At 43.9% G+C, this 47,559-nt stretch carries 44 protein-coding genes, 5 tRNA genes and 1 pseudogene (1 of these 50 cut by a window edge); 33 read left to right on the top strand and 17 right to left on the bottom strand.

What is annotated here, in order from left to right; genetic code table 11:
* Nucleotides 1–174: transposase (locus tag L5M38_RS12030; RefSeq protein WP_263148818.1), on the bottom strand; the 174-nt coding region annotated here is incomplete at its 3' end.
* 116 nt (nucleotides 175–290) lie between these two features.
* Between L5M38_RS12030 and L5M38_RS12025 the strand changes: the two genes are divergently transcribed.
* The 5 genes from L5M38_RS12025 to L5M38_RS12005 all read left to right on the top strand — a co-directional run bounded on the left by L5M38_RS12025 (nucleotide 291) and on the right by L5M38_RS12005 (nucleotide 5,644).
* Nucleotides 291–599, top strand: coding sequence for a DUF6508 domain-containing protein (locus L5M38_RS12025; RefSeq protein WP_263179233.1), 309 nt, complete (start codon nucleotides 291–293; stop codon nucleotides 597–599).
* A gap of 139 nt (nucleotides 600–738) precedes the next feature.
* Entirely contained in the window at nucleotides 739–2,451 is a 1,713-nt protein-coding gene (locus L5M38_RS12020; RefSeq protein WP_263179231.1) for an AMP-binding protein, read from the top strand.
* A 353-nt stretch (nucleotides 2,452–2,804) separates the two neighbouring features.
* Entirely contained in the window at nucleotides 2,805–3,551 is a 747-nt protein-coding gene (locus tag L5M38_RS12015) for a substrate-binding periplasmic protein (protein ID WP_263179230.1), read from the top strand.
* A 165-nt stretch (nucleotides 3,552–3,716) separates the two neighbouring features.
* Complete coding sequence (locus L5M38_RS12010; RefSeq protein WP_263179229.1) at nucleotides 3,717–4,757, top strand: M14 family metallopeptidase; 1,041 nt, start codon at nucleotides 3,717–3,719, stop codon at nucleotides 4,755–4,757.
* Nucleotides 4,754–5,644, top strand: a complete 891-nt coding sequence (locus L5M38_RS12005) for an alpha/beta fold hydrolase (protein WP_263179227.1) — start codon at nucleotides 4,754–4,756, stop codon at nucleotides 5,642–5,644. Before L5M38_RS12010 ends, L5M38_RS12005 begins: the two co-directional genes overlap by 4 nt.
* A gap of 35 nt (nucleotides 5,645–5,679) precedes the next feature.
* Here L5M38_RS12005 and L5M38_RS12000 read toward each other — a convergent pair whose 3' ends face one another.
* Nucleotides 5,680–6,087 (bottom strand): YccF domain-containing protein, encoded by a 408-nt coding sequence (locus L5M38_RS12000; protein WP_263179226.1) that lies wholly within the window; start codon nucleotides 6,085–6,087, stop codon nucleotides 5,680–5,682.
* Between the two features lie 267 nt (nucleotides 6,088–6,354).
* Between L5M38_RS12000 and L5M38_RS11995 the strand changes: the two genes are divergently transcribed.
* The 4 genes from L5M38_RS11995 to L5M38_RS11980 all read left to right on the top strand — a co-directional run bounded on the left by L5M38_RS11995 (nucleotide 6,355) and on the right by L5M38_RS11980 (nucleotide 10,906).
* Nucleotides 6,355–7,383: a pyridoxal-phosphate dependent enzyme gene (locus tag L5M38_RS11995; protein WP_263179225.1), complete on the top strand. Its 1,029-nt coding sequence runs from the start codon at nucleotides 6,355–6,357 to the stop codon at nucleotides 7,381–7,383.
* A gap of 81 nt (nucleotides 7,384–7,464) precedes the next feature.
* Nucleotides 7,465–8,178: an NrtR DNA-binding winged helix domain-containing protein gene (locus L5M38_RS11990; RefSeq protein ID WP_173244236.1), complete on the top strand. Its 714-nt coding sequence runs from the start codon at nucleotides 7,465–7,467 to the stop codon at nucleotides 8,176–8,178.
* A 357-nt stretch (nucleotides 8,179–8,535) separates the two neighbouring features.
* A complete protein-coding gene (gene prs, locus L5M38_RS11985; RefSeq protein ID WP_263179224.1) occupies nucleotides 8,536–9,423 on the top strand; it encodes a ribose-phosphate diphosphokinase in 888 nt (295 codons plus the stop codon).
* 10 nt (nucleotides 9,424–9,433) lie between these two features.
* Nucleotides 9,434–10,906, top strand: coding sequence for a nicotinate phosphoribosyltransferase (locus L5M38_RS11980; RefSeq protein WP_263179223.1), 1,473 nt, complete (start codon nucleotides 9,434–9,436; stop codon nucleotides 10,904–10,906).
* Between the two features lie 157 nt (nucleotides 10,907–11,063).
* Here the strand turns inward: L5M38_RS11980 and L5M38_RS11975 are convergent, their stop codons facing one another.
* The 5 genes from L5M38_RS11975 to L5M38_RS11955 form a co-directional block, all read right to left on the bottom strand.
* Complete coding sequence (locus L5M38_RS11975; RefSeq protein WP_263179222.1) at nucleotides 11,064–11,324, bottom strand: hypothetical protein; 261 nt, start codon at nucleotides 11,322–11,324, stop codon at nucleotides 11,064–11,066.
* Between the two features lie 300 nt (nucleotides 11,325–11,624).
* The gene (locus L5M38_RS11970; protein WP_006082106.1) at nucleotides 11,625–11,798 is read right to left on the bottom strand and encodes a hypothetical protein; all 174 of its coding nucleotides are present in this window, start codon (nucleotides 11,796–11,798) and stop codon (nucleotides 11,625–11,627) included.
* Between the two features lie 725 nt (nucleotides 11,799–12,523).
* Nucleotides 12,524–13,246 carry a ChrR family anti-sigma-E factor gene (locus L5M38_RS11965; protein ID WP_263179221.1) on the bottom strand — a complete coding sequence of 241 codons (723 nt, stop codon included), beginning with the start codon at nucleotides 13,244–13,246 and terminating at the stop codon, nucleotides 12,524–12,526.
* The gene (locus tag L5M38_RS11960) at nucleotides 13,239–13,901 is read right to left on the bottom strand and encodes a sigma-70 family RNA polymerase sigma factor (protein WP_263179220.1); all 663 of its coding nucleotides are present in this window, start codon (nucleotides 13,899–13,901) and stop codon (nucleotides 13,239–13,241) included. The genes L5M38_RS11965 and L5M38_RS11960 overlap by 8 nt, the downstream gene beginning before the upstream one ends.
* 145 nt (nucleotides 13,902–14,046) lie before the next feature.
* Entirely contained in the window at nucleotides 14,047–14,598 is a 552-nt protein-coding gene (locus L5M38_RS11955; protein ID WP_028759610.1) for an LON peptidase substrate-binding domain-containing protein, read from the bottom strand.
* A 101-nt stretch (nucleotides 14,599–14,699) separates the two neighbouring features.
* Between L5M38_RS11955 and L5M38_RS11950 the strand changes: the two genes are divergently transcribed.
* Together L5M38_RS11950 and L5M38_RS11945 are read left to right on the top strand one after the other, a co-directional pair.
* The gene (locus L5M38_RS11950; RefSeq protein ID WP_113940904.1) at nucleotides 14,700–15,314 is read left to right on the top strand and encodes a class I SAM-dependent methyltransferase; all 615 of its coding nucleotides are present in this window, start codon (nucleotides 14,700–14,702) and stop codon (nucleotides 15,312–15,314) included.
* A gap of 289 nt (nucleotides 15,315–15,603) precedes the next feature.
* A complete protein-coding gene (locus L5M38_RS11945; protein ID WP_105252200.1) occupies nucleotides 15,604–16,548 on the top strand; it encodes a chemotaxis protein CheV in 945 nt (314 codons plus the stop codon).
* Between the two features lie 184 nt (nucleotides 16,549–16,732).
* Here the strand turns inward: L5M38_RS11945 and L5M38_RS11940 are convergent, their stop codons facing one another.
* Entirely contained in the window at nucleotides 16,733–17,374 is a 642-nt protein-coding gene (locus tag L5M38_RS11940) for a hypothetical protein (RefSeq protein WP_263179219.1), read from the bottom strand.
* 51 nt (nucleotides 17,375–17,425) lie between these two features.
* On the bottom strand, nucleotides 17,426–17,785 hold the full coding sequence (locus tag L5M38_RS11935; RefSeq protein WP_028759614.1) for a DUF2750 domain-containing protein: 360 nt from the start codon (nucleotides 17,783–17,785) through the stop codon (nucleotides 17,426–17,428).
* Between the two features lie 419 nt (nucleotides 17,786–18,204).
* On the opposite strand from L5M38_RS11935, the gene L5M38_RS11930 reads away from it, so the two are divergent.
* Together L5M38_RS11930 and L5M38_RS11925 are read left to right on the top strand one after the other, a co-directional pair.
* Nucleotides 18,205–19,515, top strand: a complete 1,311-nt coding sequence (locus L5M38_RS11930) for a lytic murein transglycosylase (protein WP_263179218.1) — start codon at nucleotides 18,205–18,207, stop codon at nucleotides 19,513–19,515.
* Between the two features lie 156 nt (nucleotides 19,516–19,671).
* On the top strand, nucleotides 19,672–20,160 hold the full coding sequence (locus tag L5M38_RS11925; protein WP_105252202.1) for a peptidylprolyl isomerase: 489 nt from the start codon (nucleotides 19,672–19,674) through the stop codon (nucleotides 20,158–20,160).
* Nucleotides 20,161–20,354: 194 nt separating this feature from the next.
* On the opposite strand, the gene L5M38_RS11920 is transcribed toward L5M38_RS11925, so the two are convergent.
* Nucleotides 20,355–22,298 carry a M1 family metallopeptidase gene (locus tag L5M38_RS11920; RefSeq protein ID WP_263179217.1) on the bottom strand — a complete coding sequence of 648 codons (1,944 nt, stop codon included), beginning with the start codon at nucleotides 22,296–22,298 and terminating at the stop codon, nucleotides 20,355–20,357.
* 254 nt (nucleotides 22,299–22,552) lie between these two features.
* Here L5M38_RS11920 and L5M38_RS11915 point away from each other — a divergent pair, with 254 nt between their 5' ends.
* The 5 genes and pseudogenes from L5M38_RS11915 to L5M38_RS11895 all read left to right on the top strand — a co-directional run bounded on the left by L5M38_RS11915 (nucleotide 22,553) and on the right by L5M38_RS11895 (nucleotide 29,272).
* Nucleotides 22,553–22,780: a DUF3389 domain-containing protein gene (locus L5M38_RS11915; RefSeq protein ID WP_263168278.1), complete on the top strand. Its 228-nt coding sequence runs from the start codon at nucleotides 22,553–22,555 to the stop codon at nucleotides 22,778–22,780.
* A 92-nt stretch (nucleotides 22,781–22,872) separates the two neighbouring features.
* Complete coding sequence (locus L5M38_RS11910; RefSeq protein WP_263168179.1) at nucleotides 22,873–23,544, top strand: alpha/beta hydrolase; 672 nt, start codon at nucleotides 22,873–22,875, stop codon at nucleotides 23,542–23,544.
* A gap of 363 nt (nucleotides 23,545–23,907) precedes the next feature.
* Complete coding sequence (ushA, locus tag L5M38_RS11905) at nucleotides 23,908–25,623, top strand: bifunctional UDP-sugar hydrolase/5'-nucleotidase UshA (protein ID WP_263179216.1); 1,716 nt, start codon at nucleotides 23,908–23,910, stop codon at nucleotides 25,621–25,623.
* Nucleotides 25,624–25,911: 288 nt separating this feature from the next.
* Nucleotides 25,912–26,190, top strand: a pseudogene (gene ushA / locus L5M38_RS11900) (bifunctional UDP-sugar hydrolase/5'-nucleotidase); the annotation flags it as partial.
* A gap of 421 nt (nucleotides 26,191–26,611) precedes the next feature.
* A complete protein-coding gene (locus tag L5M38_RS11895; protein ID WP_263179214.1) occupies nucleotides 26,612–29,272 on the top strand; it encodes a TonB-dependent receptor in 2,661 nt (886 codons plus the stop codon).
* Between the two features lie 89 nt (nucleotides 29,273–29,361).
* On the opposite strand, the gene L5M38_RS11890 is transcribed toward L5M38_RS11895, so the two are convergent.
* Both L5M38_RS11890 and L5M38_RS11885 read right to left on the bottom strand, forming a co-directional pair.
* Nucleotides 29,362–29,721: a TraR/DksA C4-type zinc finger protein gene (locus tag L5M38_RS11890; RefSeq protein ID WP_263168183.1), complete on the bottom strand. Its 360-nt coding sequence runs from the start codon at nucleotides 29,719–29,721 to the stop codon at nucleotides 29,362–29,364.
* Nucleotides 29,722–29,908: 187 nt separating this feature from the next.
* Nucleotides 29,909–30,859 (bottom strand): tRNA-dihydrouridine synthase, encoded by a 951-nt coding sequence (locus tag L5M38_RS11885; protein ID WP_105253104.1) that lies wholly within the window; start codon nucleotides 30,857–30,859, stop codon nucleotides 29,909–29,911.
* 267 nt (nucleotides 30,860–31,126) lie between these two features.
* On the opposite strand from L5M38_RS11885, the gene L5M38_RS11880 reads away from it, so the two are divergent.
* From L5M38_RS11880 to L5M38_RS11830, 11 genes are all read left to right on the top strand, one after another.
* The gene (locus L5M38_RS11880; protein ID WP_028759624.1) at nucleotides 31,127–31,555 is read left to right on the top strand and encodes a hypothetical protein; all 429 of its coding nucleotides are present in this window, start codon (nucleotides 31,127–31,129) and stop codon (nucleotides 31,553–31,555) included.
* 116 nt (nucleotides 31,556–31,671) lie between these two features.
* On the top strand, nucleotides 31,672–32,541 hold the full coding sequence (locus L5M38_RS11875; RefSeq protein ID WP_263168185.1) for a DUF692 domain-containing protein: 870 nt from the start codon (nucleotides 31,672–31,674) through the stop codon (nucleotides 32,539–32,541).
* Nucleotides 32,541–33,287: a DUF2063 domain-containing protein gene (locus L5M38_RS11870; protein WP_219255634.1), complete on the top strand. Its 747-nt coding sequence runs from the start codon at nucleotides 32,541–32,543 to the stop codon at nucleotides 33,285–33,287. Before L5M38_RS11875 ends, L5M38_RS11870 begins: the two co-directional genes overlap by 1 nt.
* Before the next feature lie 150 nt (nucleotides 33,288–33,437).
* Nucleotides 33,438–33,560 carry a hypothetical protein gene (locus tag L5M38_RS11865; RefSeq protein ID WP_006082086.1) on the top strand — a complete coding sequence of 41 codons (123 nt, stop codon included), beginning with the start codon at nucleotides 33,438–33,440 and terminating at the stop codon, nucleotides 33,558–33,560.
* An 81-nt stretch (nucleotides 33,561–33,641) separates the two neighbouring features.
* Nucleotides 33,642–34,010 (top strand): YbaN family protein, encoded by a 369-nt coding sequence (locus tag L5M38_RS11860; protein ID WP_263168189.1) that lies wholly within the window; start codon nucleotides 33,642–33,644, stop codon nucleotides 34,008–34,010.
* A gap of 268 nt (nucleotides 34,011–34,278) precedes the next feature.
* A complete protein-coding gene (gene apt, locus L5M38_RS11855) occupies nucleotides 34,279–34,830 on the top strand; it encodes an adenine phosphoribosyltransferase (RefSeq protein ID WP_105252212.1) in 552 nt (183 codons plus the stop codon).
* Nucleotides 34,831–34,867: 37 nt separating this feature from the next.
* On the top strand, nucleotides 34,868–38,170 hold the full coding sequence (gene dnaX / locus L5M38_RS11850; RefSeq protein ID WP_411569306.1) for a DNA polymerase III subunit gamma/tau: 3,303 nt from the start codon (nucleotides 34,868–34,870) through the stop codon (nucleotides 38,168–38,170).
* 223 nt (nucleotides 38,171–38,393) lie between these two features.
* Nucleotides 38,394–38,723, top strand: coding sequence for a YbaB/EbfC family nucleoid-associated protein (locus tag L5M38_RS11845; protein ID WP_028759630.1), 330 nt, complete (start codon nucleotides 38,394–38,396; stop codon nucleotides 38,721–38,723).
* A 12-nt stretch (nucleotides 38,724–38,735) separates the two neighbouring features.
* On the top strand, nucleotides 38,736–39,335 hold the full coding sequence (gene recR / locus L5M38_RS11840; protein WP_028759631.1) for a recombination mediator RecR: 600 nt from the start codon (nucleotides 38,736–38,738) through the stop codon (nucleotides 39,333–39,335).
* 441 nt (nucleotides 39,336–39,776) lie between these two features.
* Nucleotides 39,777–40,268, top strand: coding sequence for a GNAT family N-acetyltransferase (locus L5M38_RS11835; RefSeq protein WP_113940894.1), 492 nt, complete (start codon nucleotides 39,777–39,779; stop codon nucleotides 40,266–40,268).
* 205 nt (nucleotides 40,269–40,473) lie between these two features.
* Nucleotides 40,474–40,887, top strand: coding sequence for a hypothetical protein (locus tag L5M38_RS11830; protein WP_263168193.1), 414 nt, complete (start codon nucleotides 40,474–40,476; stop codon nucleotides 40,885–40,887).
* A gap of 206 nt (nucleotides 40,888–41,093) precedes the next feature.
* Here L5M38_RS11830 and L5M38_RS11825 read toward each other — a convergent pair.
* From L5M38_RS11825 to L5M38_RS11805, 5 genes are all read right to left on the bottom strand, one after another.
* Nucleotides 41,094–41,170: transfer RNA gene (locus tag L5M38_RS11825), tRNA-Met, on the bottom strand.
* Between the two features lie 156 nt (nucleotides 41,171–41,326).
* Nucleotides 41,327–41,403, bottom strand: a tRNA-Met gene (locus tag L5M38_RS11820).
* Nucleotides 41,404–41,548: 145 nt separating this feature from the next.
* Nucleotides 41,549–41,625 (bottom strand) — tRNA-Met (locus L5M38_RS11815).
* A gap of 145 nt (nucleotides 41,626–41,770) precedes the next feature.
* Nucleotides 41,771–41,847: transfer RNA gene (locus L5M38_RS11810), tRNA-Met, on the bottom strand.
* Nucleotides 41,848–41,888: 41 nt separating this feature from the next.
* Nucleotides 41,889–41,965, bottom strand: a tRNA-Met gene (locus L5M38_RS11805).
* 257 nt (nucleotides 41,966–42,222) lie between these two features.
* On the opposite strand from L5M38_RS11805, the gene rlmKL reads away from it, so the two are divergent.
* The 4 genes in view from rlmKL to L5M38_RS11785 are tightly spaced (at most 28 nt apart) and all read left to right on the top strand, a layout consistent with a single transcriptional unit that may run on beyond the window.
* The gene (rlmKL, locus tag L5M38_RS11800) at nucleotides 42,223–44,352 is read left to right on the top strand and encodes a bifunctional 23S rRNA (guanine(2069)-N(7))-methyltransferase RlmK/23S rRNA (guanine(2445)-N(2))-methyltransferase RlmL (protein WP_168827462.1); all 2,130 of its coding nucleotides are present in this window, start codon (nucleotides 42,223–42,225) and stop codon (nucleotides 44,350–44,352) included.
* Nucleotides 44,345–44,599, top strand: a complete 255-nt coding sequence (locus L5M38_RS11795; RefSeq protein WP_131523279.1) for a glutaredoxin family protein — start codon at nucleotides 44,345–44,347, stop codon at nucleotides 44,597–44,599. The genes rlmKL and L5M38_RS11795 overlap by 8 nt, the downstream gene beginning before the upstream one ends.
* Nucleotide 44,600: 1 nt before the next feature.
* A complete protein-coding gene (locus L5M38_RS11790) occupies nucleotides 44,601–46,526 on the top strand; it encodes an ABC transporter ATP-binding protein (RefSeq protein WP_263179212.1) in 1,926 nt (641 codons plus the stop codon).
* A 28-nt stretch (nucleotides 46,527–46,554) separates the two neighbouring features.
* Nucleotides 46,555–47,559, top strand: the 5' portion of a protein-coding gene (locus L5M38_RS11785) for a DUF3466 family protein (RefSeq protein ID WP_263168197.1). 828 nt of this gene lie beyond the right edge of the window; the window shows 1,005 of its 1,833 coding nt (coding positions 1–1,005); it begins with the start codon at nucleotides 46,555–46,557; its stop codon lies off the right edge, out of view.

The following is a 47,559-nucleotide window of genomic DNA, read 5'->3' as shown; positions in this document are numbered from 1 at the left end:
TGGTGTGCCACCCTGGCGTTCTAGTTTTAACTGTCTCACCCATTTATCCATAGTGGACTTACCTACGTTCATCGCCTTTGCAGCTTCGATGATGCTATGGTTTTTATCGAGGACTAATTGGGCTGCTTCAAGTTTGAATTCAGCACTAAATGTTTTTCTGGTTGTCGATCTCATGTGTTCACCTAAAGTCATCTACGAGGTAATAATATCACCTCTATTTAGGTGGCCAAAATTAGTGTGCCACTACAGGCTTATACACTAAATATCTTAAGGATTTTACGGCGGGTGATGTGATCTTAAGTCATGAGCGAATGCTGGAATTTATTAATGACCTGACAACGCAAGGTTGGTTATTGGCTAATTTCACTTGGGACTATTGGTATAACAACAGTTACTTAGTCGATAAACCTGCCTATATTCGTGATGCGAGCATCGCACAATGTAAGTTGCTGCTAACCGCCATGACGCGACTCGAGGTTTTTAGCCCCGGCGTGTTAGAAAATATGCGTCGCCAAGGGGTGTTACTGGCTATTGTTGAGCGGTTACAAAGCTTAAAAGTGCCTAAGTCGAGTACTCATTTTGAGTTTATCAGCCGTTAGCACTGGGCTTTAATGGATTGTTATCTAATCGTTTGTCTTACTCTTTAGTCTAATAAAGTGCTTTTTTACTTGTGACATGATCCGTGGATTGGTTAGTTTGGACCTCGCTAACCATAATAATAAATGCACGGAGGCCTTAATGTCAGTTCCTACAAGCCAAGTTATAAGCCCGCTAAATGCTAGCGAGTTTAGAGGCGAGTCATCACCGAAACTCGTTGAGAAGACCATAGGTCAATATCTTGATGAGATTGCGGCAACGTATCCCGACCAATTAGCTGTCGTCGTACACCATCAACATATCCGCTGGAATTACCGCCAATATCTTGCCCAAATCGATGCGCTCGCCACAGGACTATTAAAACTCGGCATTAAGTCTGGTGATAGGGTAGGGATTTGGTCGCCTAATAATATCGAGTGGTGTTTAACCCAATATGCGACCGCTAAAATTGGCGCCATCATGGTGTGTATTAATCCTGCGTATCGTCCTGAAGAGTTGCAATACGCGCTGAGTAACGTGGGTTGTCGCGCGGTAATTTGTGCTGATAAGTTTAAATCCAGCAATTATCTTGAGATGCTATATGAATTGGCGCCTGAGCTAACTTTTTGCCCAACGGGTAAATTACAAGCTAAAGCCGTACCTGAGCTTGAATTTGTGATCCGTATGGGCGCAGAGAAATCCGTCGGTATGCTGAATTTTGATGACTTGATCGTTGATGTGACCGCCGCTGACAGGATAATGCTCGAGAGGATTGCTAAGGAATTAAGCCCATACGATGCGATTAATATCCAGTTTACCTCTGGCACGACGGGCAGCCCGAAAGGTGCGACCCTATCCCATCATAACATATTGAATAATGGCTATTTAGTCGCAGAGGCGATGAAGTTTACCTATCACGATAAACTCTGTATTCCAGTGCCTTTATACCATTGTTTTGGCATGGTACTCGGCAGTTTAGTCTGCTTAGCTAAAGGCGCAACTGCTGTGTTCCCCGGTGAATCCTTTGATCCACTGACGACATTGCAAGTGATTGAGCAAGAGCGTTGCACCGCTTTGCATGGCGTACCGACCATGTTTATTGCCGAGTTGGAACACCCAGAATTTGCTCGTTTTGATTTGAGTTCCTTACGTACCGGCGTGATGGCGGGGGCAACTTGTCCTGAAGAAGTGATGCGACGTGTACAAAACCTGATGTATATGAAGGAAGTGCTGATTGGCTATGGTCAGACCGAATGCAGTCCGCTCAATCACATTACTGAAATCGACTCACCCGTAGAGAAACGCGTTCTCACCGTTGGCCGTGCTTTACCCCATACCGAAGTGAAAATTGTCGATGAATTTGGCGAAGTGCTGCCAATTAATCAACCCGGCGAAGTCTGTAGTCGCGGTTACTGCATTATGCAGTGTTATTGGAATGATCCTGAGAAAACGGCGGCAACCATAGACAGTCAAGGCTGGCTACATTCGGGCGATATTGGCCAAATGGATGAGCAAGGTTATGTGCAAATTGTGGGGCGCATTAAAGATATGATTATTCGCGGCGGCGAGAATATTTATCCCCGTGAGATTGAAGAGAAACTTTACACCCATAAAGATGTGCAGGATGCGGCGGTCTTTGGCGTTCAAAGCGATAAATACGGCGAGGAAGTGTGTGCTTGGATCAAAGTCCGCTCAGGAGCCGTGATTACAGAGGCTGATATTCGTCATTTTCTCACCGAGAAGTTCGCCTACTTTAAAGTGCCGCGTTATATCAAGTTTGTGGATCAGTATCCAATGACAGTGACGGGAAAGATTCAGAAATTCAAAATGCGTGAGCTGATGTATCAAGAGTTATATGAAGATATTAATGCTTAAGTCATTTGGCTTTGAGTTGATTAATACTATTGATATTTGACTTCCAAGCCGCGTAATGCGGCTTGAATTTTATTCAGTCTAACTATTTCGGTTAGCAGATAAACGAACAAGCTAATTGGCTAATGAAAAAGTTGGCGAGTCATACCATCAAGTCAAGCTGCATGTTGAGTTAGCTTTCGCTGCTAATGTCGTTATTCTAATTGTAACAAAACTTCACTTCCCCGCTGTGGCTTGATGGCTATACTAAAACTAGTCATAAAATCTAACCAATCATAAAATCTCGGCAGATAAAAACGAAAGCGTTAAGTTGTCGATGATGTAGTCGTAAATCCATGTAGGCAAAGGAGTACTAAATGGTTCGATGGCGTTCAATGCTCCTTGTGTATTGTCTTTCCTTTATGGGATTGAGCGTAGCTAAAGCGGATACCTTAATGCTCACTTCTTTACTTTGGCCGCCTTATTCAGGAGAGCAATTAACGGAGCAGGGTGCCAGTATTGCCGTGGTACGGGCGGCGCTGAACGTTATGGGACACCAATTAGACGTGGATTTCTATCCGTGGAGCCGCGCTGTCAAACTTACGACTATGCCGAACTCTGACTACATAGGTTATTTTCCTGAATACTATGTAGAGACAGAAAAGTTTATCTTTTCAAAACCGATTGGCGAAAGTCCATTGGGGCTGGTGGAGCAAAAGTCCCATCCAGTAAGTTGGAATTATATTGAAGATCTTAATCGCTATACCTTAGGTGTGGTGAAAGATTATGTGAATACTCAGGCCTTAGATCGCATGATCGTTTCCGGTGTACAGCGGACTGAAGCTGTGACTTCGGATGAGTATAATGTCAAAAAAGTTGCCGCAGGTCGGATTGATGCCGCGGTGATTGATGTCAACGTTCTGCACTATTTACTCAAGCAAAAGCCCTTACAGCCGCTGGCGACAAAGTTGCAAATCAATCGGCAAATTCTGGCGAATAAGCAGCTCTATATCGCGTTTCGTAATACAGAAGAGGGACGGCGTTGGCGAGATATTGTTGACCAAGGTTTAGCGCAGGTGGACGTAGAAACCATTATTGGAGAGCTACTTTATCGTGAAGACTAATGTAGGGTTTTAGGATAGTTTATTCTTTGTTTTACTCGCTGTTTTTCCGCCTATTTCCCCGTAAAGTCACTTCTGATATGCAGTTTGTCATCATTTTGTCTTTGTTCACTATTAGTATCACTTTAACGGCATGAGTTGTTCTCTCATTTTATTGATTAAGGTGACATGAAGAAACTTCCTTTTGAGCTTCCATTTGAGTTAGATACGCTGCAGCAACTCATTGATACTCATAATCTTAAGTTAGATTATCAGATCCTTGCCGACATTCCATTCCGCCAAGAGCATTTCCCCCTTTACAGTGTTGAGTTAGGTGGTACAGATACGCCTTGTCCGACAGTACTCTTTGTGGGGGGCGTGCATGGGGTTGAGCGTATTGGATCTCAAGTTATTTTGGCATTGTTAAACAGTTTATTGCAGCGGCTTGTTTGGGATAAACACCTACAACAGATGCTAACGGGCCTGCGGTTAGCTTTTGTACCTGTAGTGAATCCTGTTGGGTTATTCATGGGAACGCGGGGCAATGGTAATCAAGTGGATTTGATGCGTAACGCTCCGATAGAATCCCGTGAAAAAGTGTCCTTTATGGTGGGAGGACAGCGTATATCGTCACGGCTGCCCTGGTATCGCGGTATTGGGGGAATGGAGCTGGAAACTGCGGGCTTAGTTGCCTATGTACAACAACTGTTGAGTCGCAGCACAAGTTTGATTTCGCTCGATGCCCACTCGGGATTTGGCTTGAGTGATCATATCTGGTTCCCCTACGCCCATACCCGTACCGCCTTCGAAAATGCCAATTATATTTTTCATCTAAAACAATTATTTGAACAGAGTTATCCCCATCACGGCCATTATCGGTTGGCGCCGCAGAGCCAGTTTTATCGCACTCATGGTGATATTTGGGATTATCTCTATCGCCAGCACCAAGTGGCAGATCCTTCTGCTCAGGTGCCATTTTTACCTTTGACATTAGAGATGGGATCTTGGGCATGGATAAAGAAGAATCCTAGACAAATATTTAATTTTGCTGGCTTTTTTAATCCACAAAAAACACATCGTCACCACAGGATTTTACGCAGGCATACAGTACTCATGCAATTTATGATGGAAGCGGCCTATGCCCAATCGTTAGAGCAGTTAACACCTGAACGTTTGACTGAGCTGACAGAGTGCGCACGGCATTATTGGTATCGGGAGTCTCAGTCATGACCACTTGGGTGTTATTAAGGGGATTAATGCGTGATCAGCGCCATTGGAATGGTTTCGATCAGCGTCTGCGACAAAAGGGATTGCGAGTGCTGACACCGGATCTTCCGGGCAATGGGACGCTATCCCACGAATTAAGTCCGCTTAAGATTGCCGATTATGCCCATGCCGTGTGGCAGCAATTGGATGAGCAGGTACAGGAAGGGGAGACTATTTATCTCCTCGGCTTGTCTATGGGCGGTATGTTGGCGTTGGAAATGGCATGCCAGCGACCTTGGCAGATAAGGCATGCCTTTGTATTAAACAGCAGTGCGGCGAATTTATCGTCTTGGTATCAAAGATTTAACCCGCTGAATGCATTGAAGGCTTTTTTCATGCGGGCTCGGGGTAACGCTTTACATCCAATCGAGTCGACTATAGTGCGTTTAACCAGTTTTCGTCATCGGCGAGACCGAGATTTAATTGTCAAGTGGAGTGAGTTTCGCCGCGATACCACACCAAGTAGACGCAATGTATGGCGACAACTTTGGGCGGCTTTTCAATACCAATGTCCATTGACAGTAGAAGTGCCGATAACTGTGCTCTGCGGTGACCGTGATGCGCTGGTGAGTATGGCATCGAGTAAGGCGTTAGCACGGCATTTTTACACCGATTTGATTGTACTCGCGTATTGTGGTCACGATGCCGCTATAGATGCATCCGCAAAACTGGCGCATTATCTGTTGGACATTGTGGGGGCGACTAAGCCGCAAGTGCAGTTTTCTGTGGATAGTGAGCCTGCCAATACTCAATATGATTGCAACGATTTATTGGAGGAAGAAATAGCCTTAAACGAAGCGATATTTGCTGTATGGGATGACAAAGCGCTATCCACTCTTGAAACCAAATAATCGAGAGTGAATAGCGCAGTTAACGCATTGTCTTATTAAGCTTTAGCCACTACGGTTTGGCCTATCGGTGTGAGGCTGAGTAAAGCCAACTTAAGATGCTGTATCCCAAAGGGAATACCGATAATCGTCACAAAACAAGCTAAGGCGTGGAGCAAATGCCCTATGACTAACCAGATCCCAAACAGTAAGAACCAAATGATATTTCCTACCATGCCTAATGCACCTGTGCCCAAGTCTTCACGTCCAGTTAAGTGGCGACGGTTCATTTGTTCTTGGCCGAAGGGCCAAAAGGTCATTTCGCCGATAACAAAACAGGCGCGGCCGAAGGGAATACCAATGATACTGATAAAACACAGGACACCTGCGAGCCACCAAGCGAGTCCCATCACAAATCCGCCGAGTACAAACCAAGCTATGTTGAATATTAAGCGTAATACAGCCATTGAAAGCTCCTTATGTTTACCCTGTTAGCCTTTATCGTTAGCTTCGATAAATTGAATATATGTCAATGTCTAAGCGATAACTATGCCAACTATTTAAATTGTTCATAATCAATTGGTTAATTATATGTATTCGAGATTCATGTGTCATTTTCACTAGTTTTTCGCCAAATTGATAATTTCTTAAGGGCGTAACAGGAAGGGCGGAGTTACACTAGCCTTCCCTTAACTGGCTTAAAAACCAGAGAATTTAATCGTTTGAGTAGCTTGATGTTTGCAAATTCCCCTGTCGAACCATTTGCCTTTGCTGGCAGAGACATATTCCTAAAACGTGATGATTTACTGCATCCGGCGTTTAGTGGCAATAAAGCTCGCAAATTCGGCTATTTTTTAGATCATGAGTTTGCAGGCATCAGCAAGGTGATAGGTCATGGCTCGCCATTAGCTAACTCACTGTATTCATTGTCAACATTAGCGAAGATGAAAGGCTGGCAATGTGATTTTTATGTAGATCATATTGCCAGTCAAGTGGTTAAACATCCTACGGGCAATTACGCTGCCGCTTTAGCGAATGGCGCTAATATTATCGATTTAAGTGTGTTAATAGCACAAAAGCAGGCGTGCACTCAGTCGCAATCTGAACCTCACGTTTTGTCAAATCTTAATGCTAGGCCTGACCCTACAGCGCAAGTGGGCGATGTGCGACTGAGTTGCCAAGATTATATCGAGGCTCAAGTATTCGTGAATGAGCCGACGGCGCTTTTTATCCCTGAGGGGGGTCGTTGTGCTTACGCTGAATACGGGGTAAATAGATTGGCGCAAGAGATAGTACAGTTTGCGAAGGCGAATGGATTGGTTGATTTAACGGTGTTTTTACCTTCGGGGACGGGAACGACAGCGTTATTTTTAAATCAGTATTTTATCCGTCAGCAAACGGATATTCGCGTCGTGACTTGTGCCGTTGTCGGTGGCGATGATTATTTGCGCTTGCAATTTTTGTTGCTTAATACCAATACCAGTGAGCATCCACAGATTGTTAATGTCGGCAAGAAATATCATTTTGGTAAACTTTATCCGGAATTTTATGCCATGTGGCAGCGGGTCTGCGCCTCAGGCGTGCAGTTTGAATTACTCTACGATCCCTTAGGTTTTATTGTGCTTGAGGAATATTTACAAGGCGGTGGCTCTCGTCCTGTGATGTATATCCACCAAGGTGGCTTACTCGGGAACGAGACCATGTTGCCACGTTATCAGCGTAAATTTGGGCAAAGTGGCTCATCCTGTGCCTCTGAGCATTGACTTAGTGACGCTAAGACATAATATGTTTGAAGCTATGTAATGCTAAGTTAAGCTGATGATTTGGAACGATGGGGAATATTAATGACTGAAGCGGAATATCTCGCCAATTACAATCCTAAGGTTTTTAAGGCTCAGCTACTGACAGTAGATGCTGTATTGTTTACCTATCACGATCAGCAGCTTAAAGTACTCCTAGTACAACGCTCAAATCATCCATTTTTAGGTTTATGGGGATTACCTGGAGGGTTTATCGATGAAAATTGCGATCAATCCCTTGAGCAAACTGTATTACGTAAACTGCATGAGAAAACCGCAGTAGTGCCACCTTATATTGAGCAGCTATGCACTGTGGGTAATCGTGGTCGCGATGTAAGAGGCTGGTCTGTGACTGTGTGTTATACCGCCTTGATGAGTTATCAAGCTTGCCAAATTCAGATTGATTCAGTGAGTGATGTTAAGTGGTGGCCATTAGCAGATGTGTTGCAGATGCCCTTGGCGTTTGATCATCTGCAGTTAATTGAGCAAGCGCGGGAACGCTTAACACAAAAAGCCTTATATTCTTTAGTACCAGGATTTGCACTGTCTGAACCTTTTACCTTGCCAGAACTGCAGCATGTACATGAGGTTTTACTGGGCAAGCCTATCCAAGGTAAATCTTTTCGTCGGCGGGTTGAACAGGCCGATTTATTGATCGATACGGGATTAAAGCGCACCGAACGTGGTCGTCCTGCTAATTTATACCGCTTGAAACCCAATACCGCATCGTATCGCTTCTTAAGAAATTTAGAATGTTGATCACAGTGAATGTGGATTTAAGCAAGATATTCGCCTTGCTCAATATGAGTTACGGCGACTGGTTATGCCTTATTCATGGTGACTTTGAATCAGTAAAGGCTGTTTAATTACTGATTTTGCCTTAATGTCTCCGGTTCTTGTATTACTCGATACCCATATTGTAGCTTCTTAGTTGTCGCACCCACCAATAGTGTCTAAAGGACACTATATGTCATTTAAGCATAACATTTTAGGTTGCGGCGTCTGAAATAGTCTAAAAATCAACTTTACATAATAATGTCTTTAAGACACTATTGTTCATGTAGACAACAAGGGCGTCGTCAATTTCGGCAATCTTGCCACAGACAGGAGGTTACTATGTCCCAACGTATTCAAACGTCTCAAGATGCTTCTCACGCTCAATGTTCGCAAGCCGATTTTTATCGGTTACCCGCAGCTAGCGATGAGACTCACTACCGTTTATTTCAATTTGGTGCGGGGGAAAACCATGTTCAACTACTGGTTCCTCCAGCGAAACGCGTCACAGTTTTCTTCGGTTATTGTGGCGATCATTCCATCATGCAACTCTTGTTGTTAACTGATGCATTGCGTCGCAGTGGTGCCGAGCAAATTGATCTGCTACTGCCTTATATGCCGGGCGCTCGCCAAGATAGGGTGTGTAATGCCGGTGAGGCCTTGTCGATAAAAGTCTATGCTAGCCTGATTAATCAGCAGCAATATGCTTCAGTCAGCGTTTTTGACCCGCACAGCGATGTCACAGCCGCATTGTTAGAACGGGTTCAAGTAATTGATAACAAAAGTTTTGTCGCCGCGATCGCAGCCCAATTATCGGGTGAGCTAGTGTTAGTCTCGCCCGATGCGGGGGCGAATAAAAAAGTATTCGGCTTAGCTAAAGCGTTACAGGGAATGCCGGTGATCAGGGCCGATAAACATCGTGATGTGGTCAATGGGCATATTATCGCTACCGAAGTGTTCTGTGATGACTTATCGGGTAAAACCTGCTTAATCGTTGACGACATTTGCGCGGGTGGCAGAACCTTTATTGAACTTGCCATCAAATTAAAGCAAAAGGGTGCCCAAAGCGTTATTTTGATCGTGTCACATTATGAAGATAAGGCCAGCGAGTTGGTACTGCGAGAGTCGGGCATAGACAGATTATTTTGTACCGATAGTTTAGGTGTCCCCACACATATTTCGAGCGAGTTCTGTCATTGCCATGCTGTTTTGAGTTATATGAATCATTAAGGAAAATATTATGTACTTGAATCCTGTTACCGCCATTGATGGCTACAAAGTCGACCACCGTCGTCAATATCCCGATAATACTCAGGTGATTTTTAGTAACCTGACTGCCCGTAAATCCCGTCGTGGTTACACTGACCAAATGGTGTTTTTTGGCTTGCAATATTTTATCAAGCATTTCTTGATTGACAGTTGGAACCGTGATTTCTTTCAACAACCCAAAGATCAGGTCATTCGTCAATTCTCCCGCCGTATCAATAACTATCTCGGGCCGAATAATGTTGGCACTCAGCATATTGAGGAGTTGCATGATTTAGGCTATTTACCAATTAAAATTATGGCATTACCTGAAGGCTCAGTGTATCCATTAAAAGTGCCTTGCTTGATTTTGTACAATACCGATGAGCGGTTCTTTTGGTTGACCAATTATCTCGAAACCATCCTTTCCGCTAATGTGTGGGGTATGTGTACCAGTGCTACTACCGCGCTGCAATACCGCAAAATATTTGAGACTTACGCGCTAGAAACCGATGGTGACATCGCTTTTGTTGATTGGCAGGGTCACGATTTTAGTTTCCGTGGCATGTATGGTGCAGAGGCCGCGATCATGAGCGGCGCCGCACATTTACTCAGTTTTACTGGGACTGATACCATACCCTCCATTGATTTTCTTGAGCAATATTACCTTGCCGATAGTGATAAAGAACTTGTCGGTGGTAGTGTGCCCGCAACGGAGCACAGTGTCATGTGCGCGGGTGGCATGGAGAATGAATTAGAGACGTTCCGCCGTTTGATTGAAGATATTTACCCAACGGGCATTGTCAGCATTGTTTCAGATTCTTGGGATTTTTGGCAGGTGATGACAGAATTCACCTTAGCGTTAAAAGACCGCATTCTTGCCCGCGATGGCAAAGTGGTGTTTAGGCCTGATACGGGTTGCCCTGTGAAGATCATTTGTGGCGATCCACAAGCACCAATTGGGAGTCCCGAATATAAAGGCGCTATTGAGTGTCTGTGGGACGTCTTTGGGGGTAGCACAACTGCCAAAGGTTACAAAGCGCTGAATAGCCATGTTGGACTGATCTATGGCGATTCAATCACCATTGAACGGGCTGAAGCTATTTGTGCTGGTTTAAAGGCTAAAGGTTTTGCGTCAACCAATATTGTGTTTGGGATAGGCAGTTTTACCTATCAACACGTGACCCGAGATACTGACGGTTATGCCGTGAAAGCGACCTTTGCGAAAGTTGATGGTAAAGACAGAGAAATATTTAAAGATCCTAAAACTGATGATGGCACTAAAAAATCCGCTAAGGGTTTAGTAGCGGTATTTAAAGATGAGCAGGGTCAATTTTATCTTAAAGATCAAGCCAGCTGGCAAGATGTCAACAATTGCGAGTTTGTTCCCGTATTTGCCGATGGTGAACTATTAACGGAATATTCTTTAGCAGATATTCGCGCAAGGTTGGCAGAGTCTAGAAGTTGAGCCTATCGATTTATGATTTTTAACGGCTATCGACAATAGCGAAGATAAAACTGGCAATGTGATTTCTATTAGGGTCATATTGTCAGTTAAGTTTTGAATTTATTTTAAGTCGCGTAAGTAAAACGCCCCATAAATAGTCAAATGCAAATACAAGCGATTAAGACAGTAACTGGTTCCGTTTAAGAATTTTATAGGTACGACGGCCCATGTTTTCGAGGTTTTTTAAATCTTTTAGGCTAGGCGCCACCTCACTAAATTGCCAATAACTGATTTCGGCATCTAACATTTCCAGCATTTTCTTCGAACAACCTAAACATTGTCCCTGGCACAGTTGTGCTTCTTCTAAATTGAGTGGAATAGTCTCTTTGATCTGGTTTATCAAGGTTTGCATGGCAATTTGAGTATTGGGTTTTGGCATAGATGATGTGCTGAACAGTATTCATGTGTATGAATATTAGCGGATGCTGCAATGGAAAGAGGTGATCTAACGCTGGATTTGACTCATTTGGTTCGGCAGGTATCTGTGTGAGAGAGATACAGCCTGAACCAAATGTGCTCGTCATAATGACGTAAAAAAGGATAGCGTGTTCGTGACATTCGGCTATCAGTCTACTTAAGTGCTCGGTACTGCGAAGATAATGGAAACCGATTAAATACACTTGAGTAAACGGGTACTGCGGTATTAATTTTTAACTTATCGTTTTACTTACTTTTTGACTTATTTGTTCGCGGACAATAACCATTTCATAAAGCTGATGGCTTCTGTACGTTTAGAAAAAGTCTGTCTGTTTTTACCTTGACGATCGGTAAAAGCAATTGAGGTTTTATTTACTGAGATTGAATCTACAGGGAAGTTCACTGTAATTTCATGTCCATTAATTTTGTATGACATATGCCACACTCCTTTTTGTTAATTCACCCATAGGTGAGATAGTTGTAACTATAAAATATCCTTAGCAATTGTGCGAAAGATTCGTTCTATTGAGTATCGAGGTTACCCCATCTTTGATTCATTAATCAAGAGATGCTTAATCGATAAATATTTCATGTTGTCGATTACGTCAATGGAATAACTCGATTCAACCAGTTGACCATAGCTTAATGACAATACTATGACAACAAGGAGAACGGTAAGTTCACAGACATAACCACATGATTTTAGTGATATCGAATGATTGAGCTTATGGGGTTTTGCTTGTAGTAGGCTTTCTTTATGAGGACCGAACTCTGATTGCTAAATATCAGGCTGGGTTAAAAAGGTAAACAACAAGGTGTATCTCAAAACGACGTGCAGTATATCAATAAAAATGGCTTATGCAAGTTTAATTTTTATTCGATGTCATTATTTATTTGCTAATGTTGAATTAAAGTGTATTTTTCGTGGCTATTCACTTGATTTAAAAGGTATAGTTATGTCTATTTATGGGTTGGTTTTTATTTTTGTGGTAATTGACTAAGGTTAATATTGCCGTTTTATAGGTAAATGTTATAAAAAATCCCACTAAAACAGGTCATTTTAATGGGATTAATCATAGTCATTTATGTAATGGAATTATTAAACTGAATTTATAAATGAATCTATGCGTTTGCTGTTGTTTAAAAACTCAGTCAAAAGGTTTAATAAATCAGTTCACCTATGGGATTGAGTAGCTTACTCAGACCTTTGGTAAAATGCAGCGGTGCATCTAATACTGTGTAGCATAAGCAACCGTTAATGGTTTTCGGTGAGTGATGATGTTGGCCGTCAAGCACGATAAAATCACCTGGCACATAGTCACCATTAAGATCGGAAAACTCTCCGGCTAGCAATAGTGTTAGTTCATAACCTTTATGGGTATGTTGGGGGATTTCACCTTGGGCATCTATATGCAATAGGCTAGCGCGGGTGTTCGTTTCGTCGACATCAAAACGCATGCGACTGACTTTGCCTAATATTTGCCATGGACGGGCCAAATGCTGACGAAACACCGAGGGCACAGTGTAATGCTGTTGCTTTATGTCGACATCGATAGGGGCGTTATTAGGCACATTTGTCGCTGCCGGTATAGTCATGATTTGCGCCATCATAGCGTTAATGTCCAATGCCGATTCTTGATTGTCGCCAGAGTGTTGCACCTTAACATACTCTCTGTGCATCAACTCTTCGCCCGTATCATTTGCAGCATGACCGCCATCAGGATTTAATGCTAAATTTGCAGCTTGTTCTGTGAATAGGGCAAGCTGCTCACGACAAGCCTCACATAGGGCGCAGTGTGCGGATATTGCTATCGCCATTGATAAAGGTAAGTTCCCATTAGCATGGCTGACGAGTAATTCTTGTTGGGGATGATGTTTAATCATTGTGTGTCTCCAAGAAGCTTTTCAACTTTTCTAGCCCTAATCTTAAACGGGACTTTATGGTCCCTATCGGTACCTTTAGGGCATCGGCTAGCTCTTGTTGAGTGAGTTCTTGCATGTAAATGCCTTGCACAACTTGTCTTTGTGCTATGGGAAGGGCATCAAGATGTTGGAGTAATTTAGCTGTCAACTTGTGATCAGTGAGTGTGTCCAGAGCCATGGTCGCATCACACAGCGGCCAAATATCATCACCGAAAGTATCTTCTCTATTGTGTTGTACCCGTCTAAGCATATCGAAACATTGATTACGCATGATGGTAAACACCCAAGTTGTCACTGACCCTTTTTCTGCATTATATAGATGAGCCTTAGTCCAAACGCTGGTCATGGTTTCTTGTACTAAATCCATCGCCAACCCTTGTTGATTCAGTCTTTGTAAACCAAAGGCTCGGATCTTGGGCATGAAATGCTGAAATAAGTGACCAAAGGCGGCTCTGTCTCGGTTGTCTGCTACTTGTAGCATAAACGTGATTAAAGCATCCGCTTGAGGCTCGCAGGTTTGGGAAGCTGGAATTTCGTTATCCATAGCCGAATTAGTCAGAGACGTGATTGGGACATGATACCGAGTTTGCCTGCTTTGTGATTGAATATTTTCCATTATTTTCGCTCTTATCCCAGTCGTGAGTGCTGAGTGTGATATCAGTAACGACAAAATTGAGAAGTGTGTTGTACTTCTGAGCCCAGTTTTGCTGTCAAACTTTCAATCAATACGAAGTGGCTTAAATAAAGGATCATTCACAGTATTATTTAATGACGGCCCGCAATAGATCTCGGGTCATAATATGATCTAAGGCATTAATGCAGGTGTACTTTTCGGATGCTTGTACGGGTAATATTTCTAGCCAGCGCTGGCAGACCCAAGCGATATCATCGAACTGTTCTGTTTGGTAGTGCTTGAGATGTTGCGGATATTCCTTAAGAATGTTTTGTAACATTTGACTCAAGTAACGTTCATCGGTCGCAATACGTACAGCAGGCCAATTGTCGATTAAACTGACGTCTCCGCGCTTTAAACCATCAGCTTCGACACTGATTTTATCAAGTTTAAAGCGTTTTGAACCTTGAATACTGATCCCTAATAGTCCGTCTGGTAAGGTTTCAAAATCAATAATATGCACTAAGGTGCCTATGGGCTGAATGGTTTTACCATCCTCTTCAAGCATACATAAGCCAAAGCCTTGGCCTGACTTTAATGATTCGGCGACCAAGCGTTTATATCTAGGTTCAAATACCCGCAGTTGTGTGTAACCTTCGGGCAATAAACAAATGGGTAATGGAAAAAGAGGTAATTTCATCGTGGCCTCTGGTGAACTTATGTTCCTATCATTACGTACCATAATGGCAGTTCGATCAGTAAAATTATTCAACAGTAGTTTACCCATAGTGAGAGGATGGCATGAAATTAAATCCATTTGAGAAAAAGATCGTTCAGCATCCATTACGTTTTTGGCTACAAAATCATCTCGAAGCGCCCTTATTGACCTCTATGATGCCAAAACCTATGGCTTTGTGCGAACGCGCATTAGAAATAGGTTGTGGGTTTGGTAACGGCATTCAGTTGATCCGCGAACATTTTGGCGCGGGACATATCACGGCCGTGGATATCGATCCTGAAATGGTTGCCTCCGCACAATCCTGTTGGCAATCTCGGCCGCAAGGGTTAAAAGGGCTGAGTTTCTCGGTTGCTGATGCAACATGTTTACCCTTTGCCGATAGCGAGTTTGATATGGTGTTTGATTTTGCCGTATTCCACCATATTCCAGAGTGGCAAGCGGCCATTAAGGAAGTTGCAAGGGTGCTGAAACCGAACGGACACTTTGTGATAGAGGATTTATATCGTGCCGCAATTTGTAATCCATTGAGCCGACGCTTATTTGAGCATCCACAGCAGAATCGCTTTAATCATAGTGAGTTGTTAACGGTATTGCGCCAGCTGGGATTTGAGATTGTCCGCGATAGAAATGCCTTTAATCTTGCGGGTATGGTGCTCGCCCAGAAAATATTGCGTTAGGTGTTAGAGTTGATGCTTAACCTAAATTGAATCGTTAGGATTAAATGATTGCGTTAGCACTAAGACCAAATATTAGCAATGCCGCGTATTATCTGAAAATATTAGCTTAGGGATGCAGATATCTGAGATGCGCTAAACGAAGTTTATGGCCGAACTTTGCGAGAGTGGTTGTAATTTTTAGATAAAATAGACTCTCAGCATGGTTCTTCATGGGAGTTTACCGCTATAATTTGAGCTAATCCGTCGCATGTGGGGAAAGGATTTTCCTCAAGAGTAGAGAAGCAGCATTATGGCAAACGTACTTGCAACCGTAGATCAGCGTACCAAACTCGTTGGTGAGAACCGACTTGAGTTGTTGCTCTTTAGCATTAATTCCACGCAGTTATTTGCCATTAACGTCTTTAAAGTCAAAGAAGTTGTCAAGCTTCCTCCCTTGAATGCGATGCCGGGTAGTCATCCGCATATTTCTGGTGTTGCTAATATTCGCGGAATTTCTATCCCCGTGATTGATTTACGTTCGGCCATAGGGTTTAAGCCCGTGCCGCCTAACGAAGATGCCAATATGATCATCACAGAATATAACCGCAGTGTGCAGGGTTTCTTAGTCGGTAAGGTTGAACACATTATCAACATGACTTGGAGCGATATTATGCCACCGCCGAAAACGGCTGGGCGTAATAATTATCTAACGGCAATTACTCGCATAGAGCATCAAGGTCAGTCGCAGTTAGTGTCTATTATCGACGTAGAAAAAGTCTTGGCGGAGATAATTCACTACGATATCCGTTTATCTGAAGGTGTACTCGACGAAACCTTAGTCCATGAAATGCCAGGCAGAAAAATCCTGATTGTGGATGATTCATCGACCGCCAGACGTCAAGTGCGTGAAACGTTAGGCCAACTGGGAATCGAAATTATTGAGGCATCTGATGGCTTACAAGCGCTGACGTTATTGCAGAAATGGCGTGATGAAGGTAAACAAGTTGCCAAAGAATTATTGATGATGATTACCGATGCCGAAATGCCCGAAATGGACGGTTATAAGCTCACTTCTGAAGTGCGTAGCGATAAAGCTATGTCGGATTTATTCATCACCTTAAATACTTCGTTGAGTGGCAGTTTTAACCATGCCATGGTTGAAAAAGTGGGCTGTGATAAGTTTATTTCTAAGTTCCAACCGGATTTGCTGGTGGAAGTGGTGCAAGAAAGATTAAGACAAGTGATCAATCACTGATCGCATTTTGAGATACGAACTATCGGTGATTGACCTTGAGTCGATCATCGATAGGTTCAGCGCTTTGAATGAACGCTTTAATAACAGTTTTTAATACGGTTTTTGAATCACATTCTTTTAACTGCTACCTTTTCAATTGCTTTTCTGCAAACATCTGCTGACCCACTACCTGTAACACGCTCGATTATAACGCTAATTCGGCTGCTACATCGTGTAATACTTGGCGCTTCATTTCTTTGGCGGCGGCGATATGGATACGGGCGAGCCTTAAGGCATAGTTGAATCTTGCTCGACCGACGAGGCGCACAAGTTCGGCAAAAAACTGTGGATCTAAAGTGAATTGCGTCGAATAGTATTGGATAGCGGCATTGACTGAATTAAAAGTCACGCCATCGAATTCAAAACCTGCGTTATAACCTTGGTCGTCAATTTCTTCGCCCTCTAATACCAGTGGCCAACTGGGCGCATTGATACGGTCGCGGGCAATTTGGTACATCATCCAAGCACTTTTTTTAAAACCTTCAAACACTTTGCAGGAGAATTCGGACTCAGCAAGCTCTTCTTCGGTCCAATTAATCCCTATGGCGAGGTGTTTCGCATAAATACGCATCAGAGCATCTTTGACGGCCATACGACAATCCCAAATGGAGCTAAGAGTATGTTGTTTGGCTAATCGCAAACATTCGCTGCAGGCGGGCACAGCTAACGAAGCATGTGGTGTATGTGTGTGTGCGATATATTCGAAGTGTTGATGGCTCGGTTCGCCACAAAACCAGCAAGTATGGCGTTTGTCGAAGGGAATATCGATAAGCGGAATAGCAGACATCAAGGAATGAGCACCTCAGTCCTTGATGTCATCAATGGCATACTGAAGCGATTAAACTTCTTCAACATCAACCAAATCTTTTGCTAAAACAATCGGATCAAGTTCAAGACAATCTTCATCGGTTTGCCAATCAACACCGATCAATACACCATCGTCGTTTAGATCTGAGACCCAATATTCTAGAAATTCTTCTAATGAAATAGAAACGGGTTGATAGTCGTGCCATTCGTCGCTGCAATGGGATTTTGCAGTAGCTTCATTTGACCATAATGGCATCACATCTGTGTCTTCAAATTCTGAAGAATCACAAACGACCCAGCCTTCGCCAGTTTCATCCATTAGACCCCAAAGCGTCTGATGTTGTTTTACATTTTTGATAAAGCCAGCCAAAGCCGCATTGATTTCAGTCATGATAGGTCTCTTTGATGTGTGCTGTTAACTTATCCATTATACGGTAACGTGCTGCGATACCAAGGGATTCTTTGTTAAGATTTTTTTTGTGTTGGATAACTGAGCAATAAACCTATGCCGCAAGGTATTTATGGCGATAAGGATTGTGTTACGTGTCACTATGGGTCAGGATTATTGGTAATGAGTCGCCTTGGTACAGGCTGTTTTACTGACTAAATGTGGCTCAGATAGGGGCTTTACGTAGCGGAGAAACGTGTCTTCTATGCTTTTGGCCGTTAAAGGTGTTTTGGATTCTAACCTTTCACTCGTTATGCCAAGGCGAATATCTCTCTAGGGCAATTCCCTCTTGAAGACGGAATATTGTCGTGTTTAGCCACAACAGTGTGATTGTTGTGAGATCAAATATTGGAGTTGTTGATTTGATTAAAATTAAAGGGTTAACTTATCTGTTTGCGAGTATTGCCGCCTGTGTCAGTCTGAGTGCCTGTTCAAGTGCGCCAACGGCGAGTGCCAGTGCTAATGCAACCAGCTCTAACGCAAGTGGCATAGCTGCTGAAATCAATCAAATACCCGATATCAGTGCTAGCGTACAATCTAATGCTGAGGCGTTTCCAATGTGCTTGACTGGACTGCAAGCGCGAGCACGTGCAGAAGGTCTGTCTGAGGCGACGATAAACTCTACCATTGCGAACTTGAAATTTGTCCCTCGAGTGATTGAGCTGGACCAACAGCAACCCGAATTCAGCCAGACATTTGATAATTATTTCAGTAAGCGCGCGACCGAATGGCGCGTCAATGAAGGCCGCCGTTTACTGCAAAAGCACAGTGTCTTACTTAATCAATTAGCGCAAAAATACGGCGTTCCGCCGCAATATATCTTGTCTTTTTGGGGACTGGAAACGAACTACGGTTCCTATAAAGGCAAAATGTCGGTATTGAATTCGCTGGCGACTTTGGCTTGTGAGCCACGCCGTAGCAATTATTTCACCATAGAGCTGATGCAAGCCTTAAAATTGAAAGAAAAGTATCAGTTCGATGATGACACTATGGTGGGATCATGGGCAGGTGCTATGGGACATACGCAATTTATGCCTTCTGCGTATGCCAAATATGCGGTCGATGGCGATGGCGATGGCGATGGTAAGGCCGATTTATGGAATAGCACCACAGATGCGCTCACTTCTGCCGCGAATTTTTTGCAGCACTTAGGTTGGCAGCGTAATCAGCGTTGGGGGCGTGAAGTCTTGTTGCCAAAGGATTTTAGTTACAGTCATTTAGGTGCGAAACAGCCCTTGTCGTTATCGGAATGGGCTGCGCTCAATGTAACACAGTCGAATGGGCAACCTTTGCCTGCCGTCGATATTCAAGCTGCGTTGTATTTGCCTGCGGGACACACAGGCCCAGCCTTTTTAGGTTATGAGAATTTTAATGTGATCATGCGTTGGAATCGCTCCGAATTTTATGCCATTACGGTTGGGCACTTAGCCGATCGTATTAATGGTGGACAACCCTTGACGGTCAGTCCGCCTGAGCAACCACGCTTAAGCCGCGAGCAAGTAAAGCAACTGCAAACAAAACTGAACGAGGCTGGATTTGATGTTGGTAAGCCTGATGGCGTGTTGGGACGTAACTCTATGGCAGGGTTGCAAGCCTTTCAACGTAGCAAACAGATGATTGCCGATGGCTTCCCAAGCCCAGAGGTGTTTACCGCTTTAGGATTATCACTTTAGTTACAGTAGCTACTGTAGCTACTGTAGCTACTGTAGCCAAAGAGCGCTCGCTGCGGGTTTTGAGTGCTTTGAGGCCGGATAAAAAAGTGGAGTGAAAAGCGCAGTTTTGTTAAGCTCGGCCCACAATTGAAATCGAAGAAAATCAAAGGATATTCGATGAGCATTAAAGACGATATGGTTGTGCAGTTTAACTACACACTGCGCGACGAGAAAGGTGAAGTGATCGAGACGAACGAAGGTCGCGATCCGATTGCCTATTTACACGGTCATGACAACATGATGCCAGGTGTAGAAAACGCGATAAACGGTAAAGCCATAGGTGAAAAGTTCACTGTAACCTTGCCTGCCGCTGAAACCTACGGTGAGCGTGTAGCGGATGCTGACGCACACCAACGTGTGTCAGTTAAGCACTTATTAGGTGCGACTGTGTGGAAACCAGGCATGACAGCTGTGGTTAATACCGACCAAGGTCAGCGCCAAGTGACTATCGTTAAAATGGGTAAGTTTATGGCGACTGTGGATGTAAACCATCCATTAGCCGGCCGCGAACTGACATTTGATATTGAAGTCGTAGGTGCCCGTGATGCGAGTGATGAAGAAATCGCCCACGGTCATGCCCATGGTGCAGGTGGTCATCACCACTAATCTTTAGGCTTCGGACTCGTCTTCGAATTTGGCTTCTATTTGACTCAATGTGAGTGGAGTATAAGTTCAGTATGAGTTGAATGAATCGAGTCTTAAGACTGAATAGCAAAAGCCCAAACCTAGGTTTGGGCTTTTTGTTTTTATGGTGCTAATGGCTTAATGATTGTCGCAACCGCTAATGGCTCTTTATCTCGCTAATGGCTATGTTCATGCTCGAGTGGTTTGTCGGCAAACATCATATCTAGGCTTGCTTGGGTTTGGGGATGGTAGCCGCTGTGAGCTCTGATATAGACGCTTTTGGCCCAGTCGTATTTATCAGAGCTTGCTAGCTTTTGATATAAAGGCACGATTAAGCGCATGCGGCCAATATGGGTTAAGTGTTGTTTTAATGCGGGTAGTACTGCGTAATAGCCGTTGTCTAGGGCGAGTGAATACCATGCGAAAGCAATTTCACTGTTGCCAGTGCCCGTAAAATGGAACGCCTTATCTAGCTCGGCAAGTTTGGTTTGATCTAGATTGATCCTTGGCATTTCATTGATGAATCTTAACCACTGGTGGACTGTCCAAGTGCTGGTTTTCAACTCGCTTGCACTGAGTTTACCCTCGAGCCAAGTTTGTCTTTGAGCATCAATATCATCGAAGGCATGGGAATTAGGCGGCACAAGAAATGACGGTAAACCTTGACCTTCAATCCAAGTATCCACTTCGCCTTCACTGACAAGATGGGGATATTTGTTTAATAGATTCAAAGATAAATATTCACGGAATTGCGCCGTAGTAATACTCTGAAATGCAAAATGATCGAAGTAGCTTTTTACAAAAGTGTCGAAGCGTTCACGGCCAAATTTTTGCTCTAAAAATATTAAGAACAACTGGCCTTTTACATAAGGGACACCGCTGAAGGCTTCGTCGGGCGAACGTTTACCGAGATTGAGATGTAGCACTGAATCGGCAGGAGTAAGTTCTGCAAGCTCGGCAAGCAATTCAGAGTAGCCGATGGTTTGCTCCATCAGCGCTCGGTCACGACCATAGAGATCTTCCATGATGCGGTTCTCAACATAGGTCGTAAAACCTTCATTAAGCCAGAGATCGCGCCAAGTGGCGTTGGTCACTAAATTACCCGACCACGAGTGCGCAAGTTCGTGGGCGATGAGGCTCACTAAGCTTTTATCACCCGCGATTACTGTGGGTGTAATAAAAGACAAACGCGGGTTTTCCATGCCGCCAAAGGGGAAACTTGGTGGCAAGATAAGCAAGTCATAACGTCCCCAAGGGTAATCGCCATAACGTTTAGCCGCGATTTTGATCATTTCTGGCGTGTCGGCAAATTCTTTGCTCGCTTTGTCGAGGATCTCTGGCTCAGCCCAAATGCCCGATATGTTATCTAAGGGAGCAAACTTTAAATGCCCGGCCGCAATGGCAATCAAATAAGCTGGAATAGCCTGCGGCATAGTGAATTGGGTCTGAGTGCTCGACAGGGTTTTGCGATCGGCACTCATGACCACAGTGATGGCTTTATCGGCAGTAACTATTGCGCTATAGGTTTGGCGAACGGCTGGCGTATCTTGCAGTGGGATCCAACTGCGGGCGTGAATCGCCTGACTCTGACTGAACATAAAAGGCAACTCTTTACCTTGGGTTTGCTCAGGGGTTAACCATTGAATACCAGACGGATTATTCGACGTGTGGTAATTGATTTTAACTTTTTGGGTATCTTCATCGGCAAGTTTGATGGTTAGCGCGGTGCCTTTTACATCGCTCGCTTTGGCTAAGGTGAAGGGTACGCTTTGCCATTTCCCAGCTGTATTTAAAGCACTTACGCTGTTAATCGTCAGATCTCGAGTATCTAAGATGAGTTCTTTCCCCGCCTTATGCCAAGCTAAATCGAGGGTGGTTTCACCGGATAAGCGGTTTTGCTTAAAATCGACGGTAAGAGTTAGTTCCAAATGACTCACGCTGACTTCAGTGTAATTGGCGTAGGTCAGTGCATCTTGGTTCTGCTGCGTATCAGCTTGTACAACAGTGGCAGTAGGCTCAGTGGTTAAGGTATTTGGAGCGCTATTGGCATAAGTGCAGGGAAGTAGTTGCAGGGCAAAGACTAGGGTGCTGCAAAGGACGGTTCGACGAAGTGAAAGCATTATTTATAGTAGCCTAATGATGAAGTATGTTAGTTCGAGTTTGGGGTGATAAGACCATCAATTCAGCTTGGTTTTCTGTTAACCCACTCTATATAGCGCAAAAGTTTACCTGATAATTCACTGGATTTGTTATCTCACTGTTAGCTCAAATGTAATCAAACTTTAATGGCTTGGATGTTGGTCAGGAAATGCCATCGGTAAAAGAGCACAAGTTTGCTATGATGACGGCGTTTTCACATAGGGCGGTTATCATAATGGTGTTAGATTTTGCGCAGGGTAAGTTAATCGTTACTGAGTTTGAGGTTCAAGTGCGCCTCAACGTTGCCAGTATCGTACTGCAAGCGAGTGCTGAGGATATCGGCTTGAGACGTCAGCCTCCTATGCTGATCGCCGATGGTGGCGGTGTACGTTGGAGCTTAGTATTGGACTCAAATGCTCAGTTACGTGCGATTCAAGATGTGCTGGGCATGGATGCTGAATAACCTGTGCCCGAGTGGTGATGAGTGTTTAACGTATAGATTTATCATCATTTTTTAGTTGATGAGTGTTTAATATCGAATTGGGAATTTTTAGTATGTCAGTTTCTCTTGAGCGTATTGTTGTCGAACCTAAGACTCCTGCTACGGCTGTGGTTATTTGGTTACATGGATTAGGGGATTCGGGGGCCGGATTTGCTCCCGTAGTGCCTGCATTAGGCTTACCTGTAGATCATGCTATTCGATTTATTTTTCCCCATGCACCAGAGCAAGCCGTGACCATTAATGGTGGCTACGTTATGCGCGCTTGGTACGATATTAAAAGCATGGATTTGCATGACAGAGCCGATATGCAAGGCGTGCTTGAGTCGGAAAAAAGGGTTGCCGCATTAATTAATGAACAAATCGCGGCGGGTATTGCGAGTCAACGTATCGTATTAGCGGGATTCAGTCAGGGTGGAGTAATGAGTTTATTCTCTGGACTGCGTTTCCCTGAGCCACTTGCAGGGATTATGGCGTTGTCTTGCTATTTGCCGACGGGCGATGTGTTACCCGCTGAATTAAGTGTGGCGAATCGCAATACACCCATATTACAGCAACACGGTCTACAGGATGATGTTGTACCATTATCCGCTGGAATGTTAGCAAAAGAAGCCTTAACGGCGGGCGGCTATCATGTTACGTGGCAGACTTATCCTATGCCACATTCTGTCATTCCTGAACAATTGAAAGCGATTTCTAAGTGGTTATTACAGCGATTTGAAATGTAGATAAGTCTAATTGCTGATAAAAGCAGCATGCGGTAAGTTGGAATTTACCCATGCTTGTTTTTTTAAAGGAACAATCGCGATGTTTTTTCATATTTCCTAAGTTATTTATAACAAACGATTAAAATCCATTTATTCTATTTTTATTTTGTATTCTCTAAATATATAAAAATCAGTCATTCAGCTTATTTTTTATATGAAACAAATCCTTCTTAAAATGCCCGCCAAATTTCATATAAATGTCAAGTTTTTAATAAAAATGACACAATTTATCTTTATTATTTGCTATTATCCGTGACGCTGAACTTGATGGAGTTCACGGCAATCTTTCTATGATAAAATAATTAAAATCAAGGGGTTGATGTAATGAGACATATGCTTATTAAAGGATTAGTTGCAACTGCTGTTCTTGCTGCACTTGCGGGTTGTAATAATAGTGATGACGATAAAGTTCCAACAACGTGTGCTGAAGCGGGAAGTGCTTGTAAAACGTTTACCGTTTTACATACCAATGACAACCATGGCCGTTTCTGGCAAAATAGTAATGGCGAGTATGGGATGGCTGCTCGTAAAACTTTGATTGACCAAATTCGTAATGAAGTTGAAAGCAAAGGTGGTGAAGTTTTATTATTGTCTGGCGGTGATATTAATACAGGTGTGCCAGAGTCTGATATGCAAAATGCTGTGCCAGATTTTATCGGTATGAACCTAATCGGCTATGATGCAATGGCAGTGGGTAACCACGAGTTTGATAAAAGCTTAAATGTGCTTGAGATGCAAGCAAAGTTGGCAAACTTCCCTATGCTGGCTGCAAACATTTATATTAAAGATAAAGATGGTAAGGTAACTGACGAACGTTTATTTGATGCTTACCGCATATTTGATGTTAACGGTCTTAAAATTGCTGTTATTGGTTTGACGACTAAAGATACCGCCCACTTGGTGAACCCAGAAAATATTAGCAGTATCTATTTTGCTGATCCGCAAGAAGAGATCCAAAAAACCCTTAAAGATATAGAAGCAAATGAAAAAGTGGATCTGGTCTTTGCGACTACTCATATGGGGCATTACGCCGATGGTAAGCATGGTTCCGAAGCACCTGGTGATGTGTTATTAGCACGTTCAGTCGCTGAAGGTAAACTACAGGCTATTATTGGTGGTCATTCACAGAACCCAGTGTGTATGGAACCGGGTACTGATAATAAAACCTATGCTGATTTCAAACCTGGTAATGATTGTGCTCCAGACCAACAAAATGGTACTTGGATCATGCAAGCCCATGAATGGGGTAAGTATGTTGGCCGTGCTGATTTTGAAATGTTCAATGGTAAACTGAATTTGGTTAGTTATGACTTAATTCCAATTAATTTATTGGTGAAAGATGAGAATGATAAGAGTGTTCTAGCTGGCACACTTATTCCTGAGGATCCTGTTGTAAAATCAATACTTTATCCATATCAGCAAAAAGGTCAAGAATTGCTGGATGTAATAATTTCAAAAACGGATGGCTTACTTCAGGGAGACCGTAATGTTGTTCGTATTCAGCAAACTAATTTAGGTCACTTATTGGGTGAAGCTTACAGAACTGATGATTTAGTCAATGCTGATTTTGGTGTTATGAATTCAGGTGGTGTACGGGATTCAATCGCAGCTGGTGATGTGAGCTATCGTGACGTATTGAAAGTACAACCTTTTGGTAATTTTGTAACTAAGGCTACTATGGCGGGTAGCGAAGTGGCTGCTTATCTTGGCAAAGTAGGTACTTTGACGGGAGGAGCTTATGCCCAGCTAAGCAATATTAGTGTAACAATCGATTGCGATACTGCTACTGCTGATATAAGTGATATTAATAACCTCGGTTTCTCACCTACTAAGGAGTACAGTTTTTCTGTTATTAGTTTTAGTGCTGCCGGTGGTGATGGCTATCCTAAGATTGATGTATTAAATACTCAGCAAACCGACGCTGCTGTTCTACGTGAGTTTTTTGAAAAAAATCCTATGATTAAGGCTGCCGATTACGAGCCTGTGGCTGGTAAAGTCGTTCATCTTAAAAATGGCGTGGTTGTACCTAACTGTAAATAAGTTCGTGCTGAACATAAACTTAAGTTATATCGCAACGATATAGATTAAAAGACAGCTAGTTAACTAGCTGTTTTTTTATTCAATTGAAACTACCTCTTATGGAGGTAGTTTCAATTCTGTAGTACGTTGCTTATAAAATACTTCTGCTAGTTATCAAAAATAAGTATTGATATTTGCTGGGTATTTCACTTTAGCGATGTGTGAGTCGTAGTTGGTGTAAGTGTTAACTTTCACGCGTAACTGATTAACCTTTCGATAGTACTGCTATGCAAAATTACAGGCGGTTAAATGACCATTGACTGTGTGGCTAAAACAGCCAACATCAGCGACATTGGCGGCAAGGATTTTAGCCCAACAGCCACTTATAAGTTCACTGTACCTAGCTTTAATGCTGCGGGTGGTGACGGTTATCCTAAACTAACCAGCCCAATTCAAACGGGTTTTGTTGATGCTGATTTACTCTATTCTTTCTTGAAAGAGAAACAAGTGATTAAAGCTGCTGACTACAATCCTGTAGGCGATATTGTTTATGAGAACTCAAAAAGTGTTGAAGGTTGCCAACTTTAAGTAATCAATCATTACTCAGTGTTTCAATATTAATGCCACTCAAATGAGTGGCATTTTTTATTGTTAATTAATATTGAACTAAGTGTAAATTAATATTCAGCGTTTTATTTTTGATACACTTTGGTTCATTTGTGGCGTGAGTTTCTCGGTGTTCTTTTGGTTAACAATTGAGATTTATTGTATCAAATTAAATATTTAATATATTCAACAGGTCTGTATTGCTTAACTCCATGATGTATATCCGAATATCTTATATTCAAGTTGATTTATTTTGTGTCAATTTGTTTTAATTTGAGATTAATTGTTTTTAATGGTTGACTTAGATGTTGCGCATTAACATTATCCCTACAGCGAAATAGAGTTCGCTTGCCAAATATAAAAATAACAAACATAGGGTTTTATTTACCTCAAGGAGAGATTAATGCGCTATTTAAGTTTAACGGCCAAAGCCGTTCGTACTAGTTTAATTACAGTGGCGACAAGCAGTGTGGTTTTTTCTGGAATAGGCTTTTCTGCAGTGGGAAATGCAGCAGAAGAAAATGCGAAAGTTGAACGCATTGAAGTGACGGGTTCTCGTATTAAACAAGTTGATATGGAAACTGTTTCACCCGTGACTGTCATTAATGCTGCGGATATTGCCATGACGGGTGAAAAAACCGTTGCTGACGTATTGAATAACTCTGCGATAAACAGCTTTGGTTCTTGGCGTGGTATTTCTGGCTATGGCTCAGGAGCAAGCTCAACCAGTGATGTCAATTTACGTGGTTTAGGAGCGTCTGCGACATTAGTGTTATTAGATGGACGCCGTATGCCGGGCACGAGTTCGAGCTCTGGCTCTGTGGCCGATACATCTTCTATCCCTATGGCTATCGTGGAGCGTATTGAAATCCTGCGCGATGGCGCCTCGGCAGTATATGGTTCCGATGCGGTTGCGGGCGTGATAAACATTATCACTAAGAAGGAGTTTGAAGGGTTTCAACTCGATTACAGCACTGAGCAGCCAAGTGTTGAAGGAGGCGATGCCAACCGTTTATCACTTGCAACGGGCTTTAATACTGATAAAGGCAATATCACGCTAACCTATGAATATTATGATACTAAAGCGGTAATGGATCGTGATATTTGGCGAATGGACGATTCAAGTTATAATGCATATAGTGGATATAGCTCAGTACCAAACGGTAAATATGGACCAGGCAATGGTAGCTGGTATAGTAATTCAGATATATGTGAAAAAACGGAAAATACCATAGACTCAGGTGATGGTCGTTGTTTATATAATCATGGCAATGTCACTAAGTTATTTGGCGATCAAACCCGTAATTCGCTGTTATCTAATTTCTCCTATGAGATTTCAGAAAATATAAAATTCCGAGGCCGTGCTTCTGCTTCATTAGCAGAAACTGAAACCCGTTATGCGGGTACGCCAGTATCAACGAATACCCCTGTGATGAGTGCCGATAATAAGTTTAACCCAGTTGGTGAAGAATTAGTGATTTCTATGCGAGGTGCGCAACTTGGCGAGCGAGATACATTAACTGAAACTAACAACTTTGATATTCTAGGTGGCTTTGTTGGTGCAATTGATTCAGGGAATGGTATCGACTGGGAATTAAATGCCCAGCACGCAACATCGACGACAAATAGTTTTAATTATAATTTACTCAATGACGATATTATTCAGCAAGAAATTGATTCAGAGCAATATGATATTTTCAATACCTCTGGAATGAGTTATGAGCAGTGGGATCAACAGATGACAGATCTGTATCGTAAAGCTGCGCATACTGGGGTTTATCAGGGAAAATTTGAAAGTACTCAATTGGATGGTCTTGCTTCGACCTTACTGCTCGATGACGGTGATCTTTCGGTCGCTATGGTCGGCGGTCTTGAATATGAAATGATCAAGTTTAAGCAAACCAGTGATCCAGAATCGGCCGCGGGTATTATCTCCGGCGGTTCGGGGGGGGATGATGTGGATGCCACGCGTGACCGTAGTGCCGCTTATTTGGAACTCCAAGTAGGCTTACCTGCCAATGTTGAGTTTTCTGCCGCAGTACGTTATGAGCGCTATGAGCAGGAAGGAACTCTCACAGGGCCTCAGGGGGAAGTTGTTAATTCATCGACCTTCGATGCCGTGGTGCCTAAGTTTGGTTTAAGCTGGCGTCCTATAGACACGTTATTACTGCGTGCTAGCTATGGTGACTCATTCCGCGCGCCGAATATGAGCGAAATGTTCTCGTCTCAATCCTTGAGCTTTGAGAAGGGTGTTGATTCTTTATGGTGTAATGAACCTGGTAACGTGGATGCCATATATTGTGCGACTAATAATCAACATAAAACCTGGTATGGAGGAAATCCTGATCTAGAGGCAGAAGAGGGCAACTCGTTAACCTTTGGCGGCGTTTGGAATGTCACTGACGCATGGAACTTGGAGTTATCTTATTACTCAATCACCTATGACAACAAAATTGAGTCAATTGATGTGGATGATATCCTGCGTGATGAAATCAAGAATGGTTCTTCTCCCTATGTGACGCGCGGTCCAGATGGCAAGATTGAATATATTGAAGCCGGAGTTCGTAACTTAGCTACAGTTGAGACCTCAGGTATCGATTTTGTTACGGCTTATAACTTAGAAACAGGCTTTGGGGATTTCAATTTCAAACTGGATTTAACTCATGTGCTTGATTTTAAAAAGCAGGATAACGCTGAAGCAGACATGATCGACTACGCAGGGTCGACTGACTCGCCCGATTGGCGCGGTAACTTTGCGACCAGTTGGAAATACGATGATTTCTCTGCCGCATGGACAGTTGTTTATATTGGTAGTCAATCAGCAAGTTATTTCAACGAGTTAGAAGAAACCGACCGTTATGTTGATTACGATAATTACTTTAAACATAACATTCAGTTTGGTTATACCCATGCTTATAACGGCTCTATCACAGTAGGGGTGAATAATGTGTTTGATGCTGAAACACCAAACTATTACACCTACGCCGATTATCGCGATGTGAATGTGGGTTTATATGATGTGTTAGGTAGAACGTATTACCTGAGAATAAACCAGAAGTTTTAGGTTGTCCGCCCTCCCTGGATAACTCAAACCTCCGCTTGCGGAGGTTTTTTTGCTTATAAGGCAGTTTACTGGATGTCGAATGAGCGCTATCAATGCGTGAGGCGCAGTTCGTGGCGGTGTTCATGCTGATAATGCTCGGCGCAGGAGGTGCAGCGTTGTTCGGTGGGATCTTGGCTTAAGCGTTCGGTTTCAATTTCTGCCTCACAATCCGAGCAAAGACCGTAGAGACCTAAGTCGAGCTGGCAAAAGGCGGCATCAAGTTTATTTAATCGGCAAAATAGTGGGTGTTCAGCCAGTGGTGTCTGAGCCAATTTATCAATTAATTCTGTCAGACTCAGGCTAGCGTAATGCTCCCCTATGGCTTCGAGGAACAGAGGGAGCGCGCCTATTTCTTTCCTTAGATTAGCTTCAAGCTCTGACAATTCATGTCTGATATGGGTGGTGCTCACGTAAAATCGCCTATTTCATTTGACTCTAGGCGTCCAGTCTAATAGTTCCACTATCAACGACTATGATAAAGATCAAGTATCTGCCACATTTTCGGTTTTTTAGCCGTTAAAAATCGAAAAAGTACTTCATTCTTATCGCATTATATGTGCTACGGCAAAAGCCCTTTTATCACACATATCGTCGCGATTATTCGTCGCATAAGTTCCGTTGCGCCGTTTCTAATACGCGGACTATTTCTTCCGTTGTTTTAAAGACTCGCAGTTCCCTAAACAAGGTATCGGCTTCGGGATATTGACGGTTGAGATAGGTGAACCACTGTTTGATCCGGGCTGGATAATAGTCACTCTTACGGCCATTGAGTTCCCTTTGGGTATAACTGAGCATGAGCCCTAAGGTTTGCGCCCAAGTATAAGGAGTGGCTCCTGTCTTGATAGTATCAGCCAAGTTCGGCAATGAAATTGCCCCGCGGCCGATCATGATACTGTCGCAGCCCGTGACTTCGATACAACGCTTAGCATCGTCACTGTTCCAAATTTCACCGTTGGCGATCACCGGGATTGGCAAGCGTTTGCGTACTTCGGTGATGTATTCCCAATAGGCTGGCGGTCTGTAACCGTCGACTTTACTGCGCGCATGGATGGCAAGTTCAGTTGCACCAGCTTCATACACTGCAATGGCGTTTTCCATAAACAGTGACTTATCTTCATAGCCCAAACGTATTTTGGCCGTTACGGCATGCTCTTTTGGTACTGCTTGACGCATGGCTTTGACAATATCGTGCACACTCTCAGGATATTGCAATAATACGGCGCCACCTTTACTGCGGTTAACAATTTTTGCTGGACAGCCAAAGTTTGCATCAACACCGTGTGAGCCTAACTCAATGGCACGTAGGGCATTTTCGCCCATACATTGGGGTTCTTGACCAAGCAATTGTACTCGTACTGGCGTACCTGAAGGGGTGTTGCCGTTGTTGAGCAGTTCAGGACACAGTTTGAGAAAGACCTTTTCAGGCAGCAGTTGGTCTACCACTCGCACAAATTCGGTGACGAGCAAATCGTAGGGATTGATGGTCGATAGGATGTCACGCATCAAAGCGTCTACTACGCCTTCCATTGGAGCCAAAATCACACGCACTGCAGTAAACCCATATCTGTTGCAAAGGGCGAGCATTCTACCTTATCAGCCCTAAGTTACAAAGTGGCCTTGTGAAGGAGGATGAATAGGTACGCCAATAAATAAAATCCAAGCTAAACTGATTGTCCTAGCAGGATATTTTTACCATTTCTGTGACTTAGTGATATTTTTTGCAATAGAATCGAAATAAGGCAGGTCTTTTGTTGTAAGCCAGCTACTTAAACTGTTGTTGGTCATTATTACTCAATAAACAAGAAGGGATTATTTATGAATTCAGTTAAAAAAACAGCAGTTGCAGTAGCGTTAGGTTCAGTTGTGATGAGTTCAGCTTTTGCTGTCAATGCACAAACTAACCCATTTGGTTTTGAAGCTATGGATGCGGGCTATCAAATTGTCGGTTCAGAAGGCAAATGTGGTGAAGCCAAATGCGGCGCAGACATGAAGAAAGCCGCCGCTGAAAAAGCCAAAGAAGGTAAGTGTGGTGAGGCTAAATGCGGTGCTGAGATGAAAAAAGCGGCTGCAGATAAAGCTCATGAGGGGAAATGTGGCGAAGCGAAATGCGGTGCTGACATGAAGAAAGCCGCTGATAAGGCCCATGAAGGTAAGTGTGGTGAAGCGAAATGTGGCGCTGATATGAAGAAAACCGCCGAAAAAGTGGATGCTAAAGTCGAAGCCGTTAAAAAAGAAGTGAAATAAAGCGGGTTTGTTTTATCCCTGCAGTTATTGGGATAATTGAGCCTAAAGAGGCCAGCCAGCGCTGGTCTCTTGTGTTTTATTCTTAAGCTATTACAGGTTAGCGTTCGTGAGGTTTTATGAATGATCAAAAAAATACGGCACAGGTAGGGCTGGGGTTAAGGCGAGAAATGCTCAGTAAATTTTGTTTACAGGTGCCTGATGCTATTCATTTTTTTGAAGTGGCGCCTGAGAATTGGATGACCTTAGGTGGTAAATTTGGCCGCCAATTTCGTGAGTTGACTGAGCAACATACTTTCTACTGCCACGGTTTGAGTTTATCCATTGGTAGCCCTGAACCTTTAGATCTCGCGTTTGTAAAAAATATCAAAACCTTTATGGATTTACATCAAATCCAAGTCTATTCCGAACATTTAAGTTATTGCTCAGGGCAAGGTCACTTATATGATTTAATGCCTATCCCTTTTACCGACGCTGCGGTGAAGCATGTGGCGGCGCGGGTCAAGCAAGTAGAGGATATTCTAGAGCGGCCGCTCATTTTAGAAAATGTGTCTTTTTATGCCGCTCCAGGTGCGCAAATGACAGAATTTGAATTCGTTAATGCCGTGCTGCAAGAAGCAGATTGTAAACTGCTACTGGATGTGAACAACATCTATGTGAACTCGATAAACCATCAATACGATGCCGATGCCTTTTTACAGGCCATGCCGACGGAGCGCATCGCTTATCTGCATATTGCTGGGCACTACAAACAAGCTGAAGATCTGCTCATTGATACCCATGGCGCAGCCATTAACGATCCCGTCTGGACATTATTACAGCGCTGTTATGCTTTGCATGGGGTAAAACCGACCTTGCTTGAGCGTGACTTTAATTTGCCGACAACCGCTGAATTGTTGCTCGAGATAAATCAAATTCACGCTTATCAAATGGCGGCGTCCAGCTCCCATGCCCAAAATAGTGCTCATGCCGTAAAGAGGAGCGCCTAATGGATTTTAAGCAAGTGCAGCAATCCTTTATCGATTATATCCGCGATCCCTCTTCGCCATTGCCCGTGGATACTGATGTCCGGCGTATGCAGGTTTACCGCGAGTTATTTTTTAATAATGTGCTGGGATTTGTGTCGAACGGCTTCCCCGTGCTGAAAAGTTTGTATTCTGAGGAGGATTGGCTGACTTTGGTGCAGCGTTTTTTCAGTCAACATGATTGCCAATCGCCGATTTTTATCGATATAGCGAGTGAGTTTTTAGATTTTTTACAGCAGGAATATCAGCCCACGGCAAATGATCCTGTTTTTATGCTCGAATTAGCGCACTATGAATGGCTAGAGTTGGCCGTTGCGGTCGCACAGGCGAGTGAGGATGAATCTCAACTCAGCTCAGCGCAAATGTCGACGCAGACTTTATGTTTGTCGCAGACGGCGAGGGTAGCGCAGTATCATTTTGAGGTGCAGCACATTCGTCAGGATTATCGTCCGCAGCAACAACTCGATACGCCAGTGTTTTTTTGTCTCTATCAAGATGCCGATTGTGAAGTGTGCTTCTTACAGTTAAATCCCTTAAGCGCACAGGTGCTGGCATTTCTTCAAGCTCAAGGCCAAGCGGGTTTTAAAGAGATAGTTGATTGGTTAACAATCACTTACCCTCAAATGGCGCCAGAGATTATTGAGCAAGGTTGTATGCAGTTACTCGAGCAATTAGCGGCCAAAGGGATAGTGCGCGGACGTCAGTCTTAAGGTTGGGATAATTGCCGAAATAAATGCAATAACCCTACATTTAGAGGGTTTTTATTAATTTGACAAACCGCTACAATGTCGGCCGTTTTGTGATCTCAATCACTGTACGATTCCTGCGCACTTATACTTGCACATACTAGAGGAGCTGTAATGAGTAGTCAGCCGTTCAAAGACCCATTTAATTTTTTGTATTTTATTGGTTTTATTTTAGTTTTACTGTTGCCGACTCTGCCAGCAAGTCTGTCTTGGTTAAAGCATTTAGGTTTAATTTAAGCGAGCGTTAATCTTTAGCGCATAGCCTATTGGCCACTCTTCGAGTGGCTTTTGTTTTTTCGATAAAGGGCATTTAAACCTATGGTATTAAAGCGCGGATTATTTTTACTGTTAGGCTTAACCGCTTTAGTCTTAGGTTTAGTCGGTATCGTGCTACCGATATTGCCGACCGTGCCTTTTATCTTGCTTGCTGCCTTCTGCTTTGCCCGCTCGAGTGAACGTTTACACCATTGGTTGATGACACATCCCTGGTTTGCCGACGCCTTAACCCAGTGGCAAGAGCAGCGAGCAATGCGTAAGGGATTGAAACGCAAAGCCATAATAGTTAGCGCACTCAGTTTTAGTCTCAGTATTATTGTGGTCCCTATCCTTTGGGTAAAAGGTCTGCTGCTTGTCATGGCGTTGATCCTACTTTGGTATCTTAAAGGTATACCTGAAATAGAGGGATGATTGAGTGATTGAATGGGCTCAAGTGCTGTGACTGAAAGTTTAGTCGTGTTCTTGTTGAGGCGATTTAACTGAGTGCCAACAGGGTTTGATCTAAGGCACAAATTGATAACCTTTCCATCACTTGTGCATTGTGATTGTTGCAACTAAAACTAAAGCGGCATAAGCTTTGTCCGACTTTCGACAATGCGTCCACCCAGTGTGGACGTTTTGTTTTATACCGCCACCGCTAGGTTGGTGAATTGATTAAGTAACTTATTAAGCAAATATGATGGCTATGAATACAGAAACCTTATCCTTGATAAAGCAAAGCATTAAAACGATTCCTAATTATCCTAAGGAAGGGATTTTATTTCGAGATGTCACCAGTTTGCTTGAGAATGCAGCAGCCTATAAAGCGACCATCGACTTGTTAGTTGAACATTATCGTGGTCAAGGCTTTACCAAAATTGTGGGCACTGAAGCCCGTGGTTTCTTATTTGGTGCTCCGTTGGCTTTAGAATTGGGTATCGGTTTTGTACCTGTGCGTAAACCCGGCAAATTGCCGCGTGCAACCATCAGCCAAAGCTATGAACTGGAATACGGTCACGATAGCCTAGAAATTCATACTGATGCGATTAGCGCAAATGACAAAGTGCTCGTTGTTGACGATTTACTTGCCACTGGCGGTACTATCGAAGCAACCGTTAAACTCATTCGCCAACTCGGCGGTGAAGTTAAACATGCGGCCTTTGTGATCTCATTACCTGATTTAGGCGGTGAAGCCCGTTTAACCGCATTAGGGCTTGAGTTGGTTAAACTTTGTGAGTTTGAAGGCGAATAAATCTGCAGCTAAAGGCGCCTTGGGATAGTTTGATGGCATGTCAAATCATGGCATGTTATCTTTCAAAGTTCTCGGGGCGCATGCTCCCGCTTTTGTATCACATACTCTGGGGAGTTCCATGTCATATCAGGTGTTAGCCAGAAAATGGCGCCCTGCCACATTTGATCAAATGGTTGGCCAAAGCCATGTTTTGCATGCCTTGACCAATGCGTTAAGCCAGCAGCGCTTACACCATGCTTACCTGTTTACGGGAACGCGCGGTGTTGGTAAAACCAGCTTAGCACGACTCTTTGCCAAAGGCTTAAACTGCGAACAAGGTGTGACAGCGACTCCCTGTGGTGTTTGCGGCAGCTGTGTGGAAATCGCCCAAGGCCGTTTTGTCGATTTGATTGAAGTCGATGCCGCATCTCGCACTAAGGTCGATGATACTCGTGAGCTGTTAGACAATGTGCAGTATCGTCCAACCCGTGGCCGCTTTAAGGTTTATCTCATCGACGAAGTGCATATGCTGTCGCGCAGCAGTTTTAACGCACTGCTAAAAACTTTAGAAGAACCCCCCGAGCACGTTAAATTTCTTCTGGCGACAACCGATCCGCAGAAACTGCCTGTGACTGTGTTATCCCGTTGTTTGCAATTTAATTTAAAAAGCCTGACCCAAGCTGAAATTGGCACTCAGCTTAATCATATTTTGACCCAAGAGCTGTTTCCCTTTGATGCAGAAGCTCTAAAACTGCTGGCTAAAGCTGCCAATGGCAGTATGCGTGATGCCTTGAGTTTGACAGATCAAGCCATCGCCTTTGGTGGCGGTAATGTGATGCTTGGCCAAGTGCAAACCATGCTTGGCAGCATTGATGAGCAGCATGTAGTTGCCTTGCTTAACGCCTTAACCGATGCCGATATTGGTGTGTTAATGCATACCTGTGCCCAAGTGCTCGCGTACGGCGCAGATGCCCAAGAAGTGCTACGCAGTTTACTTGAGTTGTTACATCAAATTACCTTGACCCAATTTGCCCCCGCTTGCGCACAGCAATCCTTGTATAGCGCACAAATTCGCGCCTTTGCCGAACAGCTTAAGCCGGAACAAGTGCAGCTTTATTATCAGATTTTATTAACGGGCCGCAAAGATTTACCACATGCACCAGACCCTAAATCGGGTCTTGAGATGGCGCTGTTACGGGCTGTCGCATTTGTGCCTGAAAAGCCGGTAAAGCGTTGGCAGCCTGATGCGGTCGCTGAGATCCGTTTACCCGAAGGGCAAACGCCAGTTGCGGCAACTGCTGCAGCGCAAACTCCTGATGTAAATGAACAACAGTTTGCTGAAACACATACAGCTGAAAAAAAAACAGCATTAATTGAGCCTGCCGATACCGCAGAGCAGGCACTTGATGCTGAGCTCGAAGCGGATGCGGCATTAATTGCCGAACAGGCGGTGATTCTAAGTCAGGCGCAGAGTCAGGGATTTAACGCTGGCAGCTTAAATGTTGAGATAGTGAATGCTGAGGTCGAGCCACAAACTCAAACAGTATCAACCGCTCAAGCGCCTTCTCAAGTTACTGAAGCTGCTGCTGACATTGAGTCATCGGTTGCGAGTTTAGATGCTCAGAATAGTGAAGTTCCTGAATTCATTGGGGCAACTGCCGAGTCGAGTATTATTAATCCAGCAGCGGCTGAAATGGTTGTTGGTTCAAGCGCTGTGGCTGTTGGTAGTGACATTGCAGAGAAAGACAGTGCTGTTCAAAAGACTGTTGATGAAAACACTGCTGTTGACTCCCTCGCTAACCATACTCTTACTAATAGTACGCTAGAGCAAAAGGGGCTTGATGAACATAGTCCCTATGGAACTGAAGTCGAGCATTCTTATCCAGCGATGGGAGCTTATGCCCAAGAGTCAGCGCCGCTCGATTCCTATCAAGATGCTTATGTTGAATTCTCCTCCGGCTCTTACAATGACGATGATTTTCATCACAGCTTTGACTCTCATGCTGTGCCTGATGATGTTCAACACTTAGATAATGTTCAAAATTCTGCTGATATTCAAAGCGCTGTAGGTATGGAAGGCTCAGTTGATAGTCAGTCAGTATTAATTGCTCAAGTATCTCCTCAGACATCAATTCCAATTCCAACACTAGCCTCCGCATCTTTAGCCGATGATGATATTCTCTCGGCGGTGTTGGCGGCGCGGGATTCGCTGCTATCTGATCTTGACGCCTTAAGTGCTAAGGACGGTGATGAAAAAAAGTCGTCATTGGACTCAAAACTTAAGACGCCAAACACTAAATCACATTGTGTAACCTTACCTAAATCGGTTACTAAAATTGAAGCGAGTCAGCCAAGTGTGGCATTTTCTGTTGATCCAGCATCTGATTTAGACCCTGATTTAGCGATAGATTTTGATGATGACTTCGACTTAGATCTTGAGCCTATCGATCTGCACCAAGCAGTATCTTCAGTCGTCATCTCAACTGGAATTGTCTCTGATAAGCCTGTCAAACCGTCCGCTGCAGATGATCGTCCGCCTTGGGAGGCAGCGCCTGAAGCTGAATCTATCGAAGTGACGCAAGTCGATAGCAATAAGACTGACAGTGTTCAGCCGGTGAGCGCGCAAGCTGCTGATATAAAGAATGTTCAAGCCAGTCATGCTCAAGAGCTTTTAGGCGTGAGTTACGCACCTAATCATGCACAAGATGACACTCTATCCCTGAGTGACGGGCAGGTCGCAGCATCAAGTTTGAAGTCGGAAATACTTCAAAATCAGGCTGTACGTCAAGAAGAAATACCCGCCTCAGAGTTTGCTTTGGCTAGCACAACAGCACTGACAAATGCGTCAAATACAGTGGAACACACGCAGGAGACACAAGTCGCGCTCAGTTCGACTCAACCTATTAGCGGCCATCCATTAGATTTACATTGGTACAAGTTGATGGCGAGCTTAGAGATCGGCGGGCGAGTGCGGCAACTGGCGGTTAATTCTGTCTGTCAAACTTTGAGTGATCCTTTGCCGTTGCTGCTTAAACCAAACCAGAAGCATCTAGCGGCCGATGTTGCCATAGTGCAGCTTGAGCAAGCCTTAACTACCGCGCTCGGGAATCCAAGACGGGTGCAAGTGGTCATAGGAATCGATGAACAGCGGGAAACGCCCTTAGAGTTACGTAAGCGTTTCCACCAAGAGTTGCTGCAACAAGCGCATCAATCCTTGATTCATGATGACAATGTGCAATGGTTGATCCAACGTATGGGCGCCGAACTCGATGCCGATAGTCTAGTGTATCCGCCAGAGTTGTTGAATTTACGCAGTCAGCAAATACAAGCGTTACCAGAGTTAACTGAGGCCGCGAGTTAGCCATTATTGGCGAGTCTTTGGGTAAAATTTTCATCGTTAATTTGTAGCGTTGTGGTTTAAATTTAGGCTTCGAGTGCATATTTATAGTGATGCTGCTGAGAAACTCTGCATCGAGATCATAAGTTTATTAACAAGATAACGGCATTGATTGCCAATCCCATTTATTTAAGTAAGATTAGCCGCGTTAATGCTTGCGACTAACCCTAATAGAAGAGAAATGACTATGTTTGGAAAAGGCGGTATGGGCAATTTGATGAAACAGGCCCAGATGATGCAAGAAAAAATGGCCAAAATGCAGGAAGAAATCGCCCGTATGGAAATGGTGGGTGAATCTGGTGCTGGTTTGGTGAAAGTGACTATGACAGGCGCGCACACAGTGCGTAAAGTCGAAATCGACCCAAGCCTGATGGAAGACGACAAAGAAATGCTGGAAGATTTGATTGCTGCGGCCTGTAATGACGCTGCCCGTCGAATCGAAGAAAACCAAAAAACTAAAATGGCTGAAGTTACTGGTGGCATGCAATTACCTCCAGGCATGAAAATGCCATTTTAATTGAGATAGCCGATGAAATTTAGTCCACTGTTAGATGAGTTAATTCAGTCCCTGCGTTGTTTACCTGGGGTTGGGCCTAAATCGGCGCAACGTATGGCGTTTCAGTTACTTGAACGCGACCGAAAAGCAGGGCTTAAGTTAGCCAGTGCGCTGTCCAGTGCGATGAGTGACGTCGGTCATTGTCAGTCTTGCCGAACCTACACTGAAGAAACCCTCTGTCCGATCTGTGCTAGCCATAAACGCGGTACATCCTCCACCATTTGTGTGGTTGAAACGCCGGCTGATGTGTTAGCCATTGAAGCGGGTGGACATTTCACTGGCCGTTACTTTGTGCTTTTAGGCCATTTATCACCCCTCGATGGTGTGGGGCCAGAAGAGTTAGGCTTAGCGTTACTCGAGCGCCATTTGGCATCGGGTGATGTCACCGAACTGATTTTAGCGACAAATCCAACAGTAGAAGGTGAGGCTACAGCGCATTTTATTGCCGATATGGCCAGACGTCACAAAGTGATGATAAGCCGCATTGCCCATGGCGTACCAGTGGGTGGCGAGTTGGAATACGTGGATAGCACTACGTTAGCGCTGTCCTTTAATGGCCGTTTACCACTCTAATTAAACAGTTTATATTAGATCCATACTATTGATTGTATTGGATTAATTGAAGGTTGAAGTATTCAACTCGATTATCACCTTAGTGCCTGAATCTTATAAACCCGCCAAGATCCTATCTTGAGCGGGTTTTTATTTGCCCAGAGTTGCAACCTAGATGTTGAGGCTGGGTTATGGAGACAGGGCGGTGGTTGATTCAATTCCTATATTGATTGATATCTATCTATATAAAAGCCATGTTTATCAATAGTTTTTTAAATTTCATACTTGTCTTATGTGAACTTCATCCGTAAAGTCGGTTTAATAATAATCGGGTTGAGTTGCATAATCACAGTGATCCACAGCATGCCTAAGTCAATTCGTTGGGCTTAGACCTGTGTGCTTAGCTTTGTGTACGTTGAATTGGTCACGTCTTTTTTATTTGAAAACCAGGGAGGGGACTCATTGGGAAATATTACGATTAGGCATGCAGAGAAGAGTGACGCTGCAGCCATTCAAGCAGTATATGCCTGTCCAAATGCCTATGCCGGTACCTTGCAATTACCTTTGCCATCGACCGATAAATGGGAGGCGCGTCTTGCAGCAACATCGAATCATGTTCATCGTTATGTCGCAGAGATTGAAGGTGAAATTGTCGGTGAGTTGGGTTTTGAAGTGTATGAGCAACCTCGCCGTAGGCATGTTGCCTCCTTTGGTATGGGTGTAAAAGACAGTTGGCAAGGCCGCGGTGTAGGCAGTGCCTTAATTAACGCGATGCTTGAGCTTACCGATAAATGGATGAATATAAAACGAATTGAATTAACGGTTTATACAGATAATCATGCCGCCATTGGTCTATATAAAAAGTTTGGCTTTGTAATGGAAGGTGAGTCGAAGGATTTTGCTTTTAGAAATGGTGAGTTTGTCAGTGTGTATCATATGGCGCGGTTAAAATAACATGCTGATCTCTATGTATTTTATCTATTGCTTAAGGCTCTCACTCTAAGTACTAACTTTAAGAATTTGCTCTAAGCGCTCAATTTAAGAACTTACATCAAGAGGTCACTTTACGAACCGAGGCCTTGGAATAGCATTAAGCGCTTATTTTCAGAGCTCGCTTTAGGTGCTAAGTGTATGTCTGTCTCAACTTTTAAGGATAAAAATGGGACTCATTTTATTGCCGCTGCTGATACTTTGGTTGGGTGTCGGTATTTATGCCATTCGTATCGGCTATCAAGTGTTGGTCGGGGCATCGGAGTTAACTTATACACTCAGTGTCTGCGTTATCGCCTTAGTGGCATTATTGCTCTATCTCTACTTTGGTTTTGCCCAATTTAAGGAAAATAAAGAGTTGTGGGCATTCGAAATCTCGATGTTTTTTGCCGCGAATAAGTTCGCTTTTGGCATCATGATTCTTGGTCTGATACTGCACTGGTTCGGTCAAGGTGTTCTGACTTCCGCTTATTTGAAACCTCTACCTTTCATCATGATTTTCACCGTTTCCTTTGGTGCTATGGCAGGAGTCATATTGTCCGACACTTTTATGACGAAATTTGACATCCAAAAAATGCATTGATGTCAGCTGATCAGTTTAAATCTTATTTTGGACGCTGTTGTTGAAGATGATTTGAACTGATGGCTTTCATCGGTTGTTTATAGGTCGTTGAATCCGATGAGCGCTACCATGGTGATCTGGTTAGGATTTTACAGAGGGTTATTACGAATTTTAGATACAAAAAAACCAGCTTATGCTGGTTATTTTTCTCTTTCATTAAAGAGAATTGGTTGCGGGAGCCGGATTTGAACCGACGACCTTCGGGTTATGAGCCCGACGAGCTACCATGCTGCTCCATCCCGCGTCCGATTGTTGCTGTTAATAACTGTTTTAATTCTGTCATCTAAGAATTGGTTGCAGTAGCCGGATTGCTAATGTTAAATCAGCGACTACCTTCGCCTGTTGTTTATAAGGAATTGAGCCCGATAAGCTGTTTCTCTTTATAAACACATATAGAAAGTGGTTGCGGGAGCCGGATTTGAACCGACGACCTTCGGGTTATGAGCCCGACGAGCTACCATGCTGCTCCATCCCGCGTCCGATTGTTGCTGTTAATAACTATTTTAATTCTGTCATCTAAGAATTGGTTGCAGTAGCCGGATTTGAACTGATTACCTTCGCCTGTTGTTTATAAGGAGTTGAGCCCGATAAGCTGTTTCTCGTTATAAACACATATAGAAAGTGGTTGCGGGAGCCGGATTTGAACCGACGACCTTCGGGTTATGAGCCCGACGAGCTACCATGCTGCTCCATCCCGCGTCCGATTGTTGCTGTTAATAACTATTTTAATTCTGTCATCTAAGAATTGGTTGCTGGAGTCGTATTTTAACTGACTACCTTCGTCTGTTGTTTATAAGGAGTTGAGCCCGATAAGCTGTTTCTCGTTATAAACACATATAGAAAGTGGTTGCGGGAGCCGGATTTGAACCGACGACCTTCGGGTTATGAGCCCGACGAGCTACCATGCTGCTCCATCCCGCGTCCGATATCTATCTGTATTACTTTACTATTTTGCTTTTAAATGGTTGCGGGAGCAGGATTTGAACCTACGACCTTCGGGTTATGAGCCCGACGAGCTACCATGCTGCTCCATCCCGCGTCCGTCTTCAAAGCGGGGCAGACTATAACGGCAGCGCCTTGGCATTGCAAGGACGAAGATCGAAAAAGGTGGTGAACGCTTAAATATAAAGCGGAGTGGGGGGCTTTCATACAATTTAAACATAAGTTAGGGATTTTTCGTTGATTATCTTAGGTCGAGGATGAGACTAAATGGGGTTTCGACTAATAACTGTTTATCTTTTATGTATTCGAGCAGGTATAATGTCGCTTTGATTTTGACTGCGTACTGATTATCCCATGCTTAATTTTTTTGCCGCCGCCCCTAAGGGCTTTGAATATAGCTTAGCCCAAGAGCTGACAGAATTTGGTGCGACTGAAGTAAAAGAGAGTGTTGCTGGTGTGTATTTCACTGCCCCCTTAGCTTTAGCGTATCGGATTACTTTATGGACACGCTTAGCCAGCCGTATCGTGTTGGTTATCTATAAAGGCAGCTGCGAGTCGGCAGAGCAACTTTATAATGCCGCCTATTGTGTTGATTGGCCGGCGCATTTTTCCAATAAAAGCACTTTTAGTATCGATTTTCATGGTACGGGTGGTTTTATCAATAATACTCAGTTCGGCGCCCTCAAGATTAAAGACGCGGTTGTGGATAGATTCCGGGACGATGACGTTGAGCGCCCAAATGTGTCACGCGTCGATGCTGACTTTAAAGTTGATGCCCATTTTCGTAATGGCGTAATCACGATTGCGATGAACTTCTCTGGTCCATCATTGCATCAACGTGGCTATCGTTCTACTACTGGTGAAGCGCCTCTGAAGGAAAACTTAGCCGCCAACATGTTAGTACGCAGTGGCTGGCAAGCAGCGCCTTCGACCTTGCTCGATCCTTTCTGTGGTAGTGGAACTGTGCTGATTGAAGCGGCTTTAATGGCGGCCGATATTGCCCCAGGCTTACAGCGTAGCCGTTTTGGGTTTGAACATTGGCGTCGTCATGATAAAGCTGTGTGGCAAGAAATTGTTGAAGAAGCAAAAGCGCGTGCCTCATTAGGCGTGAAACGTTGCGAGATTAAATTCTACGGCTCAGATATCGATTCGCGCTTAGTCGCGTTAGCCAAACGTAACGCCGAAAATGCCGGTGTGCTCGAGTTAATCGAGTTTCAAGTTGCAGATGCGTTGACGATAACGCCGCCTGCAGAAAGTGGATATTTGATCACTAACCCACCTTATGGTGAACGTTTAGGCAATGTGTCTGAGTTATTGCAGCTTTACTATCAGCTAGGTGACAAGTTTAAGAAAGAGTTTGGCGGCTGGAAAGTGGCCATGCTGTGTAGTGATATCGAGCTTGTATCATCACTTAAGCTTAAAGCCGACAAACAGATGAAGATGTTCAACGGTGCCCTAGAATGTGCCTTTAACATTTATACCTTGCATGCGACCAGTACGCGTCGTGATACACCAGTGCTGCCAGACGGCGTCGACATTGCCGATATCGCCCCTGCATTTGCTAACCGCATTAAGAAAAATGCCAAGTTATTAGAGAAATGGGCCAAGAAAGAAGGCATCGACAGCTATCGTATTTATGATGCCGACATTCCTGAATATAACGTCGCAGTAGATAAATACTTAGATTACGTGATTATTCAAGAATATATGGCGCCAGCAACTATACCTGAAGCCGTAACCAAGCGTCGTTTAAGCGATGTTTTGTTAGCACTGCCGTCGGCCATTGGTATCAATCCGAACAAGATGATCATGAAGACGCGTGAGCGTCAAAAGGGCACGAGTCAGTATCAAAAGCTGGATGAGCGTAAGTTAGAGCTTATCACTACTGAATATGGCGCTAAGTTCAAACTGAACTTAACTGGTTATTTGGATACAGGTTTATTCCTCGATCACAGATTGACACGCCGTTTAGTCGGTCAAAAATCTAAGGGACGCCGTGTACTTAACCTGTTCTCTTACACAGGTTCTGCTTCTGTGCATGCGGCGCTTGGTGGGGCTAAATCGGTGACGACGGTGGATATGTCCAATACCTATATTGCTTGGGCGAAGGACAACTTTGCACTCAATGGGCTTCAAGGTAAGCAGTATGAGTTTGTTCAATCTGACTGCATGCAGTGGATCCGTGATTGCCGTGAACAGTACGATCTGATTTTTATCGATCCGCCGACCTTCTCAAATTCTAAGCGTATGGAAGATTCATTCGATGTGCAGAGAGACCATGTGAACTTACTGGCATCCTTAGTGAAACTGCTCAGCCCAACGGGCGAACTAGTGTTCTCTAACAATAAACGTAAGTTTAAGATGGACATAGAGGCACTGACCAAGATGAACATTAATGTGAAGAACATTGATGACGTGACTTTGCCTATGGACTACAAACGTAATCCACATATTCATAATACTTGGCTTATCACCCATGCCTGAGTTGACTCAAGCAGAATTAGATAATAGGCATTATCTGCTATATCACACAGAGGGATGTCATCTGTGTGAACTGGCCGCGGCCTTATTGGCAGCGGCTGACATTGGCTATCGGGCCATAGATATTTGTGACGATGAATACCTCGCGCAGCGTTATGGCGTATCGATCCCTGTGCTTAAAGCTTGGGATGATAGAGAATTACATTGGCCATTTAACGCAACGCAATTACAAGAGTTTACAGGAGCTTAGTTTGAGTCTGGTTCGTATCAATAGTGGCTCTTTAGCCTATGGTTACACTCCGTTGTTACAAAAAGCGGATTTTACTATTCAACGCGGCGAGCGCGTGTGTATTGTTGGCCGTAATGGTGCCGGCAAGTCGAGTTTATTAAAAGTGTTATCTGGTGATGTACTGTTGGATGAAGGCGAATTCAACATCGCTGGTAATGTGACCGTTAGCCGTCTGCAACAAGATCCGCCAAAGGCTGAGCAAGGCACGGTATACGCTTATATTGCTGCGGGATTAAAGGAAGTGGGCGAGGCGCTTGAGCGTTATCATCAACTGTCCCACGATGTGGCCCATGCCGATCCCGAGCAAATGGAGCGTATGCTGAATGAAATGCAAGGTCTGCAAGAAACCTTAGACCACTACAATGGATGGCAGCTAGATTCTCGTATCCAACAAAACTGCGAATTATTAGGACTCGATCCTGACAAATCTTTGAGCGAGTTATCGGGTGGTTGGCAGCGTAAAGTGGCGTTAGCCAGAGCACTGGTGAGCGAGCCAGATCTGTTGTTACTTGATGAACCGACCAACCACTTAGACATAGACACTATCGAGTGGCTTGAAAAGTTTTTACTCGATTATCAAGGTGCTATCGTCTTTATCAGTCACGATAGGGGCTTTATTGCCCGTATGGCGACGCGGATTGTCGATTTAGACCGTGGTGTGGTGACCTCATGGCCGGGCAACTATCAAATGTATCTTGATGGTAAGCAAGAATGGTTGCGCGTCGAAGCCGAGAAAAATGCCTTGTTTGACAAGCGTCTCGCCGATGAAGAAGTGTGGATCCGTCAAGGCGTTAAAGCCAGACGTACCCGTAACGAAGGTCGAGTTCGCGCACTGAAGGCGCTACGTGAAGAGCGAAGTGAACGTCTGAATCGTCAAGGCAATGCTAAAATGGCAGTATCGGATACTGAACGTTCTGGTAAGTTAGTCTTTGATGTGACCGATCTTAACTTCAATCTGCCCGATAAAAATCTGGTTAAAAACTTTAATACGACGGTTATCCGCGGTGACCGTATTGCGCTGATTGGGCCAAACGGTTGTGGTAAATCAACCTTGATCAAGCTGTTAATCGAGAAGCTGCAACCGCAATCGGGCGAAATTAAAGTCGGTACTAAGCTCGAAATCGCTTATTTCGACCAATATCGTGAAGCGTTAGATCCTGAGCAAACCGTTGAAGATAACGTTGGTGAAGGTAAAAAGACCATCACGATCAATGGTCAAGACCGCCACATATTAAGTTATTTGCAGGACTTCTTGTTCTCGCCTATGCGTGCCAGAACGCCAGTGAAAGCGCTGTCGGGTGGTGAGAAGAACCGTTTGTTATTGGCTAAGTTATTAATTCGCCCTGCAAACTTAATCATTCTCGATGAGCCAACTAACGATCTTGATATTGAGACCTTAGAATTGCTAGAGTCGTTGCTCACTGAATACCAAGGTACGTTGTTGCTAGTGAGCCATGATAGGGCATTTATCGACAATACTGTGACCAGTAGCTGGTGGTATGCGGGTAATGGCCATTGGAGCGAGTATGTAGGTGGTTATCAAGATGCCGTGAACCAAGGGGCAAAGTTTTATTCTGAGGAACCTAGTTCACAAAAGGTGGTCGAAGCTCCTGCGGTTGAAACTAAACCCGTTGACGTTAAAACTGCAGAACCTGTGAAAACGGTAAAAAAACTGTCGTATAAGCTACAGCGTGAGTTAGAGTCGCTACCTAATGTGATGGAGCAATTGGAGGCAGAAATTCTCGCATTGCAGACCACTATTGGACATTCAGACTTTTATAGTCAGGCGCAGGATAAAGTCAACCAGGTATTGAGTCAGTTGGCTGATAAAGAAAAGCAATTGGAAGTTTGCTTCGAGCGTTGGGAAGAGCTTGAGTCACTGAAGTAAACCAATAATAAAAATGGGAATAGAATTAATGAAGTCAAAGTTGGATAAAGCCCTTTCCTTGGTTGCCTTAGGTGTCCTTGGTGTATTAAACAGTGCCCATGCTGCACCTGTCTACGAAATCGTTAACATCGATAATTATGACCTGCAGGGCACGCTTGAAGGCACTCGTAACGGTTATGCTTTAGGTGTAAATGCTAGTGGTGAATTAGTCGGTATTTCAAAGGGTAAGAAAAAACTCAGCAGCTCAGATGTCGAAGGCGGCGTGATTGATGTTGCCGACGGTATCGCACCAGAAGAAACCATTACTTATTCTATTACCGCTGCCATTGTTGCAAATAACTTTGCTTTTATTGCTGCAGAAAATGGTGCAGCTGGGGCTTGGTTACCGACATTCGACAGCATTAATGGTACTACACCGCCAAATGATACTGCTGTGATTAACTCTGTTGATACCTTTTATTACGGTATTAATGATGCCGGTATTAAAGTGGGCAGCATGACTGCGCCTGAAAAGAAAACAGAGAACACTGCAACTACTGATGTTACCGATGATTATTGGTATTACCGAGACTATGAGTTCCGCGGTGTTGTAAAAGTGGGCAGCACTGAAATTCCATTAGTTCCTCCCTACACGCAATTTGTTAATGCTGATAAGACTAAAACCGCAGAGTTAGGTGGATGGTCTGCAGCAACGGCGGTCAATAACAATAATTTAGTAGCAGGCTACGCCAGTACTGCCATCAGTAAATATGGTAGTGAGCGTGTGACTTACTGTTTAAGTACCGATAATACTTTGCCGTTGGATGTATGCGTTCAACGTGAACAATACCCGAATACAACGGGTACACGTAATATTCAGTACCAGACGCGTGCTTATGTATGGCAAATTGACAATGATGTTGCTACTGGGACTGAGTTACCTTTGGGGCTGACTCCAGCGACTGATAATACCTTGACCTTTACCGCCCAAGCACTGGGTTTGAATGATAATGGCGTCGTTGTGGGTCGCTCACATGTTTATCGTGGTGGTGAC

It is taken from the genome of Shewanella sp. SM101, assembly GCF_025654465.1.
Classification (GTDB): domain Bacteria; phylum Pseudomonadota; class Gammaproteobacteria; order Enterobacterales; family Shewanellaceae; genus Shewanella; species Shewanella oncorhynchi.
This window is presented reverse-complemented; position numbering and strand designations above follow the sequence as displayed.

Excerpts from the sequence above, each read along its gene's own strand:
- L5M38_RS11865 (WP_006082086.1), top strand. The coding sequence starts at position 33,438 with ATGAGTAGTCAGCCGTTCAAAGACCCATTTAATTTTTTGTATTTTATT.
- rlmKL (WP_168827462.1), top strand. The coding sequence starts at position 42,223 with ATGCTTAATTTTTTTGCCGCCGCCCCTAAGGGCTTTGAATATAGCTTA.
- L5M38_RS11860 (WP_263168189.1), top strand. The coding sequence starts at position 33,642 with ATGGTATTAAAGCGCGGATTATTTTTACTGTTAGGCTTAACCGCTTTA.
- L5M38_RS11915 (WP_263168278.1), top strand. The coding sequence starts at position 22,553 with ATGGTGTTAGATTTTGCGCAGGGTAAGTTAATCGTTACTGAGTTTGAG.
- L5M38_RS11950 (WP_113940904.1), top strand. The coding sequence starts at position 14,700 with ATGAAATTAAATCCATTTGAGAAAAAGATCGTTCAGCATCCATTACGT.
- L5M38_RS11895 (WP_263179214.1), top strand. The coding sequence starts at position 26,612 with ATGCGCTATTTAAGTTTAACGGCCAAAGCCGTTCGTACTAGTTTAATT.
- dnaX (WP_411569306.1), top strand. The coding sequence starts at position 34,868 with ATGTCAAATCATGGCATGTTATCTTTCAAAGTTCTCGGGGCGCATGCT.
- L5M38_RS11990 (WP_173244236.1), top strand. The coding sequence starts at position 7,465 with ATGACTGAAGCGGAATATCTCGCCAATTACAATCCTAAGGTTTTTAAG.
- L5M38_RS11975 (WP_263179222.1), bottom strand. The coding sequence starts at position 11,324 with ATGCCAAAACCCAATACTCAAATTGCCATGCAAACCTTGATAAACCAG.
- L5M38_RS11995 (WP_263179225.1), top strand. The coding sequence starts at position 6,355 with ATGTTTGCAAATTCCCCTGTCGAACCATTTGCCTTTGCTGGCAGAGAC.
- L5M38_RS12020 (WP_263179231.1), top strand. The coding sequence starts at position 739 with ATGTCAGTTCCTACAAGCCAAGTTATAAGCCCGCTAAATGCTAGCGAG.
- L5M38_RS11940 (WP_263179219.1), bottom strand. The coding sequence starts at position 17,374 with ATGTCTGCTATTCCGCTTATCGATATTCCCTTCGACAAACGCCATACT.
- L5M38_RS11910 (WP_263168179.1), top strand. The coding sequence starts at position 22,873 with ATGTCAGTTTCTCTTGAGCGTATTGTTGTCGAACCTAAGACTCCTGCT.
- apt (WP_105252212.1), top strand. The coding sequence starts at position 34,279 with ATGGCTATGAATACAGAAACCTTATCCTTGATAAAGCAAAGCATTAAA.
- prs (WP_263179224.1), top strand. The coding sequence starts at position 8,536 with ATGTCCCAACGTATTCAAACGTCTCAAGATGCTTCTCACGCTCAATGT.
- L5M38_RS11845 (WP_028759630.1), top strand. The coding sequence starts at position 38,394 with ATGTTTGGAAAAGGCGGTATGGGCAATTTGATGAAACAGGCCCAGATG.
- L5M38_RS11830 (WP_263168193.1), top strand. The coding sequence starts at position 40,474 with ATGGGACTCATTTTATTGCCGCTGCTGATACTTTGGTTGGGTGTCGGT.
- L5M38_RS11880 (WP_028759624.1), top strand. The coding sequence starts at position 31,127 with ATGAATTCAGTTAAAAAAACAGCAGTTGCAGTAGCGTTAGGTTCAGTT.
- L5M38_RS12010 (WP_263179229.1), top strand. The coding sequence starts at position 3,717 with ATGAAGAAACTTCCTTTTGAGCTTCCATTTGAGTTAGATACGCTGCAG.
- L5M38_RS11965 (WP_263179221.1), bottom strand. The coding sequence starts at position 13,246 with ATGATTAAACATCATCCCCAACAAGAATTACTCGTCAGCCATGCTAAT.
- L5M38_RS12000 (WP_263179226.1), bottom strand. The coding sequence starts at position 6,087 with ATGGCTGTATTACGCTTAATATTCAACATAGCTTGGTTTGTACTCGGC.
- L5M38_RS11945 (WP_105252200.1), top strand. The coding sequence starts at position 15,604 with ATGGCAAACGTACTTGCAACCGTAGATCAGCGTACCAAACTCGTTGGT.
- L5M38_RS11875 (WP_263168185.1), top strand. The coding sequence starts at position 31,672 with ATGAATGATCAAAAAAATACGGCACAGGTAGGGCTGGGGTTAAGGCGA.
- recR (WP_028759631.1), top strand. The coding sequence starts at position 38,736 with ATGAAATTTAGTCCACTGTTAGATGAGTTAATTCAGTCCCTGCGTTGT.
- L5M38_RS11935 (WP_028759614.1), bottom strand. The coding sequence starts at position 17,785 with ATGACTGAAATCAATGCGGCTTTGGCTGGCTTTATCAAAAATGTAAAA.
- L5M38_RS11955 (WP_028759610.1), bottom strand. The coding sequence starts at position 14,598 with ATGAAATTACCTCTTTTTCCATTACCCATTTGTTTATTGCCCGAAGGT.
- L5M38_RS11970 (WP_006082106.1), bottom strand. The coding sequence starts at position 11,798 with ATGTCATACAAAATTAATGGACATGAAATTACAGTGAACTTCCCTGTA.
- L5M38_RS11870 (WP_219255634.1), top strand. The coding sequence starts at position 32,541 with ATGGATTTTAAGCAAGTGCAGCAATCCTTTATCGATTATATCCGCGAT.
- L5M38_RS11795 (WP_131523279.1), top strand. The coding sequence starts at position 44,345 with ATGCCTGAGTTGACTCAAGCAGAATTAGATAATAGGCATTATCTGCTA.
- L5M38_RS11980 (WP_263179223.1), top strand. The coding sequence starts at position 9,434 with ATGTACTTGAATCCTGTTACCGCCATTGATGGCTACAAAGTCGACCAC.
- ushA (WP_263179216.1), top strand. The coding sequence starts at position 23,908 with ATGAGACATATGCTTATTAAAGGATTAGTTGCAACTGCTGTTCTTGCT.
- L5M38_RS11925 (WP_105252202.1), top strand. The coding sequence starts at position 19,672 with ATGAGCATTAAAGACGATATGGTTGTGCAGTTTAACTACACACTGCGC.
- L5M38_RS12005 (WP_263179227.1), top strand. The coding sequence starts at position 4,754 with ATGACCACTTGGGTGTTATTAAGGGGATTAATGCGTGATCAGCGCCAT.
- L5M38_RS11920 (WP_263179217.1), bottom strand. The coding sequence starts at position 22,298 with ATGCTTTCACTTCGTCGAACCGTCCTTTGCAGCACCCTAGTCTTTGCC.
- L5M38_RS11960 (WP_263179220.1), bottom strand. The coding sequence starts at position 13,901 with ATGGAAAATATTCAATCACAAAGCAGGCAAACTCGGTATCATGTCCCA.
- L5M38_RS12015 (WP_263179230.1), top strand. The coding sequence starts at position 2,805 with ATGGTTCGATGGCGTTCAATGCTCCTTGTGTATTGTCTTTCCTTTATG.